Here is a 51,844-nt window from a genome sequence, read left to right on the forward strand (position 1 = left end):
GCCAATACTTTCGTGATCGCTGCAGTAAGAGTTGTCTTACCATGGTCAACGTGACCAATTGTACCTACGTTACAGTGCGGTTTCGTCCGCTCAAACTTTTCCTTAGCCATCTCGCCTAATTCCAGTTCTGATGGACGACCACGCGTCCTCAAGCTCAAATACATTAAAAGCCCGCACTTGAAAGCATGCGAGCTTCAGGGATAAATTTTGGAGCGGGTGGGGGGAATCGAACCCCCATAACTAGCTTGGAAGGCTAGGGCTTTACCACTAAGCTACACCCGCATACATCACACAACGGAACACGATCAACTGAAATGTGGATGGTGGAGGGAGTTGGATTCGAACCAACGTAGGCAGACGCCAGCGGATTTACAGTCCGCCCCCTTTAGCCACTCGGGCATCCCTCCATGTTATCCACGCTACCTCTAAGGGAGAGGCTTCAGCTACCGAGCATTTCGGTGTGCGTTGATGATGCGAAATATGTTCATTTCCAGACGCATGTCAACTGGAAGATCCATAAAAATATCATCATTCCTGTTTTTTTCTTCGTGATGAACTGTCATATAGACCATGAAACGAAAACTCCGGAGCAAAAGACTGTCATGGCAAAGCCCAAAAAACTGCGAAAAAAGAACTCTTCACAACGCTCAGGTAAAAAAGAAAATCCCGGAGCAGGAAATTTATGGCTCTATGGTATTCATGCCGTCCTTGCAGCACTTGGGAATCCAGATCGGCAGATAAAACGATTCGCAATTACGCCGGATACCAAATCCAAACTAGAATCGGAACTTGCCGAAATTGAATACGAAACGGAACGCAAACTTGTTCCCGATCATGTTGCAAATGCTGATTTGAATGAACTCCTCCCCCCCGGTGCTGTGCATCAGGGAATTGCCTGCCTGGCCTCTGCTATTGAAGAGACTTTTATAGAAGACATCCTGACCGAAGTTAAGCTGGCGGAACGTGCAGCCGGTAAAAAAGGCGATGACGATTGGGAATTCCAGCCAGAAGGCAGAACTGTTCTCTTAATTCTAGATCAAGTAACTGACCCACAGAACGTCGGGGCAATTTTGCGTTCAGCAGCGGCCTTTGGGGCCAAAGCTGTGATTACCACCGACAGAAATTCGGCACAACCAACAGGGTCGCTTGCCAAGGCCGCCTCAGGCGCCCTTGAACACATCCCTTATGTTGGTGTCACCAACCTTGTCCGTGCTATGGAACAAGTTAAAGAAGCTGGCTTCTGGTGTTACGGCCTCGCTGGCGAAGGAGAGAAAGTACTTTCGGAAGCTCTTCCAGCCAACGGCAAGATCGCCCTTATTATGGGTGCAGAAGGAACAGGCCTCAGACGCCTTACCCGGGAACACTGCGATATGCTGGTAAATCTGCCAACAACGGATGCATTTGGGGTTCTTAATGTTTCCAGTGCCGCTGCCGTAGCTCTTTATGAAACAGCACGCAGCAAATAATACCATGCTAAGTCAACAACTTACCTGACAGAACCATCCTATGGAGCTATCAGGTAGGTTGTTGCAATTTGCCTATTTTATTTTTTTCACCTAAAACGGCTACCCGATAAGACCCAACCAGAATTTGATTGATTTGCAAAAATCACCTAACTTAGTTAGGCCAAAAACAACGAGCGGTAAAAATACTGCCACTAATAACGAAGAAAGGCACAACCTTTAAAAAGTGCCGCGAAACAAAACAGCTTTATTAATAACACCAGCAGAATTTAATATGCCGCCACCTAAACGCAATAAATATCTTTCCAGCTCATTGAGCACACGCGACTTAATTGTCGATGTTGCCGAACAGCTTATCGCCCAACACGGCGTTGAGGGGCTAAAACTCAAAGACATAACAAAAGAAATAGGTATACAGCTTCCCTCTCTCTACGCCCACTTTGCAGGGCGAAGTGCTGTACTGATTGAAATCGGGAAGCGTATTCTCGAAGGTATTATTGAAGACTTTGATGAAATCGAAAATCTTCCACCGCGTGAAGCATTGAGAGAACACACCCGGTTAATGGTACGGCGCTATACAACAAACAGAGCACATGTACTTGTTTTGCTTGCTGATTTTGCTGCTCCGCAAGGTATTGATGCCCTTAATGCAAATGAAGCTATTCTCTACCCCTATTACGAACGCCTCACTGCCGTTCTGGAGAAGGGTCGCGAAGAAGGACTGTTCAACAAAGTTGAAACTGAAGAGTTCATCGCCAATCGCCTTGGTATAATTTTGGTCAACATTGCCTTTGCGTCTCTTAAAACTGGCGTATTCACAGAAAAACAGGCTGCCCGCCTGGAAGTGAATGCTCTAGCCCAGATTGATTCGATGCTGACAGATGGCGAAACCGGAACAAAAGTTTAAAAGCTAGAACAGATACTTAAAGAAAAGTAATGGTAACGCCCAGATACTACCTGTTACCAGATCTACCTATTAATAGTATTTGGGCGCTACACCAGAATACGTAAAAGCCTCAGCACAGATTAGAAGCGTTTAATGATCGAGTCACAGGTTACTCTGTAAGACCGTATCGCTTCCTCTAAATACAAAAGCTTGGCCACGCCCCCCCCCTGTCATAGCTTTTTTTAAAAGTGTATGGTTTTGATTTCCCTATAGCTTCTTTGAAAGTATTTCATGCATATCCAAATCCTGAAGGGCTTGTCTGAGATCGTTGACGATTACGATCTTTTTATCTTCGATCTTTGGGGCGTGATGCATGATGGTATTACGGCCTATCCCGACGCAATTAAATGCCTACAAACTCTTCGCACAAGAAAGAGTTCAGAGATAATACTTCTATCTAATGCCGCAAGATTGAGCAGTTCAATCACCGCTCATCTAACCAGCCTTGGCATAGAAAAGGACATATATGACGCATTGCTAACTTCTGGGGATGTAACTGCAAGCATAATAGCAGACAGAGAAAAGCAACAAAGCCACCCTCGTGGACCACGGTACTTTCATATAGGCCCAGAGCGCACGCAACCAACACTGGATGCTTGTGGCGGCCAAGAAGTTATATTGGAAGATGCAGAACTTGTTATTTGTACTGGCTTCTTTAGGGAAGAAGATGAAGTTGACAGCTATACGAACCTATTGAAGTCTGCATTGACACTTGACCTGCCCATGGTTTGCGCCAACCCAGATATTGTCATTCATCGTGGCGGCAAAATTATACCTTGCCCCGGCGCTATTGCTGCCCTTTATGAAGAACTGGGCGGGGCGGTTGAACGCTTTGGCAAACCCTACCCTGCTATTTATGACAGCGTGTTTTCTAACCTGACAAAGATATCTAGACCCCGCGCCGTCATGATAGGTGATAGCCTAATAACAGATATCCGTGGTGCCAGACAGGCAAGCATTGACAGTCTGTGGGTTGGCGGCGGCATTCATACCAAAGACTTGAATATTCAACCAAGTGGTCAGCTAGAACCCAACAAAGTACAAGAAGTTGCAGAACAAGCTGGCGAATGCCCGAGAGCGATTTTACCTTGGTTACGCTGGTAGCCCCTCATCACCGAAATATACTTTCCTTCTTTATCTCCGTAATCGCCTCGGCAACAATTGGATACGTTTCCTGCTCCCCCAAGCATTCACCTTCTAAATAATGAAAATCAAAAGGCTTGGGTTAAAATGTGGGCGGTGTACAAGCCGAAATAATAATCACTTCTTTTGTTCCTGGATTTCGCCAACGATGCGGAATACGGCTATCAAAGTAAAAAGCATCCCCTGCTTTAAGGACCTTTCGCTGATCACCAACAGTTAATTCAATCTCGCCACTGACGATAATACCGGATTCTTCGGATTCATGACGCAAAAGCGTTTCACCGGTGTCCGCCCCTGGTTGAAGTTTTTCATGTAGAATCTGTAACGCTCTGTCACTAAGATCGCGCCCGACCTGTCGGTAAGAAATATTACCGCTGCCAATCTCAGTTAGATCTTCAGCCCGGTAAAAGACCTTTTGCCTTGGTGTCAGATCTTCCGAGAAAAAAGCCGAAACCGAGATCGGAATTCCCGCGAGAACTTTTTTCAAAACGCCGACCGAGGGGCTGCTCTTATTTTGTTCAATCAACGAAATAACAGCATTAGAGACTCCGGCTCGTTTTGCCAACTCTCGTTGCGACAAACCATTGAGCTGTCGCAACGCTCGAAGGCGGAGACCGAGGTCAAAATCATCATCTTCCATTAATTTCACTTTCTTGCTTATTATTTTTAACACTATTAACAAAAAAACCACCATATAGGTATAAAAAAGGGGGTGTTGCCTATTTTTTTAATCATGTATGATTCTTTTAAAGTGATGCGAAAAATGATTACGGGCAAAAATCACGTAACGACAGAGCATCAAATCGAAAGACTAAATCCGAAACACTGAACATGGGAGGCGGGTGTAATGAGCAACCTACCTTTGAATAACGAATTCGATAGATCACCAAACAATCTTGATGCTTTCTGGATGCCCTTTACGTGGAACAGAAAATACAAGAAAGAGCCTTTGATGCTGACAAGCGCCAAGGGCATGCACTACACAACAATAGAAGGTAATCAGGTTCTGGATGGTACCGCAGGTCTATGGTGCTGTAATGCAGGACATGCTTGTGAGCGCATCACGACGGCTGTGCAGGAAACAATTGCCAAACTTGATTTTGCCCCCACCTTTCAACTTGGTCATCCCCTTGCCTTTGAACTCGCATCTCGTGTCACAGCGATGCTGGATGGGTACGACCACATGTTCTTCTGTAACTCTGGATCAGAAGCCGTGGACTCTGCCCTTAAAATAGCCCTCGCTTATCACAGAGCACGCGGCGAAGGACAACGCACACGCCTCATCGGTCGTGAACGCGGGTATCATGGAACTGGCTTTGGCGGCATTTCAGTCGGGGGCATTGTGAAAAACCGCAATGTATTTGGCACCTTGCTCGCCGGTGTTGATCACCTGCCCCATACACACAACCTGGAGAAGCAAGCCTATACGAAGGGTCAACCCGAATGGGGAGCCCACTTGGCTGACGATCTGGAACGTATCTGTGCCCTGCACGATCCCTCAACCATTGCAGCGGTCATAGTAGAACCTATGGCAGGATCAACCGGTGTCCTGATGCCCCCCAAAGGTTATCTGGAAAAGCTACGGGCGATCTGTGACAAACACGGTATCCTGCTGATTTTTGATGAAGTTATTACCGGCTTTGGCCGCCTTGGAACACCATTTGCCGTTGATAAGTTCGGTGTAAAACCTGACCTTATCACCTGCGCCAAAGGCTTGACTAACGGTACGATTCCTATGGGCGGTGTTATTTGCCGCGAAGGCATCTACAAAGCCTTTGAAGACGCAGCCGATAACGATCCTAGCAGCTCGATCGAACTGTTCCACGGCTATACTTATTCTGGCCACCCCGTAGCTGCTGCTGCAGGCCTTGCAACTCTCGAAACTTATAAAGAAGAAGGGTTGTTCGAACGCGCACAAGAGCTTGAGGAATATTGGGGCAATGCCGCACATAACCTTAAAGGCACGCGCCATGTTATCGACATCCGAAATCTTGGCCTGATCGGCGCGATTGAATTGGAATCCCGCCCCGGTGAAGTTGGCAAACGTGCCTATGAAGCTTTCAGGAAGTGTTTTGATAAAGGTGTACTTGTTCGTGTCACAGGTGACATCATTGCTCTGTCACCTCCACTGATTATCGAAAAAGGGCAGATTGATCAGATCTTTGAAACAATCCAGACCGTTCTGAACGATTTGGACTAAAACCGTCTGTAAAACAGCACGGATAACCGGTGTGGACCCATCAAAAAGATTGGTCTGCACCTTTTAAGAACCTACTGCTAAAATAAACTAAGAACACAATTAGAAAATTAGCAGTTTGAGCGACAGAACAAGGAAAGAGAAAAACATGTTGATTGGTGTTCCAAAGGAGATCAAGAACCACGAGTATCGTGTGGGCTTGGTCCCAAGCTCTGTGAGAGAGCTCGTACATAATGGTCATCAAGTTATTGTAGAAACCAATGCCGGGGGTGGTATTGGTTTTACAGATTCTGATTACGAAGCTGCTGGTGCGTCGATCGTTACAACCCCAGCAGAAATTTTTGCAAAAGCTGAAATGGTCGTGAAAGTAAAAGAACCACAGGAAGTTGAATACAAGCAGCTTCGTGAAGGCCAATTGCTATTCACTTACCTACATCTGGCACCAGATGCGCCACAAACCCATGGCTTGCTTGAATCTGGTTGTGTGGCCGTTGCATACGAAACTGTTACAGATACTAAAGGCACCCTCCCGCTTTTACGCCCGATGTCAGAAGTAGCAGGCCGCATGTCAGTACACGTTGGTGCCAATTGCCTGCACAAAGCAGCGAACGGTTCAGGCGTTCTTCTTGGCGGTGTCCCCGGTGTTGCACCCGGTAAAGTCACGATCATCGGTGGTGGTGTTTCCGGAACACATGCTGCGCGTATGGCCATGGGCCTTGAAGCAGAAGTCACGATCCTGGATCGCTCTCTGCCACGTATTGACGAGCTAAACAGCCTCTATGGCAATAAGCTCAAAGTTGTTTACTCCACAGTTGATGCCATTGAGAAATATGTGTCCGAAGCTGATCTGGTTATCGGTGCGGTTCTGGTTCCCGGAGCTTCAGCACCGAAACTTGTCAGTCGAGAACTGTTGGGCAAAATGCGTCCGGGTTCCGTTCTTGTTGATATTGCGATTGACCAAGGCGGTTGCTTTGAAACATCGCACGCGACAACACATCAGGATCCTACTTACGAAGTTGATGGCATTATCCACTATTGTGTTGCCAACATGCCAGGCGCCGTTGCCCGCACATCAACCATCGCCCTGAACAATGCCACATTGCCATTCGCCCTTGCACTGGCAAACAAAGGCTACAAAAAAGCGTTGGCAGACGATCCACACCTGATGGAAGGTTTGAACGTTGCGTTTGGTAAAGTAACCTGTGAGCCCGTTGCTGAAGCACATGGCCTGGAATATGTATCTGGCGCCAAAGTACTGGGGCTATAGAACAAAGGCTTCTTTAAAGAGCATATAATCCTCCCTTGAGTAAGGGGCGAATAAAATAAGGCGGGCCTCTAACGAGCGCTCGCCTTATTATTTTTGCGATTATTCAATAAAAAAAGCCCTCCCCACCAATAATGAAACAGACAATATTGGACCAGAGAAGGCTTTATAAGCAGATGCTTTTTAAATTAGTGACAAATTAGACGCCAGACACCTTTACGAGGCGAGAAAAGAGAGGTCTCCGCTCAGCATGTCACTTAGACCTGCCGCATCTAAAAGGGGAACAGAACACAAATCATTGTCCAGCAGATCTCCGGGCGTCAAACGGGCAAGCTCCACCTGATCAGATGACACGCGCCGTGCAGCCGTCGACAAATCAACTCTTTCAGAGGAAATCACTGCTTCGAAGTCGCTAACTTTAAAATCAAAGTTTCGAGTGTCATAATCCATTGCAAGCATCCTTAATATCGCACTGTTTACACTATCTATTAAGGACAGTATAGAAGGCCCTACGTAATAGGGGTGTAGCATGATGGGGGCAAAGCTAGGGCATTCCTGTGACGGAAAAATTTACAATAAATTAACCATATGCCGATGATGCCAAATCCCTCAATTCAAACAATTACTTAGATTTTTTGCACTTAAACAAAACAGGTTAACATCGCACAACCCTTCTGTTGAAAATTTAACAAGGCGTGATCAAAAGACATAACGCTTCGATCCAACATAAATCAGGGTAAAAACCAGATTCCTTTAACGGCGACATGAGCAATAGGAATTAGAGAAAAACAAGCCACAAAAATAACTGTTTTATTTCAATGAATTACGTGAAATTTAAAAAAAATATTTTTTTTGTCATTTTCCTCTTGAGTAATTTAAACGAATCACCTAAATTCCGCCTCGTCGCCACGATGACTTCCCAACGAAGTCGCAAAGAATAAGTGGCTGACCATTGTGCCTCTATAGCTCAACTGGTAGAGCACCTGATTTGTAATCAGGGGGTTCCGGGTTCAAGTCCTGGTGGAGGCACCACTTCTTTTCAAGCACTTAGCTGAATCATCAAATAACTAAAACGCTCTGGCTAAAAATGGGCTATTTATACCACGCCGAAAACCCATCCGGCACATTGCCCCATCTCGTCGTGTAATTTGGTGACACCATCCTCTGTCTCATCCTGTATCTTCCATTTTATCAGGATTGAGAGTAAATACTTCTAAATACTCTGAGATTCTTGTCACAAAAATTTCCACATGAAAGAGAGATAGCTTATGAAGTTTATGTTTAAAACACTCATGGCTATTATTTTTTTTATTTTCACAAGCAATGCGTTTGCTGATAACCGCGTGGAAGAAGAAGCAGATTTCACTAAGTTTGAAGACACCTTTAATGAGACAACTCAAAAGCTTAATCTTGATTACAAGGTAACAGCAGCAAAATGCGTAACTGATGATATATATTATTGTCGTTACCATATAGGCAACGACAGCATCCTGCTGACTAAAGGTCAGAAATACTCCAAAATCGCTGCCTCTGTTACAGTGGTCAATGGAGATAAAAACAAATTTCTTCTTCTTGCTCTCAGCGTTGCATTCATCATCGACCCCTCTTTGAATACCGATGAAGTAATGCAAATCATTAAAGGCACAGTTCTACCTGTTACTAAGACACAGACGAATAAAGCAGAAGTAACATTCAATGGATTTAAATACTGGGCTACAGCACAGAGCAAAAAAGTGTTTTTTTACAATATTATAGTCAACAAATAATCTCATAAATCATCTTACCACTCACTCATCATAAATTACTAATTGCATAATGCCCCCTTCCTCCTTAGGTTGAACAAACCATATAAAACACAAATACTACTGTGTATGTCCCCTTCTCAAATTTCACCGATTTGTTAAAAAAATGATCTACAAAAAATTACTCTTAACATTTTCCTGTCTGTTATTAATCGCGTGTGCATCTAATAATAAAGATGCTGAGACAGTGGCCCAGCTCCCCAACAATACATCCGAAGAAAGCCTAAAAGATAAGGGACTTACACCGTTATCGGGTGAGGAAATTACTCGGCTCATACTAAACAAGACAATTACTGGTGAATATGTAAGTACACCGGAAATTCCACTTAACGGTTACCGTTCACACTGGATGGAATTTTACAATGAGGATGGCTACTCAATTTATCGCCGTTGCGATACAACCAGTGTTCCGAACCAATGGAATTGCACTAAAAAGCTAACGGGACAGTGGAAGATCTTTGATAACAAACTGTGTCTCAAATATAGAAAATCAAAGAATTTCACACATTGTTTTCGGGCATATTTTGATAATAAAAATTATCTGATCGTAGCAACAACAGGAAAATCAGCTGGTTATGTTCGTGGGATAGCAACAAAAGCAACAGACGGCTTTGTTGAAAACCACCCTTTTTAATAATGAGCATCTACCCGCACCAGCACATTGTATTATTGCTTAAACACTCCTTGTTCATGAATTAGAGTATATGAATAGTGCTTTACAAAGCTCGTTATTCAAAAAGTGATAAATTAGATCCTATCAAATAAACCCTTACCTTATTGTGGGTCCTGCTCTTCCTTCAAGCTATTCTCATACTCTTCCCAGTAATGCGGGACGCTTTTGAGTTGTTCTTTTTTATCGGGATCTTTGATGTGTTTATCTAAATAAGTTTTGAGCTCAGTAAAACTTGAAACTTTGGGCACATCAAGATCGGCAAGAAAGAGATCAATCCAACCAGCGGTGTCCTGTGGTAGAGCTGTTTTTTCTTTCAGGAACGACTTGAAATCATCTGTACTCATACCGAACTCTCCTATTTATTTTGTTCAGTGTACCCAAATCCGGTTCCCTATTACATAGCTGGTTTTATATAGTTAAGCGATTAACGCGAGAATGCATACCCCAACTTTAGATCCCGATTTTTAGCTGCTTGATCATCTCTTATAGCAAAACTTCTTTTACATTAACTTAAGCACCAGACTCTGCGCCTGTTTTTGCGTTAGATCTGCCAAAGACTGTGGCATTTCAAACCCCATCGCTTTTGCTTGAGCAGAAAGAGCCGCTGGACCAATCTGTCTTAGATATTCCATAGGATATTCAAGCATATCCTTGACCTTTGCTTCTTCTACCTGCTTTGCCACATCGGAACTACTATCAACCGTGGCCGACTTAGCTGCATCCATCCAGTTAAGACCACCAGTCATGGATTGCACGCTACTTGGCATTAGCTTGACAAGGTTAGCTGCCCTTTGCCGATCAGTCCGTGGATTATCCAATTGTTGCTGGTAAATCAGCTTTTGCGCTTCGGGCGAGATGGAAATTTGATCTTGATTTTTGGCTGTGTCAGACTGCGTATCAGCTGCATTGACTTTGGTCTTACTTGCCAAAAGCGCCTGTTCACGCGATTGCTGAACATAGGGATTATTAGAAGAATTCGCCGCGGTGCTGCGATCAAACCAGGAAGAGTTCAAAAGATTGATCATGTTTTCTTTTCCATCATTAGTTTAGAAAACATGAAGCAAGATAAGTGCCAGTTTAGTTTTCGCAGAATTAGGTAAATTCAGCCCCTAACAAACGATAAAACAAGCAAAAATAACGCATAAAAAAATCCACCCCGGCAAACTTTACCCTAAGAGATCAATCCAAACAGGAAGCTTTTGCACCCTTTGTAATTTTACCCCATAGCGTGTGAACAGGAACAAAGATAAATCTATGTTCACTTCACAACAGGTAAATCGCTCCACCGAGTGGTATAGCGTGGAGAAATCATCTTTTGCCGCATCTTCCAGTCATCATTCATACCTGATGCGGCAAAATGAACAGTGTCACGCCCATGGGAACGGTTAAGATCATCAAGAACGCTCATCAGGGCCTTTGACTTTTTTACATCATTTTTAGCAAAGATATTCTGTTGCACCCCTTGGGCACCAACCAATCCACCGAGAAAAATTCCAACCTTCTGGTACTGCAACCCTTCCCGATACACTTTTTTAAGGCAATGTTCCGCCGCCTTGATCAACAAGGATGTTTCATCTGTTGCCTCGGCAAAGGTAATGCTAAAGGAATTCTTGTAATAAATTTGATCTTTTCCATGAGGACTGGTGCGCAAGGAAACGCTCAGTTTATTTGCGGCAAGCTGCTGTCCTCGCAATTTTTCGCCAGCCCGGGTAGCATGTGCCGCAACGGCCTGCTGGATGAGAGAAAGATCACTTAGATATCGGCCAAACCCACGCGAAACAATAATACTTTTCCGAGGCGGCACCACTTCTTCAATACTGAGACAGGGAATACCATTAAGCTCGTGTACCATACGTTCGAGCACGACATTAAAGCCAGATCGAATGCGTTTTGGATCAGCAGACGCAAGATCAAGCGCACTATAAATGCCCAACGCCTGTAGCTTCGGCGTCAAACGTCGAGAAATCCCCCAGACATCCCCAATTGATATCTGTTGAAGTTGCATTTTGTTATCCGGTTCAAATACAAATACACCACCATATTGGTCATCCTTTTTGGCGATACGGTTCGCAACCTTGGCTAGGGTTTTTGTCGTCGAAATTCCTACACAGACCGGTAATCCGGTATACTGACGCACCATTCTACGAATGCAGTGCCCCAACTCGATCAGAGTTTCCTTATTCTGGACGCCGTCTCGTCCAGAGAGACGAAGAAAACTTTCATCAATCGAATAAGTCTCAATACAAGACGTGAAACAATCATAAACCTTGTTCACCCTGCCAGACATATCCCCGTAAAGCGCATAGTTAGACGAAAAAAATTTTGTCCCTGTTTGACGTAATTTGGGCTTAATAACGTGAAAGAGATCACCAATTTTATAGCCAAGGTTTTTGGCTTCTTCCGAACGCGCGATCACACAGCCATCATTGTTGGACAGAACCACAATGGGAACCCCCTCTAGGTCTGGACGGAAAACCCGTTCGCAAGACGCATAGAAGTTATTAACATCAACCAGTGCAATCCAGTGACGATCATCAAAAAGGTTGGCATCAGAGGGGATATTAGCAGAGCTATTATTCCTCATACAGGTCAGTCCAGTTTGGTGATCACATTCGTCACCACCCCCCAGATCTGTAAATCTTGTTCTCTTGAAATTTTAATCGGCTGATATTTAGGATTTTCCGAGCACAGTTTAATGTATCCGCCGCGATCATATAGGCGCTTTACCGTCAATTGACCATCAAGTACAGCAATAACAATTTGCCCGTGTCTTGCCTCTAAAGACCGATCTACAACAAGCATCCCCCCCGGCATAATGCCAACCCCGACCATGGAATCCCCGGAAACCCTCATAAAGAAGGTAGCCTCTGCACAATCGACTAACTCTTCGTTTAAATCCAGCGTCCCTTCCATATAGTCCTCAGCCGGGGAAGGAAAGCCCGCAGGAATCCTGAAAGCATAGAGAGGAAGTGGGAGAAACATTCCCTTTTTCGCCTGCCCCAGACACTCAAGAGACTTACTTTTCATGAGTACGTTCTCATATACTAAATTCAGGAACCAAATAAGAACAAATAGAGAACAAAATTAATTAAAAGTCAAGAAATAGCCGACCTCTAAAACGGTCCATGATCAATAAGCAACTTATAGGCACAGAAGATATGTAATCTATTCGCGAACACATCACATACAGGTGCCCTATATTACGTAACAATACGAAACAACATCACAAAAGCATATTCAATAGGAATAAACGATGGCAATACAAGATATCCCCTTCCAAACAATCGATTGGGCGCAAATACCAGTAACAGAGCACCCCGGTGATGAAGGCACAGCCTACTGGCAAACTCGACAATATGAAGGTCTACGTATCCGAATCGTACAATATTCCGCAGGTTATATTGCTAATCATTGGTGTGAGAAAGGACATATTGTTCAGTGTTTAGAGGGTAGCTTCATTAGTGAGCTAAGTGACGGCACAAACTTCTCACTTTCAGCAGGCATGACCTATGTTGTCTCTGATGATCTAAGTTCACACAAATCAGTAACAAAACATGGTGTCAAATTATTGATAATTGATGGCGATTTTCTCAAAGCTGGGCAAAAAGATTAATTGAACAAAGTTCTTCTTATCTTCAGTCGCCATTCTCTTCTATAAGCGCCTCTTATTTCTAAAACTTCTTTAAGATCACAGCGCTTCTACCTGCAAAAAAGAAGGCCAGAGATACAGCATGTAAAAATATACCAAAATCTAGATACTAGCTTATAACCCGCACAGAAGTTTCAGCATCAAAATGATGTGTCGTATTTAGTTTTGCAGAAAAATACAACGTTTCACCGATAGAAGTACTCGGAGGTACTTCCATCTTCACCGTAAATTCTGTTCCCGTATCTGAAATTAAATAAGCTAGGGCATATTCCCCCAGGTGCTCTATCAATTCCAGTGTTCCAGATACAACAGCCTTATCTTTTGCAGAAAGGATCAAATGTTCAGGACGGATGCCAGTCGTGTGTATTGTTGGCACATTTGTCAGCAAATCATCCGGCGCAAAGAAATTCATCTTTGGACTTCCAATAAAAGAAGCAACAAATTGGTTTACGGGACTGGTATAAAGATCAATAGGTGACCCGACCTGCTCAATCACCCCTGCTCGTAAAACGACAATTTTATCAGCCAAGGTCATCGCCTCTACCTGATCATGTGTCACGTAAATCATCGTTGTTCCAAGACGCTCATGCAGTCGCGCAATTTCCAAACGTGTTTGTACCCGCAAAGAAGCATCAAGATTGGATAAGGGTTCATCAAACAAAAACACTTCTGGGTCGCGAACAATTGCGCGGCCGATGGCAACACGCTGGCGTTGGCCACCAGAGAGATTTTTAGGGCTACGATCTAAATAATCTGTAATTTGTAAAATCTCTGCAGCCGCGTTTACCCGTTCGTCGATTTCAGCGGCAGGAGTCTTTTGCTGCTTTAACCCAAAGCTCATGTTTTTATAAACACTCATGTGCGGGTACAAAGCATATGTTTGAAATACCATCGCCACGCCTCTTTTAGAGGGAGCAACATGATTTACGACCTGATCACCAATAGACACAGACCCTGATGTAACATCTTCCAAACCAGCAATCATACGTAATAACGTAGATTTACCACACCCCGATGGGCCTACAAAGACAACAAATTCACCATCGTTTATTTGTAAATCTATGCCGTGCATAACTTCAACATCGCCATATGATTTACGCAAATTATTAATCGTTACCCCAGCCATATTTGCTCCATCTCATGTATTTTGTCTTTAAGCGTCGCTGCAAATTCAGGATAATCATTCGGAATATTACCCCAAAGCGTACGCGACGTTACAAAGTCATCTAATGCACCCGGCTGGATGAGCGGTTCAAGCTTATGCCAGTTAGGCTCGTTGTAGTTAATGCAAAGCTTACCTTCAGCATTCAGGCGACAAAAAATATACCAATTCGCAATTGAGGTAATTCCAAAGTGAGGTACCCGCTGGGCAGCCAACACCCCTTGCAAAGTAGGGCGTATAAAAATTGGAAACTTTAAAAAACCATCCGCACATATTCGCTCAATAGTATCGCTAATAGATGCATTTTTAAAACGTGCGATAATCTCTTGCAGATATTCATTTTTATCAAAAGGGGTATTTACTTTCAGCGCAGGTAGAACTTCATGTTGCTCATAGCCATCAAAATGGGTGAAAATCTCTGGATCAACCATCGCTTGATCAAAAGTTTTAAATCCTTTCAAAGCAGCCAAATAAGCAATACAGGTATGCCCCCCGTTCAGAATACGTATTTTTGTTTCTTCAAAGTGATCAATATCAGGTTCCAGCTGAACACCGACCAGGGCAAGATCAGGCACTGTGTTCGCAAAACGATTTTCCAAAGCCCATTGCGTAAAATCTTCTGCCATAACAGGCACATTGGATTGATCACCAAATAAAGAGATGATTTCAGATGCCAAATCTTGCGTGCTACGCGGCGTAATGCGATCGACCATAGAACATGGGAATGTCACATTATTCTGAACCCACTGTGCTAAATCGTGTCGGTCCATAAAATGTAAATAGCTCAAAAAATTACGTTCTAATACTTTACCATTTTGCCTTATATTATCACAGCACAGGATACTTATCCCCCCCACATCGGCATGACGACGGTGCTCCAATGCGTGCATCAAATAGTTATATACGGATGCGCCCCGGGCCTGATTCTCTATTTCCCCAGCAATAACAGGATCTGCACGGTTTAAATGACTTTCGTCATCCAAGTAATAGCCACTTTCGGTCACTGTAATCGTAATCATTGTCACGCTTGGTTGAGTCAGCAATTGTTCAGCATCTTCGACAGATCGTGCCCAATCGCAAAACTTGATATGAGACCGCACGCGTCGGAATTTAACATCACCAGTTGGCGAGATAGATTTAAGAATATACCCAGCCTCATCAAAGCTGTGCTTCGCAAAGCTCTCACTGTCTTCACTTCGAATATTTATTGCTGCGATTCCCCAGCGCAGATCATTCGTCGTCTGCATGTAATCATCAATGTATTGCGCTTGGTGAGATCGATGAAAGGCCCCAAACCCAAGGTGTACAATACCGACATTACAAAGTTTTGGATTATAAGTTGTTTCATAAATATCTTGAGAGGAAAATGCGCTCATTGCATTTCCTTTGATTGATGCGCCAACTCTGTTTGTGCTATTTGACGATATGCTGAAGGTGTCATGTTCTTAATTCTGAGAAAATGTCGATTGAAATTTGCAAGGTTTTGAAAACCAACGTCAAAACATATACTTGAAACCTGATCGTTGGTTGCATAAAGCATGCTGCAAGCTTGACCAATACGAATACGATTTACAAACTCAACAAACGTATGCCCCGTTACAGACTGGAAATTACGCGAAAATGTAGTTGGTGACATCGACGTCATTGCAGCCGCTTTTTTCACAGAAATTTCGTCGGCAAAATTATTAACAATATAATCAATGACCTTCCCAATACGTGCTTTTTTACCCCCTTCCGGTTGCATCAATTTAGAAACAGATAATGTGGTTTTATTACTGTTTTTGTTAATCAAAACCAGAAAGTGCAGCAAAGCCACGACACGCTCTACACCTCGAAGTTCCCGTATCTTTTCCATTTGCAAAACCGCTGTCTTTGGATCAAAACCGACAAATTCAATACCGGATTGGGCAAGGTCTAACATGGGCTTCAATTCTGTGAACTCGGGAAAGGCAGTCATGATCGCATCCATACTTGACTGTCTGAACTGGACCAACATATCCCGGATTGGCACTTCTTGTGCCCACACTTCGTCTGTAATCCAGTTATGCGGTAAATTCGGCCCAGTGAGATACAATGCACCCGGTTTGAAGTCGCCAATATAATCGCCAACAAACGCTTTTCCCCGGGTCTCTGTAATAAGATGTAGTTCGTATTCACGATGGCTGTGCCAACGACACAATTCGCTGGGCCATCCATGTTGCAAATAGCGAATACTTTCGCGACTACGATCAACAATTTCTATTTCAGCTTGAACAATAGACATTTATGTTACTTCACTGCCCCAAAAGTTAAGCCCTGGACTAACTGTTTCTGGCAAAGCCACCCAAAGACAACAATCGGTGCGCATGCCAATGTGGCAACAGCTGAAAGCTTCGACCAAAACAATCCTTCTGGACTAGAAAAGCTAGCAACTAAGGCAGCCAAAGTCCCAGCTTCTGATGAGGTTAAATTGATTGCCCAAAATGCTTCATTCCAGCATAACACAACGGATAAAAGCGCCGTCGAAGCTATGCCACCCCATGCCAAAGGCATTACAATCTGGGTGATTTCATTCCAGGTGGATGTACCATCCATCCTAGAAGCCTCTAATATTTCTTTTGGGATTTCCCGAAAATAATTGAACAGAATCATCATAATGATCGGCAGGTTTATCAAAGCATAAATAACAACCAGAACGGTCTTTGTATCCAACAGCCCTAGTTTTTGAGATAGCAGATAAATTGGCAGAAGAACTCCAACCGCAGGTAACATTTTAGTGGAAAGCATCCACAATAAAATATCTTTGGTACGCCTGGTTGGACTAAAGGCCATGGCGTAAGCTGAAGGGATCGCAATCAACATCGCCAAGGCTGTACCGCCAAGACTGGTCACAACGCTCGACCATGCGTATTGCGTATAATCCGTTCTTTCTTGGATCAAAGTATAGTTATCCAATGTTGGCTCAAAAACCAACAATGGCGGAATTGCAATCGCCTGAAGTTCTGTTTTAAAGCTGGTCAAAACCATCCAAAAAATTGGAAAAAAGAACAAGATTGCAACAAACCATGCTCCTATTACTGCAAAGCGATTTTTCCATTCAAGAATTTGTTTATCTGTCATCACTACACCATCAAATTCTTGCCAACAGCACGGATCAAAAAGATCGCGACAATATTGGCTAGTATCACAGCAAAAACACCGCCCGCAGATGCAACACCAACATCAAATTGCAATAAGGCTTGTGCGTATATCAAATAAGCAATGTTTGTACTTGCCGTACCTGGACCACCAGATGTGGTTACAAAGATTTCTGCGAAAATTGATAAATGAAAAATCATCTGTATCATCAGAACGATCGCAATCGGACGCGCGAGGTGCGGCAAAGTCAAATTCCAAAATTGCGCCCAAAAACCTGCCCCATCCAATGTTGCCGCTTCTTTTTGTTCTTGATCCTGAGATTGTAAAGAAGTCATGAAAATCAGAATGGCAAAAGGTGTCCATTGCCAACTCACGATAATGATAACAGATAGCAACGGGTATACGGTCAACCAATCAATTGGTTCTACCCCTATGGCATGTGCGACAACGGCAAACAATCCATAGATCGGGTTCATCATCATATTTTTCCACACCAAAGCATTAACCGTTGGCATTATGAAAAAAGGTGAAATAAGCATAACGCGAACAATGCCACGCCCCAGAAACGGCCGATCAATCAGAATTGCAATCGCCAACCCCAAAACGACTGAAATACACAACACAGAACCAACCAAGATTAGTGTATTCCATACGGCTGGTGGGAAGGCTGCATCTGTTACAAAAAATTCGTAATTTGAAAGTCCGACAAAACCAGTCCGCTCAGGGTATAAAAGATTGTAGCGGATGAGCGAGAAATAGATCGTCATCGACAATGGGACAATCATCCACATTAAAAGAACGATAATGCTGGGGGCTTGTAAGAGTCTAACCAGAGTTCTGTTCATGAAAATGATCCTGAAGGAAGGTTAAAACAGGGTAGATTGCTCTACCCCGATTTAATACAAATACCTTGATACTAGTAGTAACCCGCTTTTCTCATTTCACGGTCCGCTGCAGCTTGTGCATTTTCTAAAGCCTCTTCCACAGAGATATCGCCAGCCAGTGCTGCTGTCATTTGTTGACCAACGGCTGTGCCAATTGCTTGAAACTCTGGAATAGCAGCGAATTGAACGCCAATATACGGTGTTTTATCTTGCGTTGAATTTGATGGATCTGCAGATAAAATCGCTTTCAGCTCTGCCTCATCAAAAGTTGCCGCTTCTTTGAATTTAGGGTTGTCGTATGTAGATTGACGAGTACCCGTTGGCACAGCAGCCCAACCGTTGGTTTCTGCAACCAATTCAATGTATTCTTTTGATGTCGCCCATTCCATGAACTTCATCGCATCAGCCTTTTTCTTCGTTCCGGAAGGAACAGCCAAAGCCCATGCCCAAAGCCAATTTGCGCCGCGTGTTGTAATTGCTTGTGGTGACTGCGCGAATGCCATTTTATCCGCGACCTTTGATTGGCTGGGGTTTGTCACAAAAGACGCCGCGATTGTTGCATCAATCCACATCCCGCACTTACCTTCGTTCATCAACGCAAGAATTTCATTAAAAGAATTACCCGCTGATCCCGGCGGTCCATATGCTGTCAGCAAATCAACATAAAAATTAACCGCATGGTTCCATGCAGGACTATCCAGATCAGGTGTCCAATCTTCGTTGAACCATTTCCCCCCAAAGCTATTTGCCATAGTTGTCAGGAATGCCATGTTATCGCCCCAACCTGGCTTGCCGCGCAAACAAATACCGTACTGACCTGCATCGCGATCTGTCATAGCTGCCGCGGCGTCTTTCACATGTCCCCATGAAGGATTATCAGGCATCGTCATACCAGCAGCATCCAAAAGATCCTTACGATACATGATCATTGATGATTCACCATAAAATGGCGCAGCATATAATTTACCATCATGGGATAGACCGTCACGCATTGCGGGCAAAATATCATCAACATCATACTCAGCGCCAAATTCCAATGGTTCCAACCAGTCACGTGAACCCCAGATAGGGGCTTCATACATACCGATTGTCATTACATCAAACTGGCCACCTTTTGTCGTGATATCTGTCGTAACACGCGACCGAAGAGTACCTTCGTCCAATGTGACCCATTTCACAGTAATACCAGGATTGGCTTCTTCAAACTTAGGGGTTAATTTTTGCATTTCGATCATATGACCGTTATTAACCGTTGCGATAGTAATCTCATCTGCAACTGCAACTTTAAAAGAGATCGCTGACATACTAAGCATCATCCCCAATGCCGTTGTGCGTAAATACTTCATGTGTTCCTCCCAGAAATCACGATTGAAGATAAAAGCTGTAATTCTATACTGCAAAGGATGCGTTAATGTCGCCAATAGCATTTTACCAAGAAAAGATACTATTTATACAAATTTTATCATAAAATTACATTTTACAGTCTAAAAAGTACATTTATGAAACATTATCTAACCTTAAATAGTATAAAATGAAGATGTACGAATTATAATTTCCCTGTATTACAGATTATATTTCTGATCATTGTAGTTCAAAAAACATATTGTTCTGTGGCTCAACTACGAAATTAATTGAGATTTACTCCCCCATAACACCAGAACAAAGCCTTAGCTTGGGAAGCGACCAAGACTTTAAAGAATTACAGAAATCTAAGTTCGTCTATTTTCAATAGAGTCTTTGCAGGCTAAGAAGTGCAGAATTATATAACAACCCTACGCAGAATCATAAGTCTGTATCGAAGGAAGAATTGATGGCCGTAAAGAAAAATCCGTTGAAGCTAAATAAACTCCAACTGCGTACCCTTGTTCTTGCTCAAGTCATTGGCCGTGACGAAAGACAAGCTGTGCATCATCCAAACGGAGAGGTAACCTTGTCTCAACTTCCCCACGCACATGGGGATCATATGCACGTTGGGGAATTCGTTGTGTCCGCCAAGGATGCCAGCGGCTTCGATAATCCCGCCGTTTGGGTTGCTTTGGCACGCAAAGGGTTGGTGAAAGAAGATGGGCAGGCAATCACTTTGACCGTCGAAGGTATTGCTTATGAAACGGGCCTTAGCGATAAGTTTTTAGAAAAATCAGACCACTAAGTACCCAGTAAATATTCGGACCAAGAAACGTTAAGTTACGTTATGGCCAGAACGCTCTACTTTTATTTTTAGCCTAAGGTCTAAGGTTGCCTCCTCGCCTATCACGCCTTTAATCGAGAATTGACCTATTCCCGATTGGCTGCGGTCCCTCGAACATGGCTGCATCCAAGGCAAACATGGAGTGTCAAATCGACAGAGACATGACCAGATTCAACGTCTTTTATATCTTCAGGCTGGTATTTGTTCATATCATTATCCAGATACCAGCTTCCGGATTTTTCAATATCCTTGCGACTGAGCTCGTAACGGACAACGCGTTCGGAAAAGCATTTGTTACACTTCTTCATACCATCCCCTCTAATAACGTCTTTATCAAACAATAAGCCATCTAAGAGCTAAAGCATAACCCCTTAAATATGGATCATATGTTAACACATTTAGAACATTACAAAAAAAACTTAATATCATCTATTTCTAAGTTGGTCCCGGAAATGGCCCTTTAATGAAATGCAGACAAATCTAATTCCAGCATTTCACCCATCCATATCGCGTGATCTCGATGATCCTTTAAATCGTCACCAGTATTTGGATGGATAAAAACGGTCAATTCACTGCGATTTAGACAAACCCAGGAAATAACATCCCCCAATTTTTCAGCTGGAACAGTAAGCACACAGCTCCACCTAGGATGTGGGCCAACATTTTGTTCATGAACCCGGCCCATGGGTACGGCAAATCTGTCTCGTACCTCTTCACAAATTTGTCGCGCCAAGGCGACCGTTTCCTGATTAAAATAAAAATGCACGTGATAATCACACGGGAAAACCATCTAGATATCTTTCTGTTTTTCTACAATGAGACACCCTACTCATTTTGGTCAAAAAGTGTAAAGCACCTTACAAATTTGATTTAGCGCCCCATGGTAACTCGCTTCCTCTCCCACGTTGTAACGCTCAAAAGAAACCACACGCAGGCTTAAGAAAAGTCCATCGCTTAAGAGTTTATTATAAGATATAAAGCTATTGAAGAATTGAAGCCATGACATATAGCCCATAAAGTTTGAGATTTTCTTGATGCTGACGCCTGCCATTTTCGACATTGCACTTACCGCTTTTGTTTCTCTATTTGTCATTATAGATCCCCTTGGCTTGTTACCGATTTTTATTGGCCTGACTCAAGGCGCAAGCGCTGCTCACAAAAGAAAAATGGCCTTCAAAGGGGTCTTGATTGGTGGTGTTATCCTCGTTTTTTTTGCCCTGCTGGGCGATCGTTTCCTTGAACTTCTTGGCGTTGGCCTTCCCGCATTCCGAATTGCAGGCGGCGTCATGCTATTCCTGATCGCACTGGAAATGGTGTTCGACAAACGCGCCAAAAGACGGGAAATTAACGCGGAAGAAGTCAAAGGATCAGACTTTCATGAAGATATCGCCGTCTTCCCACTCGCGATCCCTTTGATTTCTGGGCCTGGGGCGATCGCGACAATCATGTTGCTGATGAGTGCAAATAAAGAAAATATTGTCGCGCAATCTGCTATTTTAATGGTTTTGGCCGGGGTCTTACTGCTTTGCCTCACACTCTTCTTACTTGCGGACAAGTTAGAACGATTTGTTGGAGATACGATAACCCATATTATATCCAGGGTTCTTGGTATTGTCTTAGCTGCACTTGCCATTCAATACATCCTCGATGGCTTGAAAAGAGGCCTTCTCAGTTAATTAATATGTCGGGTCAAGGTTACGGTGAAAGCCCTCTTTAAACTTTAGAAACTTTTCCTGACTATAAAGTGTTACCTGAATGAAATGCATTCTAGAATAAACAAGCCACAGAGCTTGAAGCATTTCACTTGAAAAGTGTCGTTTAGTGGGTAGGAGTAGGTGTGAAAGATTGTGTTTCTGATTGGCAGGCTTTACTTAATGCCTTTCCTCTACCTGTTTTTGTAACAGATGAATTCCAAACTTTTATTTCAGGAAACGATGCTTTTGAGAAATTCTCAGAGCAATCACCCCAGCATGAAGGGACTAGAATAGAAAAGTTACTGGAAACCCCTATTCCACAAGAGATTTTTCAAAAACTAGATCAAGAGATTTTGGAAACTGGTGTATCAAAATCGCTGGACCTCACAATAAAAAGCACCCATGGGCAAGAGCATCGCATAACAATAAAAAAAGCACTCGTACAGCCCTCTTCTGGTACACAATCTTCTTGCATCATGAATACCCTAGAAGATGTAACACCACAGCATAGAGCGCAAAACGCCCTTGAGGATGCAATTGATTCTATTGCTGAGGCTTTTGTTATGTACGATAGCAATGGACGCCTAGAAATATGCAATCAAAATTTCCGCGATATGTATCAATATACCAGACAGCAAACAAAGCCTGGTGTTCATTTCAAAGAACTTGGGAAAATTGACATCCTTAATGGTAACGTTGCCATTGGTGACGAAAAGGGTGAAGATTATCTAGAGCGGAAAGCAGCTTACAGACGTGAGCTAAAAGGATCATTTACAGTTAAGCTAAGAGATGGCCGATGGATAAGAACAACAGATCGGGCCGTTCCCGGTAAAGGATTTGTATCGATTCAAAGTGATATAACTGCAATCAAAGAAGCACAAAACACACTTTTAAAAGCAAAAGAGACTGCCGAATTAGCCAGCCGCGCAAAGTCAGAATTCCTGGCAAACATGAGCCACGAACTTAAAACGCCTTTGAATTGTATCATTGGCTTTTCAGAGATTTTAATGTCAGAGATGTTTGGTCAACATTCCAATCCTAAATACAAAGAATATTCTGAAGCAATCAACGGATCGAGTATTCATCTATTAGAATTGATTTCAGAAATTCTTGATCAGTCAAAAATCGAGCTTGGAAATGTAGCATTAGACGAAGAAGATGTTCATTTAGAAACCATACTCGACGAGTGCAAGACATTGGTAAAAGAACGCAGTTCCCAAGCCAATATTGAAATAACAATTGAATGTCCAGAAAACTTACCCACTTTCTCTCTGGATCGACTCAAAATAAAACAAACTGTCTTAAATCTTTTAACCAATTCAATTAAATTTACTGACCCTAATGGTAAAGTACAAATAACAGCAGGCTTAACAGGTAATGAGGAACTAGAAATTAAAGTTTCTGATAACGGCATTGGCATCGCCCCTGATGAAATACAATGGGTGACACAACCTTTTACTCAAGTAGCTGAAAGCAAAACCAGAAACCACGATGGAACTGGCTTAGGACTATCAATCGCCAAATCTTTTGTCGAACTTCATCAGGGCGAACTCAGCATTGACAGCGCTTTAGGGCAAGGCACGACTGTTTGTTTACACTTCCCACCAAAAAGAACTAAAACCTTTTGATTACATTTTCTGAATACCAAGTAGCACGAAGATCAAGATTTCACATCATGAATGCGAGCGCGTTATGTTGATTGCTCAAATAACCGATTTCCACATAGGCCGTATTATAGAAACTGACACTGGTCCCATTGACCTTATGGATCGCCTAAAGGAAACAGTAAAACATCTGTCAAAGCTTACTCCACAACCTGACCTTGTCGTTGTAACAGGCGACATATCAAACCATGGCAACATAGAAGATTACGAACGTGCAAAAAAGCTATTGGATACAATGGGCCTCCCCTATTTTGTAATACCGGGCAACCACGACAGCAGGGAAAGTTTGCGACGTCTTTTTCAGAATGATGGATACTTACCTAGTCAAGGCGCATTCCTACAATACACAATAGAGCAATACCCCTTACGTCTGATCATGCTGGACTCGCTGGAAGTTGGCGCACATCACGGTATAATTTGCGATGAACGCTTACATTGGCTTGATGACAAACTATCTTTAGATTCTGAAAGACCAACGCTTATTTTTATGCACCACCCGCCCGCAGATTTACATCTGCCTTATCAGGATAGTATGCGTTGTTTTAATGGTAAAAAGTTAGCACAAATCATTGCAAGCCATGATCAAGTACTTGGCGTTGCCTGTGGTCATACACACCGTGACAGCGTCGCCAACTGGGCTAAAACTGTTTTATTTGTCACGCCAAGTGCAACCTTTTCGTACGGACTTGAAATGCAACCCGTTAATGATATCACACCGAGATTTGAACCTGCCTGTATACGCCTATTTTACTGGAGTAACGACACAGGGTTGGTATCTCATCTAAGTTTTGTTGGTACCTATCCAAACGGTTTGACCGAAGGCGTTCCGACACCAGCCACTAACTAATTTTATTCCGTCTCGTTACCAAGCTTTTTTGTTTTTCCAGCAACGATTTCATCTTCGAATTGTTCCCTCGTTTCTAATGGCCTATCGAATGGGTCATCCCCATCTTTCTTAGTATCAGTTTTGCCGAAAATAAACCGAAAGACCTTGCGTATTCCGCGAAAGATCTTGGGGACGATCCAGATTGCCAAAATCAGAAACAAGGCCAGAAACGCAGCAAAAACAGCCGGACTTAGTAGCGCCGTAGCCAAACCAACAAAAACCAAAACATCTTCGCCCAACGATGCCGCTATATTTGTAAAGGGCTCTGGTGATGTATTTAAAATGGCGCGTGTACCAGCCTTCATTGAATGACTTATCGTCGCAAGCCCCCCACCGCCGACGAATGCCATTGCCTGTGCTTCAGTACTGACATCCCCCAGCAAACCTGCCGCCATCAACGCACCAGCAGGAATACGTATAAAGGTATGCAATCCATCCCAGACGGAGTCTACAGCTGGAATTTTATCCGCAATAAACTCAATCACATAAAAAACAACGGCAACCACGATCACAGCTGGATGCTGAACGACGTTGATTCCATCAGGTAAGTCAAGCTGCCCACTGGCCCCAAGAATACCTAGAACCGCCAAGGTCGCATAAAGGTTAATCCCCCCAGCCCAAGCAACACCCATTGCCAAAATTACGATTTCAAAAAGCGACATTGAAGCCCCGATAATGATTAAATTAAGATTGTTGGTATTTTTCTAACCGTATTAACGAACTATATTTATTCTAGGCCATATTATATAGAGGAACAGTGAATACATTTACCAAGAGATTTCTAACATAAAATCTTTTATAATCCCTGTTATAATCTAGGAATATCTATTTCTGACCTCAATTTTGCCACACTATAAAAATACAAAAAAAGTGTCGATAAATCGATAGGAGAGAAATTAACGGAACCAAGAGTTCCAACTTTAATTACAGAATTCAATGGGGGAAATGTTCAACTTGTTGGGTAATGTAAAAAACATGCGCCACAGGACGAACAGATATCCCGAGGATTTCTGAACCAGTCCGAGAAATCGGCCACGCTAGGGGAGTTTTCAGCGTTGGATGATGGTGTTACAGATAGCCTAAGTGCTCAGCAACAGGCCGATTTGATGGCTCTGGTAGCCCATTCCAGAGACCGTGAGGCTTTTGTCAAACTTTTCAGACATTTTGCCCCTCGCCTGATGTCATATATGCGTAAACTCGGCACAGATAATAATATTACAGAAAGCTTGGTTCAGGACGTCATGCTCACCCTATGGCGCCAAGCAGAATCATATGATCCAGAAAAAAGTTATGTCTCCAGTTGGATATTCGCCATTGCACGAAACCGCCGTATAGATCGCTATCGCCGACAGAGACTACTTCCTGTTGATCAAGATTATTTGCAAGGCCAATTACACCTGCAAAATCAAATTGATGAATCCCCAAGCCAGGACAAGGGTATTGAGCATCAAGAGGTCGAATCTTTACTGAAAGAAGCAATAGAGAGTCTTCCGCCTGACCAGTCCATTTTACTTGAGCTCGCCTTTTATAAAGATATGACACACAAGGAAATTGCAGAACACGAAGACCTGCCCTTAGGAACTGTAAAGTCAAGATTGAGACTAGCAATCAACAAATTAAGACGCATTTTAGGGTCCAGCATCTAAAAGGTACGAGGGAAATGATGCGAAGAGGGGAAATGATCCGAAGAAATGAGAGAGTCCTCTCGAGAAAAAGCCTATTACCTTACGTCTTTCGTCAGTAACAAAAGGCAATAGGTTAACGACAGATCCTCAACAGCGTAGTATTTTTCACGAACCTGATCCAAACCTGCTATGTCACCAACAGACAGATCACCTTCGTCACACAAGAGACCGCCATTGAGGACAAGCAAATAACCGAGTTCTGTAACTTCGCCGCGATCAAAGATGCGTTCTCCGGCTGGTATCCTGAGTAAAAATAGATAGCTTGAACTAGAATGATTTTCTTTTTCAATAACAGATCCAAGACAAAGAGCTTCGCCCCCTGCCAAAACATCCGTTTCCCATGCAACCTTAGTCGGGTCAGACGGTAAAAGTGACGTTACCGATTGAGGAAGATCAGGCAATGTTGCATGTTTGGGTCCTGGGAAGCCCGTAATCACAGCAGAATCCAAAAGGTCCAGAACTCTCTCTTCCATTCCCTCGGGAAGGTCTTCATGAGGAATCTTTTCTAACAGCGCCCCCCCAAGTGCGCGTAGTTTTGACACCTGATCCCGACATTCAGAACAAAGAGAAAGATGCGCATCAATGAACAGTTCCCAGCTATGGCTACCACTACCAGAAACATAATCAATCAAACGTTCTTCCGCAGGATGACGTTGCGGTTTTACTAATGTTGTTATGTCATCCCTAGACACAGATCCGGAATTGATGCCTGTCATTGTTCTTATTCTCTATGCTTTAAATAAACCAAGCCATTTATATCTTGCTTTAAGGCTTGAGTTATTATTACGTCACAGTCATCCTTTTGGATCACAATAATGTGTCTGTATTTGAAAGAGACAATAAATATTATGCCACAAAGCTAGATTATGGCAAATTCGCTGCCTTTGATGCTTCAACCAGCATCGTATCAGTTCTTTAACCAGTATTAATGCCGCAAAGGCCCTTTCCTCTCAAATGAACGCCTCAAAGCACTTAAACAAACTGATTATTTCTGTCTCTCTGCTATTAGCTCTTTCCGGTTGTGGCAGTGATTATACTTGGGGATGGCATGTCGTTGACCCGACAAAACTGGCTGGCCAAAACAATATTGAGTTCCTAATAGGCGGGCTTCTGGGAACAATAGAGATGTCGATCGTAGCAATTCTACTTTCAATGACAGCAGGGTTACTCATTAGCCTCCCAGGTATTTCCACAAACAAATACCTGCGGGCAATAAATCTGTTTTACGTCGCTGTCTTCAGATCGATACCCGTCCTGGTTATGATTCTGTGGACTTACTACGGTCTTCCCGTCGTCATGGGGATAGATCTCGGGTTATTTGCAGCCGGGGTATTAGCATTGGCAATTTGCGACAGCCCTTTTCAAGCAGAGATATTCAGGGCTGGCATTCAATCCATCGATGTTGGCCAACACGAAGCAGCTGAAAGTATGGGGCTAACATATTTCCAAAAAATGCGGTTAATCATTCTTCCCCAAGCAATTAGAAAAATTATTCCTCCACTGGGAAATCAATTTGTTTACATGCTAAAAATGTCTTCCCTGGCCTCTGTAATCGGTTATAGCGACCTCACCCGACGAGCAACAGAATTAGTAGTAAATGAATACCGCCCATTGGAAATATATACATTCCTTATTCTGGAATATCTGGCGCTAATACTTGTCGTAACCTACTTCGTGAGAAAGCTGGAAAATTATCTAAAAAGAAATGACCGCATTCAAAACCCCAAGGCAGAGCGCGTTTAAAAACGGGCTTCCCCGTAATAGTGCTAAACCCGGAATCCTATTGCTATTTTGAATAAGCCTAGAATAAACGCCGTCACTGTCGGCGATATACAGCTTCAGATCCATTGCAGCGGGTTAATAAACGTCCGACCCCGGGGCCAAGCTCCAAACCGATTTCTTGGGATGAATTCCACTTTACCGTACCAAAAACCTGACCACAGTGATTATGAGATATAATAATCTCACTGCCGATCGGTAACTTTATATCCAACAGAAGACGCGCACCGCAAAACGACAAATCAAGAACTTCACAATCATAGTAATTGTCAAAAGCAGTCAAACGCACTTTTGTACCAGGCGAAACCATATGACGCGGTGCATGACGTCTATTCATCAATCGCTGTAGAGAAACAGGTGGAACTTCTTGATACAACTGAAAAAACCTTACAATAAAACGCTATTTAAGCGCGACCAAACTTACTTTCTTTTTCAGACCTGTCAACGCACGCAGACATGATATGATGTTTAACTAAATCAACAGTTACCGGTTTGGGCATATAACCTGAAATTTCGTTTGATAACGATGTGTCGGCTTTTTCATAACCACTCATCATCAAAAAAGGAAGAGCACGCGTAAGCTCTTCTGTTGAATCTCGTAAGCGTTTAAGCAGATCTAATCCTGTCTCTGGCACCATATAATAGTCGGAAATTACAAGATCAGGTTTTTTCTTTTCTATGCCATCCATCGCTTCACTAACGTTTTCATAAAGTAAAACTTCGCCAACACCCAATGATGAAAGCATCAGCCTCATCATCGACCGTACAGCTTTACTATCATCAACGACAGCCACACTTAATTTTATCCAATCGTCCGCTGTCCAAGACAAAACCTGACCTCCAATAAGCTGAACAGGGGAACCAAAATGAAAGAATCCAAATGTTCCCGTCTAGAGTTAAGCTTATGACCTGAGAATATTAAAATTGTCCTACCTAATAGATCGCATACCAAATAAATTGTATAAAAAAGAAGAAAAACAACCAAAATCAAATCGAATTATTTAGCATATTTTTCATATAGTTATGTGATTTATGCAGAAAAAATATTAGTCAAAAATAAATTTTATCATCAAAAATAATTTCATAAGAACTACATATCAGAGTCAGAATCCAGTTACTTAATTTAAAACTTTTTTATTCTGTCCATAATTTGTTTAGGAAATTGTCGTAAATTCATTCCGTTTCCGATAAGATCTAAAAAATATAATTCGCAGGGAGTGGTAAATGAGCCTAAGAAGATATACTTACCAGATTCAAGCAGACTCTATGTCACGCGTTGAAACTGGTGAAATTGAGGCCAAAGATCTTGGGGATGCCAAGCGTCAGCTAAGAGTCCAATTTATGATGGCTCAGTTGCCGGATGACACAGAGATCATCGATCAATCCGAGCTTGATGAAAATCTGGCAAAAGAAAAATCAGCAAAAGCCAGAGACCTATTACGAGTTCTTGCTGATCACCATGCGTGGATTCAGGATTCCAATCACGGCGCCCGGGCTAATCTGAATAATTTAAATCTTTCAGATATGGTGATGCCAGGTTCAAAATTACAAAATGCTGACATGGCAGGAGCTGATTTTTCAAACGCAGACCTTAGTGGATCTGACCTGACTAATGCTAATCTTGTTCGCGCAAGCCTACATGGAACAAACCTGAAAGATGCAGATCTTTCCGGCGCGGACCTGAGTGATGCCGATTTACGTGGTGCTATTCTGACAGGCACAAAACTTGATGGAGCAGATCTGTGGCGAGCAAATTTGATGGGGTGCGTCATTTCGCCCTCTGCCCTACACAAGGCTCTTTCTTGTAAATCTAAATAAGCTAACCCGAAAAACGGGTGTTTTATAATTTACAAAGGTTGTAATGAGCGAACAAAATAACGACCTTGGGGAATTAGCCGACCAAGAACCGGAAGACCGATCCGTATTCCAGGCATTAAAGCGGGGATTACGAAGGAAGTGTCCGAATTGCGGTACAGGAAGAATCTTTCGGAAGTATGTGACTGTTAATGATGAGTGCGCACATTGCCACGAAGAATTGAGTCACATACGGGCCGATGATATCCCCCCCTATTTCACCATCACTGTCGTGGGGCATATAGTTGTGCCCGGAGTTTTGTTGACAGAACAACTATATTCGCCCCCCCTTCTAACGCATGTAGCGATTTGGCCAGTCCTCACACTGGCGCTTACAATGGCTATTCTACCGTTTGTTAAAGGTGCTGTTCTAGGGGTGTTATGGGCGTTACGCATGTTCGAAGATGAAAAGCGCTTTCCCTCTGCAGTAGAATAATTCAGCCTTACATAAGTTATTTATAAATAACCGATCAGTTTAGTAATTTAGATATTACTTATTCAATAGCTGCCTGCGAGCTTTTGGCCTTAAGAATATAAGGTAAAAGCGACACTCCCTATTGCCCCTTATGGACAAGAATAACAATCAATCAGTAAGTTGAATTATGATATATTCGGCTATGATTCAGCTTTACCATGACAACAAAAGTTGTATATACATATTGTGTAAATCAAAAAATTTGGAGCTGGTTATGTGGGATAGTCTTTGGATCAACTGCAATCTGTGCACTTTGAATGACGCTGGATTGGGAATAATCAATAACGGGGCTATCGCAAGTGCTGGCGGGAATATCGTCTGGATCGGTGAAGCATCTAAGCTGCCTGGCACGCCAGAGAAGTTAGCCAAGGAAATCAATGACCTTAACGGCTCATGGATTACACCCGGTTTGATAGACTGCCACACACATATCGTGCACGGTGGCGAGCGTATCAATGAATTCAACATGCGTCTAGAAGGTGCAAGTTATGAAGAGATTGCCCGTGCAGGCGGCGGCATAAGGTCCACCGTCAAAGCAACCAGAGCAGCCAACGAGCAAGAACTTTTTGACAAGGCTATGAAACGGGCACAATCTCTCCAGGCAGAAGGGGTCACTGTTCTCGAGATTAAATCCGGTTATGGTCTAAACTGGGAAAACGAAACAAAGCAATTACGTGTTGCCCGGCAAATTGGTGAAAATTTACCACTCGATGTTGTCACAACTTACCTCGCGGCTCACACCGTTCCAGAAGAATACCAAAATGACGGCGATGGTTATATCGACAGCATAATTGAAAAACTACCCGAGCTTAAAAAATCCGGACTTGCCGACGCAGTTGACGGTTTTTGTGAAGGCATTGCCTTCTCACCAGCCCAAATAGAGAAGCTTTTTAAAGCGGCAAAAGGTCTTGGTTTTAGCCTGAAGCTTCATGCTGAACAACTTAGCGATCTGAGTGGTGCGGCGCTAGCGGCAGCGTACGGCGCAAGATCTGCAGATCATTTAGAATACGTATCGAAGAAATCGGCCAAGGCAATGGCAGAGGCAAACTCTGTAGCCGTTATTCTTCCCTGTGCTTTTTACTTTCTCAACGAAACAAAGAAACCACCGATTGATCTCTTCAGAAAGAATGCCGTCCCTATGGCTGTTGCCACAGACATGAACCCTGGGTCATCCCCTTGTTGCTCGCTCTTGCTTGCCATGAATATGGCGTGCACATTTTTTAAAATGACACCAACAGAGACAATGCGCGGCGTTACCTTACATGCAGCCCAAGCACTAGGCTTGGAAAAGACACATGGCAGTCTTGAAGTTGGTAAAGTTGCGGACTTAGCGATATGGGATATCACTCATCCTGCCGAACTTTCTTACCATATGGGCTTTAATCCCTTACAAGAGTTGATAAAAGGCGGTAGACAAATCATCCAAAGATAGTACACGACAAAATCACATTGCCTGTATGCGGCTATGAAGATCCCCCACGTGTAACTCTAGTTTGTGGTGGTCTGGATCAAGAAAGTAAAAAGAAGCGCCTTCACTTTTATTTTCTTTCCAGACCTCAACACCAAATTCTTTGAGCTGTTCACAGAGAGGAACGAAAGTTTCTTTATCAACACTGAAAGCCATGTGTGTATAATCTGGGTGAGGCTTGTCGCGCGTATCTGAATCGGCTGAAAGGCAGATCCAAAAAACGCCCGCCTCGAGATAAGCGCCACCAAGCCAAACTTTTCTAAGATCAAGCCCAAGAACATCCCGATAGAACTGGACTGATTTTTCCAAATTCTTAACGGCAAGTGTGATGTGATTTAACCCTGTGACTTTATACATCGCTTATGTGATCTCTTCACTAATCATCAACAGTGGCAAACCGCCAAGTGACCGAAGCCTCTTTAAGCATGACTTCTTGGGTTTGGATTTCCCCCCAGCGTTCGGCAAAATCCGGATCACCTTTACTTTTAGCATCAACAATAATTTCTTTAATACCGCTCTGAATAATTGCTCTTGAACAATCAGAACAAGGGAAATGGGTCACATAAATAGACGCCCCACTCAACCGAACACCAACACGCGCGGCATGAAATATAGCATTGCGTTCAGCATGCTCGGTCCAATCATATTTCAACGGACGCGCGTGACGTTCATCAGCATTATCATCGACAGCACGGGGAAACCCATTAAAACCGTATGGTCCAGGTGTATTATCTTCCAGAATAATAACAGCCCCCACCTGAGTTGAGCGATCTTTTGACCAAGTCGCAACTTCTCTGGCAAGTTTCAAATAACGTGTATCCCATTTACCGGACATTTCTTTTACCTGCTTTCTGATACCCTATGAATTAGCCGATCACTTTATCTTTAATTAACAGGTTTCATTATATCTATGACAAGTTGCCCATCATAATTTACGGATTTATCGTGTTCTATCAGTACCCCCTGACAAAAGGCTTTAAAGAACGAGCAATAAACTATAGCGCAATGATAGCTGTTATAACGTTTTCATTCCATATAATTAGCATTATTGCCGGGCATAATTTACAAACCTACTTTGATATACCAATAGGTGCTGATTTTGTTGCTTTTTACACTGGAGGAAGCTTTTACAATCAAGGCATACTTGAAAAAGCCTATGTATTAGCCCCTGAAATGTATTTTCCGGAACAATTCAAGTTTCAACGGGAGTTGATAGCAGATGACTATCTTGGTCACAGCCCCTTTATTAACCCACCTTATGCGGCATTAATTTATGCACCTTTTGCAATGCTGGATTACATACCTGCTTATATTACATGGACTATTCTGAACATCCTATTAGTAATACTTTCGGTAAAATTAATCCGTTCAGAATTACCTGTATTCCAGCGTATATCTCTTCCAAAAGTTTTTTTTGCGTGTTTTCTTTTCTACCCAACAGTAGCTTGCTTTTTATATGGTCAAGCAACGCCAATTATTTTAACACTTTATTGTCTCTGTTATGTGTCTCTTAGACGGAGACAAGATTTTAAAGCTGGATTTTATCTTGGGCTACTAGCCTTTAAGCCTCAGTTAGCAATAGCTGTTGCGCTTGTACTGTTATTAAAGTGGCGTATTAATGCTCTTCTAGGCGGCGCGCTTTCCCTTTCTGCATCCTTAGCCATTGGCTTCATCTTCATGCCAAATGAAATGGTTGCCTATATGGATCTGAGCCCCAAGCTTCTTGATTTTCTCAGAAGTCCAGCCTATCCGACCCAAGGTATCGATTCCTTTTTTGGCTTCTCTGTCTTTCTTTTTGAGAACATAAGTCCACAGCTTACTGACATCAGTACCTATATCCTAACCGCGATAACAATCATCTTATTGGTTAAGCTGTGGTGGAAAAGCCCTTGGCTCGAAGACACCCCAAAATGGGATCTATCAATGGCCGTAACTTTTTGCTGGGGCTTACTGATAAGCCCTCATCTTTTCTATTATGATTTAATGTTGTTACTACTTCCCGGCGCGATTATGATCCAATATATTCCCCGGTTATATGCACAAGATGACAAAATACTATTATGGACCACAATGCTTTGGGCCATTAGTTACTTAGGAAGCCAAATTTCAGATGCTCAAGCAAACCTTCTTTCTTACCTTGAACTCCCTGAAATTGCTCTACAACTCAGCACCCCAATTATCTTTTATTGGGGTTATGCCATATACAAAACCATAAATAAAACCAAAGCTCTATGACAACAGATCAAACCTTTCTCTTCGTGCTATTTGGGTCGGTATTCATTCTCTTGATTTGGGGGAAGATCAGATATGATCTTGTGGCCTTTGGGGCGCTTGTTGTTGCTGTCATCGCTGGGTTTGTAACACCGGATGAAGCTTTTTCAGGGTTTGGACATCCTGCTGTTGTTATCATTGCTCTTGTTTTGATCGTTTCTCGAGGATTGATCAACTCAGGAGCTGTCGAACTGATTTCAGGTCTCGTACTATCATCAAACCGCCCACTGCCCCTTCATATTGGGATCATGTCAGTGGTCGGCTCCGCGTTATCGGCCATCATTAATAATGTTGCCGCCCTTGCACTTTTGATGTCACTGGATCTCGAAGCCGCTGAGAAGGCGAAACGAGCGGCAGCACTTAGCCTCATGCCTTTATCTTTTGCAACCATTTTAGGGGGTATGATCACCTTAATAGGAACCCCACCCAATATAGTCATCGCTCAATACAGAGAACGTGTTCTTGGTGAAAGCTTTAGCATGTTCGACTTTGCTCCCGTAGGACTATGCGTTGCCTTGGCCGGCATTATTTTTGTTGCATTAATTGGTTGGCGGTTAATTCCAAACCGTGATCGTCCTGGAAGCATTCGTAGTGCTGAAGATACAGACCTTTTTGTTGCCGAAGCTCAAGTCCCTAAAGAATCAAAATCGATAGGTTCGCTCGTCAGGGATCTTTATTCTCTCGCAGGCGAACACGACATAACCGTTCTTGGACTCGTGCGAAGAGGTAGACGGTTCCCCGGCTTTGCACGTTACGAAGAAATTCGAAAGGATGATCATCTGGTGCTTGAGGGCGACCCAAAATCTATCGAAGCATTTTTAGGGAGCGCAGAACTCGACTTCGCAGGAAAAGAAAAGCATGAATACGGTCTGACGAGCTCTTCATTAAAACTTGCCGAAGCGATTGTTCCCGAAGGCGCAAGAATAGAAGGCAGATCAAGTAATAACCTAAGACTTCTTTCTCGACACGGCGTTACACTTCTGGGCGTTTCCAGACAAGGGAAACGCTTTCGCGAACGTGTTCGCAAGCTAAGGGTTGAAAGCGGTGACATGCTTCTTCTTCTTGGTCCTGAAGATCGCTTAGCAGAAGTTATGAGTTGGCTCGGCATCCTTCCTTTAGCTGAAAAACAGCACTCTGTCATTCAACGTAAAAAAGCTTCACTAGCGATAGGCCTTTTCCTCGGCGCGATAGGCCTTTCGGTCGCGGGCTTGGTCTATCTTCCCGTCGCACTGGCTGGCTGTGTTATAGCCTTTGCTGCACTGGGTATTGTCTCTGGACGAGAAGTTTATGAAAGCATCGAGTGGAAAGTCATCGTTCTTCTTGCCTCGCTTATTCCACTTGGCATTGCCTTGGAGAATTCTGGCGGCACCAAACTTATCGCAGAATTGATCGTTGCTCAAACCGCAGGTTGGCCACATTGGGGTATTTTGACAGTCTTGATTGTTGTTACCATGACCTTGTCTGACTTTCTGAACAATGTCGCCACCGCCCTGATTGCCGCTCCCATAGGGTTGGATATTGCGAATGCCATCGGCGCCTCACCCGATCCTTTTCTGATGGGCGTCGCTGTTGCAGCATCTTGTGCGTTCCTGACCCCTATCGGACATAAAAACAATACAATTATCATGGGGCCTGGTGGCTATCGTTTTGGTGATTATTGGCGGATGGGTCTCCCCTTGGAAATACTGGTTGTCACAATCTCTGTCCCGGCAATCCTGTTTTTCTGGCCCCTATAGCCACTTGCATTAGTTTAGTCTGTTGATTTGATGTAATCCTGAAACGGTGGAAAGCATTTTATTAGCCCTTGAGCACCTAGCTTTTCCATTAAAGCTACGTTTCGTTCCGGTATTTCATCCGGTGATTTGTAGCTGTCGAGCACACGTCCCATCTGTCCTTCGCGAATGATATGAAGAACGGGGAAAGGCGACCTGTTTGTCCAATTGGTAATATCTTCTGCGGGAAGATCAGCAAACTGATAGTCAGGGTGGAAACTGGCAAGCTGGAACAAGCCCTCAACACCGGATTGGACCAAGGCATCTTCAGCGACGCCTAGCAAATCTAAAAAGGCTTCAAAATCCTCAAACCCTTTGGGAAAAATAACGAGGGATGTAGCAGTCTCTTTCTCAGAGCATTGCTGTAAGAATAAAAGCTCGTTTAGAAATCCATCCATCGCTACCGAGAGATCTTGTTCTTGAACCACCACATAACGAATTGACCCACGGTTTCGCTCTGGTGCAGCAAAGGGACAAAGGTTTTGTCCGATAACCATTGCATCAACCCACAATTTGGTGAGATCCGCTGCATTAGCAACAGTATAAGAAGGGTATAGCTGAGACATATCCGAGTTATAGAACCAATCCTACGTCTTGCCTAGTGACAACTGAAAACATAGCAACCGCGGGCAAAAGACATAAACAAAAAGAGGCGGCCATAAAGGCCGCCTCTTTTCATACTCATTTCTGATAACTTAGAACAGACCTTCGATCTGGCCTTGTTCATTCAGGTATATGTTATTTGCTGCAGGCTGACGCGGCAAACCAGGCATTGTCATGATCGCACCGGTAACAACCACGATGAAACCAGCACCTGCTGAAAGGCGAACTTCACGTACAGGAACGGCATGACCAGATGGTGCACCAAGAAGTGCCGGGTCAGTTGAGAAGCTGTACTGTGTTTTTGCCATACATACAGGGTAGTGACCGTAATTTTCCTGAAGTTCTGCAATCTGCTTACGAACAGCAGCATCAGCAATAACTTCGCTTGCACCATAAATTTCTGTCGCAATGGTTTCAATTTTTTCCCATAGCGGCATTTCATCAGGATAAAGCGGTGTAAAGTCTGCAACACCAGAATCTGCAAGCTCAACAACATGATGAGCCAATTCTTCGGTACCTGCACCACCATTTGACCAGTGACTGGCAACGATTGCTTTTGCACCCAGCGCTTCACAAGCAGCAGAAACAGCAGCAATTTCCTCGTCGGTATCAGTAATAAACTGGTTAATAGCAACAACAGCTGGAACTTTGAATTTTTTGATGTTGGCAATGTGACGCGCGAGGTTTTCACAACCTTTGGTCACAGCTTCAACGTTCTCGTTACCAAGATCAGCTTTAGCAACACCACCATGCATTTTCAGCGCACGAACCGTAGCAACGATAACAACTGCAGCTGGCTTCAGACCCGCTTTACGACATTTGATATCAAAGAACTTCTCTGCGCCAAGATCAGCACCGAAGCCTGCTTCTGTCACAACGTAGTCAGCAAGCTTCAGAGCAGTCTTGGTTGCGATAACAGAGTTACAACCATGCGCGATGTTCGCGAAAGGACCACCGTGGATGAAAGCAGCGTTATTTTCCAGCGTCTGAACTAAGTTTGGTGAAATCGCATCTTTCAACAGAACAGCCATTGCGCCAGGACCTTTGAGATCGCGGGCATAGATTGGCTTTTTCTCACGTGTGTAAGCAACAATAATGTCGCCAAGACGATTAGAGAGATCGTTCAGATCCTTGGAAAGGCAGAAGATCGCCATGATTTCGGATGCGACCACGATGTCGTAACCGTCCTGCCGAGGGAAACCATTAGCAACACCGCCCATGGAGTTGGTAATCGCACGTAGAGCACGGTCATTCATGTCAACAACGCGTTTCCATTGAACACGACGGGAATCAATACCCAGTTCGTTACCCCAATAGATGTGATTGTCCAAAAGTGCAGATAGAAGATTGTGCGCAACACCAATTGCGTGGAAATCACCTGTGAAATGAAGGTTGATGTCTTCCATAGGAACAACCTGGGCGTAACCACCACCAGCAGCACCACCTTTAACACCAAAGCACGGACCCAATGATGGTTCACGAAGAGCCATGATTGCCTTTTTACCAATACGGTTCAGGCCATCACCCAGACCAACGGTCGTTGTTGTCTTACCTTCACCCGCCGGTGTTGGATTGATCGCTGTTACCAAAATCAGTTTACCATCCTTATTTCCCTGGATGGAATTGATGAAATCAAAAGACAGCTTTGCTTTGTGTGGACCATACTGAAGCAACTGGTCAGCAGGAATTCCAACTTTCTTGGCAACCTCAGTAATTGGTTGCATCTTTGCCTCGCGGGCAATCTCAATATCACTCTTGGCCATGGGGCTTTGCCCTCCCTACGTATCGGTAACAAAATTTCAAGAGACATTAACTGGGATTTTCTTTTGGAGATATCGCAAGAACGTCACTCCGTCATCAAGAAACACCGAAATCAGGTCGTTTTAGCATTCGCAATAAACTATCACAGCATACGAATTTCAAATCACCCAAGACAGCCCCACGATCACAGACCACTCCCAAAACTCCCTAACAGTTTGTTATATAAACTATATTTCGCTTAATAGTTTTCGAGCATTAACAAACGCAGCCATATGAAATGCTGCGTGATCATCATTAAGAGTATACGGCCGCCCTATCGGACAACCTCTGCGGGCCAGACATCCCTTTGAAGCACAGGATATGCCATCGCTGGATGCAACATGGCGAGCGCAAGCAAGATAATCATACCCCCTATCAACATCAAAAGCATCCACAGGACAGCTATGTAAACAGGGTTGTTCAATGCAGCTCAAACAAGGGTTCACAGCTTCTGCGTTTATAACAGGCAATTCCAACCTAATCGGAAGAGCAATGGCCGCCCGTAAAGCATGCCAAGTCCCCCACATGGGGCTAATATATAAACCAATCGGGCTGGGGAATAGGCTTACACTGCGCGAAGCCCACTTTTGGAAAGGATGATAGGGAGGACCATCCGAGGGAAAAAGCGCCTCACCACCAGCTTCAGACGCTATTGGTTCAATAATTCTTTTTGTCCAGCTATCCATCGGATCAGGAACAGCGTTCAAATATTCAGTGGACCCTTGAAAAGCTGACCAGAAATCACCAGAACCAATATTCCCGACCATGACAACCGACAAAGCGACCTGCCCTGATGATAGATCTGGCACATGATCATCTGGCTCGGGGTGAAAAACACCCATCAAGACAAAGCCCTTGTTTTCAAGGTCAGCTGTGAAATCATCAAGTGTCAGTGGACTATTCCTCCGATCAACTCTCTGAGTAACGAACCCAAGGCTCTGGAGGGCTAGGATCTTGAGGCCACTCCACAATATGATCTTCCAGATCAGAATCCTCAACGTCTGTTTCAGAAACCACCTTATCTAAAGCCGATACTCCGGCGTCATGAACTGAATTTGGATTGCCTGTAATCAACGGATGCCACCAGGGAAGATCCTTCCCTTCATGCAACAAGCGATAGGCACAGGTTGGCGGCATGAAGCTCAATGTTTCGATATTATCTGCAGTGACCTTGATACAATCAGGTACATAGTTATGGCGTGTTTCATATAAGCTGCATTGGCAAGTTCCAAGATCCAAAAGTTTACATACAACATCTGTATCAACAATCTCTTCTGTGTCGGCATCTTCCAGCTTCACAAGACAACACTTACCACACCCATCACAGAGACTTTCCCACTCAGTGGGTGTCATATCTGCCAGCTTTTTTGTTTTCCAAAAAGGCTTCGCTTCTTTTTCTCTCACCATACGACGTAACATGCTTTTTATAGTTATCGAGTGTAATCTTTTCATGCCCTATTTAAGGCATCGTTTTGTGCATATTTAGATAATTAAATTATAAGTAACAAATCTTATATACATTTTAAAAAAAATTGGGCCTGCCACCCATGTTCTTATCTATATCTTCATGCTCGCAGATAAGGATCCCCGTCAGGATGAGGCAGTTGTTTGCGTTTCGTTTAATTTATAACTCAGAACACTTTGGCAACCAACTCCTGTCTCTAAAACTCGAAAACAGAGTTCTCTTACAGCGAACAACACCACAATAACCACAACATCTTTCTGACCAAGCCTAGCTATGTCGCGCCATAGGTCTTCTCCTAACTTCGAACCGATAAGTTAAATCCGATTTTACGACAAGATTTTGCCTCTATAGCTTGCTTGCAAGGAAATAACTGGTCTTTCAAGGAGTTGCACGCCCCCTCAGGGCTCGTGCAACTCCTGCTCAGACATCATGTTTAGCCATTCAATAACTTTGCTAATCGCAATCGATTTCTTTTTTCCCTTAGGATGAAGCAGCCAATAAGCTTGGGAAAGTGTTGCTTCTTTTCCTTCGAACGGCTTGATAAGCAATCCCGTTGCCAAATCATCTTCAACCAACCGTCCCCGTGCCAGCGCCACTCCCAAGCCTTGCACTGCCGCCCTAAGCACCAGATCTGAAGAAGCAAAACGCGGCCCAGCACGTGTATCAAAAACCAACCCGTCCTGCTCTGACAGCCAACGTTGCCAACTTGCCTGCGGGTCACGATCATGCAACAGAGGCAAACCATCCAAGGCTGATAATTCGGTAGGGCGCCCCACCTTTAACCAGAATGATGTACTCATTACCGGGAAAAGCAGCTCATTCATTAACGGTGTACATTCCAACCCTTCCCAAGGTCCCTGCCCCATACGAATGGCGATATCAGCCCCATGGTCGCCAGCGAAGTTTAATTTCTGATCGACAACAATAGACAGCTCTATCCACGGGAAGGTCGCATTAAAATCTTGCAATCTGGGAAGCAACCACCGTGCAGCAAACGACGGCGTCGTTGAAATTGTTACAGCATTTCCTTGTTTGCTTTCCCGAACGGCCTCTACGGCACTTGCTATATCATTTAGATTTTCAAGTGCAACGCGCCCTATATCTTCCCCTTGAGGGCTGAACTTAATTGTTCTCACGCCTTGTTCGCGATCGATCAAAGGAACGCCGATCCATGCCTCTAATTCCTGAACATGCTTGCTAATGGATGAATGTGTGATTTCAAGGAGCCGCGCAGCTGGCCTTATACCACCTGTTTCGTAGACAGCTGCAAAAGCCCGTAAAGCATTTAGCGGTAAATTTTTCATGGGTTATTTTATAGACCAAAACTATTGATTTTGTGAACAGTGTAAATTCAAAAAATCCATTAAAATAATTAAAACGTTAAAACAACAAAAATCATAAATTAAGAAATAATACTAGATATCAAATAGATATAATAATTTCCTAAGAAAGAAGGAGAATCACATGGGTATGCTGTATAAAGGACAATGGACCGACAAAGATGACATCATTCATGGCGGTGCATATATGCGCCCTGAAAGTAAATATAATGGTGAAATCCCAATAGATGTCATTGACAACATTGCCACTTCACCAGGTCGCTATTGGCTTATTGGGTCGAATAGTTGCCAATGGTCGCAAAGACCCATGCTAATGCGTCATCTGAAAAAATTGGACAAACATATTCCCCTTCATATCGCTCATGGTCCTCGTCTGGAAGGATATGCAATAAATGGTGGAAGCGAATGGCAGATCCCCAGATCCGATCAGACAATAAATCATCTGCATCAACTCTACACCTTGATTGACAATACTTATACAGGTCGCTCCACTGTGCCTGTCCTCTGGGATTGCCAGACCCAACGAATCATTTCCAATGAGTCATCCCAAATCATGCTTGCCCTTGATAAAGTTGAGACCGAAGGTCAACGCCGCCTGACTTACTATCCGTCCGCACTTATCGAAGAGATGCTCGCCACAGATAGCTGGATATACAACGGGCTGAGTAACGGCGTTTACAAAGCAGGCTTTGCCCAAAGCCAACATGCTTACAACCAAGCTGTTGAACTTGTGTTCGATACTCTGGACAAACTGGAACTGATACTTATGAAAAAACGATTTCTTTTTGGAAACGATCAGACCGCATCTGACTGGAAGCTATTCACAACCCTTATCAGGTTTGACCTCGTGTATTACCCATTGCACAGATGCACAAAAAAACGGCTAATCGACTACCCAAACTTATGGGCCTACACGAGAGATTTATTCCAAACACAATTGATCGAAGGCGTCGTTAACTTTCCAACTATTGTAGCAGCCAGTTTCCAAAATGATACGTCGAACAACCCATTCAATATTATCCCTGTGATGCCAGACCTTGATTGGAAAGAACCACATGGCAGAGATGACTTGAGGTGAAATTCAACCCGCGAATCACGAATTCAACAAACCGAGAAAGCAAGTGCTACGATTTATCGCACCCAACACCACAAAATTAACACTAATTTTACGTTAATTATTTAATATTAAATATCAGTTAGTTAAATTATCGAAACAAAATACAACACAATTTCTTTGGATATTGTTCTTGATATTACTGCCAGCTATGTTAAATCAAACTTAAATGTAATATGCAAAACACTATATGTATGATACATACTCGTCCCAAATTACATGACACCACAGGCGAGATTATAAGAGTGCGCCCGGCAGTACACCTGTCAGCGCACTGATAAGCACCAAATAAATGCCTCAATCAAAAGGCAATTTATGAAAAGCTTATTCCGACTGGGAATAGAATTCTCAGCCACAGATGAACGAATTTGTAGCAAAGGCTTTTACGAGCCACGCTGTCATAGTAAGGAATCAGGAGCAGTTAATGACTGTTGAGCAATTGGCAATAGCGGATCCAACACCGGGTGATACCATGGCAACCACTGAAAAGCCGTTACCTAAGTCGGTAACTGGTGAAACTGTACTGTCCGTTACCCATCATACTGACTCGCTGTTTTCCTTTAAAATCACACGCCCAGCAGCTTTTCGCTTTCGTACAGGTGAATTTGTCATGATTGGCCTTATGGTTGACGGCAAACCACTCTTGCGTGCCTATTCGATTGCCAGCCCTGCTTGGGATGAAACAATCGAACTTTATTCCATTAAAGTTCCAAATGGCCCCCTCACTTCTCGCCTGCAAAATATCAAGCCTGGCGACATGGTTCTCTTGGGCAAAAAGCCAACCGGAACGCTGGTTCTTGATGCACTTGTTCCCGGCAAGCGCCTATACATGATGTCAACAGGTACAGGACTAGCACCTTTTGCGAGTGTCATCCGCGACCCGGAAACTTACGACAAATTCGAAGAAGTTATCCTGATTCATAGCTGCCGTTATAAAGAAGAATTGAAATACGGCGAAGAACTTGTTTCCAGCCTTTATGAGCACGAATTTCTTGGCGAAATGGTTTCTGAAAAACTGAGATACTACAACTCTGTGACGCGCGAAGACTTTGTTCGCCGCGGTAGAATTCCTGAACTCTTCCGCTCTGGGAAAATCACAACGGATCTTGAGACACCAGCCCTGAATCCTGAAACAGATCGCGTCATGATCTGCGGCTCTATGGAAATGCTTAAATCCTGTGCCGAGCTTTGCGAAGAAGCAGGCCTAAGCGAAGGCGCCAACAGCAAACCAGGTGAATACGTTGTTGAGAAAGCTTTTGTAGGCTAGTGAAAATCATCAGGATCACATAAAAAACGGCGCCCAAGTGGCGCCGTTTTTGTTTCTTATCTCTATATTGAATATTATTGCCAACCTACCATACTGAGTGATAAATTTACCCTTAATCATTGATATAAAGACATTCCTATGCCTACTAGCATCGAATTCAAAAATATTTCTAAACGCTCAAATCAAGTTTTACTGGCAAGCTACATTGCAATTGCATCTCTTGTGGCAGTGCAAATAGCTACACTTTTTGAATTATCCTTACTAGAAGACATAAAACGTGGTAATTACAACTCACTAGAGCAGCTCGATTCACGCATAGCTAATAATGATTTATGGATTGAAATCCTTAATCTTGCATCTGACTTAGCATTTATTTTTTACATCGTTTTATTTTTCATGTGGATCTATCGTACTAATTCGAACAGTCACACTTTCACCCAAGGAAAAATTAGACATACACCAGGCTGGTCTGTTGGCTGGTTCTTCATTCCAATCGCAAATCTCTGGAAGTCTTATAAAATTCCAGCAGAGATTTGGAAGGCCAGTAAATTAGGACCAGACTACAATCACACACACACGACCCCTTTATTTTTGAAGTTATGGTGGGTCGCTTGGATTGCAGATAATTTATTCTCCCAAATCAGCCTCAGAATAACTGACTCAGCAGTTGAACCACACGAACTGATTAACGCAGACCGCATACTCTTTTCGAGCAATATCGTTTCAATTATCTCTATCATTCTTACCATTAAAATGGTTAAAGAGATTAATCTATTGCAGGAGAATCAAAGCAATCCCATAAGCGAAGTATTCGCCTAGCTAAAAATATTGCTTAAAAAACATTAGCGAGCGTCAACTGTTAGCCACTAGAGATAGCAACTACCTCTTAACTAAGAACACATGCGGATTTCCCAAGGCACGGCTTCCTCATAAATATAATTTCAAGCTTCTTCACCTACTTACGAATAGCAGGTTGTGTTACACTAAGGTCTATAGCCGCCTAAGAAATACTTCGTAATCGAGCTACAGCCTCAAAGGCACGCACTGCAGAAAGAGGATGCAACAGATTACGCGACTTCATATTAGATACTCTTAGTGTTGGCAAAATTATTACGAAATTGATTTTATGGAATTAAAGGTGTTTTTTAAAGCACAAAGCCAATACACATAAGCATATTTAACAAGATCGAAATTATGGAACTCTGGATTCCCATCACAGTTGCCGCTGCACTATTTCAAAATATTCGCACAGCTCTGCAAAAACACCTTAAAGGTCGACTGGATACAACAGGTGCGACCTATACACGCTTTCTCTATGCCGTTCCTTTTACCTGGGTATATTTGACTGCCTTACTGAATTTCCAAAGCTCTGCCACGAACACACTTCCGCCAATAAATGTAACATTCCTAAGCTACGGCGCGGTGGGGGGAATTGCACAAATACTCGCAACCTTTCTTCTTGTCTGGCTATTTGGGCAAAGAAATTTTGCCGTTGGTACCAGCCTGACCAAAACAGAAGCCATCCAGACAGCCCTATTTGGCTTTGTACTCTTGGGTGACAATCTATCCATTCAAGCTGTCGCGGGTATAATAATAAGCTTGGTTGGTGTGCTTGCTCTCTATCAGAAAAAGAAGCAAGACACCTCAGCACCTTTTACGAAAAGCACAAAATTAATAACCCGAGTGTTAAGGGCAATTACAACAGACAGAAGCATCCTGCCCGGGCTCGTTGCTGGCGGACTTTTCGCCGTATCCGCCGTATCCTATCGCGCGGCATCACTATCATTGGGCGAAGGCGGATTTGCCATTCAGTCAGCCTATACACTGGTGTGGGTAACTGGCTTTCAAACCCTCATAATGGGGGGCTATATATTAAGCACGTCCCCCAATGTATTCATCAGAGTCCTTCAAAGCTGGAAAGCTGCGATCTGGATTGGATTAACAGGTATGCTTGGTTCTGCGGGATGGTTTGCCGCAATGACCCTAGAGAATGCAGCGCACGTCAGGACACTTGGACAGGTAGAACTTATATTCACCCTGATTATTGGCTACTTGTTTTTTAAAGAACGCCTAAAACGTATAGAGCTAATTGGGATAGCCCTCATTACAGCAGGGATTATTACGCTAATATTGGAATAGTAACACGCTGTTTGATCTAGGCTGTCAATCTTTGAGCCTCAATAGGGAACACCAACGTCACGGTTGTTCCCACACCGGGCTCACTTTCAAGTAAAAACTCAGCACCATGCAATTCCGCCAATCGCTTGGATAGCGGCAACCCAAGCCCCGTCCCTTCGTGCTTGCGGCTAAGACTGGAATCAACCTGACCAAAAGGCGCCAAAGCTTTAGGTATTTCACTAGATGACATGCCGATCCCTGTATCCATAACCGATAGCTCTAAGCCGCGGCCAGATACGTGACTTGCGATCGTTATATTCCCGCCCGGTAGTGTGAACTTGATGGCGTTGGAAATCAGGTTGATTAAAATCTGTTTTATCCGACGCTCATCACCACAAAGACTTGGAAGTCCTGTTTCAAGCTGCAGCAAGACACTCAAGTTTGCCTGCTCAACACGGCCAGACAACATTTTATGACAGCGCTGAACAACATTGTTAATGTCAAAATGTTCTTCGTGAAGCTCAATTTTACCCGCCTCTGCTTTCGACAGATCCAGAATGTCATTGATAAGTTCAAGCAGATGGCTGCCTGATTCATTCACATCCCGCGCATAGTCCTTATACCGAGGGCTACCAAGAGGGCCGAACATTTCATTTGCCAAAATCTCAGAGAACCCGAGAATTGCATTCAATGGCGTTCGAAGTTCATGGCTCATCAAGGCCATAAACTCTGATTTTGCCCTGTTTGCTAACTCGGCACTCTCTTTGAGAACTGTTAGCTCTTTTTCTACCTGCTTTTGCTCTGTAATGTCCTGCATCACACAAACGAAATACTGAATCTTGCCATCGTCATCAAAAATTGGGCTGAGATCAATTTGGTTCCAAAGCGTATGACCATCCCGATGATAATTCAGCATATCAACACGAGCATGACGGTTTTCCTTTAAACTCGTTTCCAGAACATCCCGAACATGGGGATCAGTATCATCCCCCTGCAGGAAACCAGAATGGAGATAGGGTATTTCCTTGTTTGTATAGCCCGTTAACTTTGTAAAGGCTGGGTTTGTGTAGATTATTGGACGGCTATCTTCCTGCGCATCAGCAATAATAACCCCCGCGTCTGTTGAGCTTACAGCAGCGGCCAACTGATGATTTTCACGACTAAGATCCATTAACTCTGCTTCACGGGCTTTATAGTCACTAATATCGGTATAAACGGTAAAAAGATCATTTTCCGGGGTCTTATGATCAGTAATTTTTAACCATGAATTTTCAGAAAATTGAACTTCTCTATTTCGTTTTCCACGACGCGACATCATCGCCTTAATATAACTTTCACGCTTTTCAACGCTCAAAGGGTCTTGCCCAGTATTCACATAGGAAATTGAGACATCTTCATAGGTCATACCTACGCGAATTGCCATTGGACGTCCGGGGAAGAAAAGTTCCTGAAAACGTCGATTAAACGCAACCAACTTATCATTTTCATCATAGAGCGTAACCGCACCCGAAAAACTTTCGAACGCACGAAATAAACGCGCATGAGCAGTCGCCATCTTTTGTTGCTCTTTTCTACGGTCAGTTATATCACTTCCCGCTCCTCTATAGCCTTTAAATTCACCCTTCTTGTCAAAAACTGGAACTCCGCTCAATCGTAGTATACGGGACACACCGGCCAAATCAGGCACAACAAGCTCAAGGTCACGAAAAGAAGACCGTGATTTCAATATCTTTAAAAAGCTCTCATCTGTCAGACCATCCCCTTTTACATCGCTAAAGGATTTTCCCAACAAATTCCATTCCTGAAGTTGAGACACAAAAGTAAAGCGCAAATCTGGTCCCATTTCCCAAAACCAATCCGTTGCCGCACCTGCAATATCGCGAAATCGACGCTCACTATCTTTAAGGGCAAGCACCGCGCCATCCCGACGCTGAGCCGTCGCAACAAAAACACGTCCCCCCAAATAAAGCGTGATTATCAAGATAAGACTAGCCCCCAATGCAAAACCAACCGATGCAGAGTAACGATCACGCCATACGACCTCGATATAATCAGCGGGAATACCAATGACGACGGATAAACCAAAATGGTGAATCTCTTTACTCATGACAATCCGCTCTACCCCATCAAGGTCAAGAACTGAGGCATCATCTTTTTTGGCTAATTCATTTAATTCATAAGGCGTTTCGCGCCCGATTAAATCACCGGAAAAATTATCATCGAGCCACAAGCGACCTGTATCAGTTTGAATTGAAACCAGTGATCTTTTAGGCAAGCCAAGAACAGCCCAACGTGTCATAAAGTCATGCACACGAAAAGTCGATGCAACATATGACCTGCCCTCGTCACCATTACTCTTGATTTCACGTAGTACTGTTGCATACCATTCATCATTAATTTGAAATGGCAAACTGATCCCTGCGGCACGATCCAAGTCAACTCTATCAACTAGAGACTTGAGCTCTGGTTCAGGCGGTAAAGGTATAGACTTATCCCCGAGAACAATTGCCCCCCCCGAATTTAAAACCGATAAAAATTGAACATTATCAAACCCAGAACGCCGACTGCGTAGGGGAATTTCATCATCTATGTTTTTGAGAAAAAGTGTTAACGGCGAGGCAATACGGTTTAAAGCCGTATGAACTTGCTGATCAATTTCGCTGGACACTTCCCTATAGGTGCTATTTATCCACAAACCAATTAATAGAGCTGAAAAAATAAAGGCGACAACGTTCAGTTGAATTGCCCGAACACGTAACCGACGTACAGAAAGAGTTCTTGCAAGTCCATGACTCGCACCCCCGTCCCCACCTTCAGTCGCTTCAAACAGCTCCCCATCGCCCTTTATCACAATAATTCCCTCACTCTAATCTGTAATCACTTACGATTAAGAATCCCACTTGGTAAGAATTTCAATTGGGTTCAAAACTTATGATTACACTGCGATATACGCGCGTATTTAGTACCTTATTAGATGCCAAGAAAATCCCCCAGAAAGGACCCAGAGCCATCCGGTCACTTAACGTCCAGATCACATCTATAGACCAAGACTTATTAAATAGTTAAAAATGGGCGTATATGCGTTACAATATCATGACGTTTCAAACAAATGTTTGTCATTATTTCGTCAAAGGAAAAATGAGCGTCGCATATCGAACATGCAAAGCCGAATTTTTACAGTTATATAAATGTTATACATGGGGTCCTGCGAATAAAATATGTGGCGTCGCATAATCGCTCCCTAATAAATATAACCTTGGTATGAGAGAATACGGACATGTCTGAAGAAGATGATCTAGATCTGCGCACGCTTGATGATGACGAACTTGTCTTGCAAATGCATGATGACCTCTATGATGGTCTGAAAGACGAAATTCTGGAAGCTGTGAATATTCTTCTGGAACGCGGCTGGGCCCCATATGATGTTCTGACCAAAGCTTTGGTGGAAGGCATGCGCATTGTCGGTGTTGACTTCCGCGACGGCATCCTTTTCGTACCAGAGGTTCTTCTTGCTGCAGGCGCCATGAAAGGCGGCATGGGCATTCTTCGTCCTCTTCTGGCTGAAACCGGTGCACCAAAACTTGGCAAGATGGTTATCGGCACTGTTAAAGGCGACATCCATGATATTGGAAAAAATCTAGTATCTATGATGATGGAAGGTGCTGGCTTTGAAGTTATAGACTTGGGCATCAACAACCCGGTTGAGAAGTATCTTGAAGCGCTAGAAGAACACCAACCAGATATCCTGGGTATGTCCGCGCTTTTGACAACCACAATGCCCTACATGAAGGTCGTTATTGACACCATGAAAGAAAAAGGCATTCGTGACGACTATGTCGTCATGGTTGGTGGGGCACCACTTAACGAAGCTTTTGGTGAAGCTATTGGTGCAGATCACTACTGCCGAGACGCTGCTGTGGCCGTTGAAATGGCGAAAGAAGCCATGCAACGCCGCCATAACCAAGCTTAAAAATCCGAATAGTTCAGGACGATGTCCGATATAAACACCCACATCGACGATAAGGAGGGTAAAACTCTCCTTATCGCATGTGGCGCAGTTGCCAAAGAAATTATTGCCCTTAATAAACTGAATAGCTGGAATCATCTCGAGATTACATGCCTTCCAGCAATCTGGCACAACACGCCAGATAAAATTCCAGAGGGCGTCCGTAACAAAATCCAAGAAAACAAAGATATTTACGGAAATATTGTTGTCGTTTATGGCGATTGCGGTACTGGCGGTGAACTGGACAGAGTTCTGGAAGAGGAAGGCGTCAAACGCATTGATGGCGTCCACTGTTATGCTTTTTTCACAGGCCTAGATGTCTTTGATCAGATGCATGAAGATGACATCACATGTTTTTACCTAACAGATTATCTCGTTAGACATTTTGATACCTTGATTATGGAAGGAATGGGCATTGCAAAACACCCTGAACTTTTACCAATGTATTTTGGCAACTACACAAAACTTGTGTATCTGGCTCAGACAGAAGACCAGAAGCTTCAAGAGTTAGCACAGCAAGCAGCCGAAAAAATTGGCTTGGAATATCAATACAAATTTACGGGATACGGTGAGTTGAGCAGTTTTATGTCTGCCATCAACTAGGAGATTTACATTGGCTAAATTAACACTTGTTTATTGGCGGGATATCCCTGCGCAGGTTATCGTTAAAGCAGGGCGCAAAAACGCGAAAATTCAGTTACACGAACGCTTTGAAAAAGCAATCGACCGCGCCGCGATGAAAGCCAAACTTAAAGACAGTGATTCATATCTGGAACACTGGCGCAGAAGCGCCCCCATAGACTGCGGGGATAATCTGGATGCCGAAGCGCAAGCCATGGCAACAAAGATCGAAAATGAATACACCGACGAAAAATTAGACGCCCTCGTTCAAAACGGTGGTCTTTCCAACGATAGTTAAGTCGCCAGTTAAGCTAAAGACTAACGCCCATTTAGGTTTAATGAGATGAGTACAGAGTTCAATCCAGAAGTCGTAAAACAACAAATCATCGACTTCATGACTGGTTTTACAATTGAAACCACACCGGGATCAGCGGCAAAGACACCCGATTATCGTGTGCACCTTCGCCCAGGTACAGAAATTGCTGTGACCTTTCTACCCGGCTCTGATTTTGCTGATACGGTTTCAACATCGAAACGCCTCAAAGATGAAGGGTTTGTTCCCCTTCCGCACTTTGCCGCGCGCTCTATTCGTTCTCAGAATGATTTTGAAGAATACCTCAAAACCCTACAAGGCGAAGTTGGTATTGAACATGCTGTTGCCCTTGGCGGCGCCGTTGATAAGCCGCTTGGTGAGTTTGAAAGCTCGATGCAGTTGATGGAAACAGGTCTTTTTGACAAATACGGCATCAAATCAATTGGTGTTGCTGGTCATCCAGAAGGAAGCCCTGACATCAACGAAGTTGGTCTGCGCGAAGCTATTGCATGGAAGAACACCTTCAAAGAGCAAACAGATGCTTACATGTACATTGCCACACAGTTCTGCTTCGAAGCAGAACCGATCATTGCCTGGGACAAAAAAATTCAAGCCGAAGGCAATAAACTTCCGATACATCTTGGCGTCCCCGGACTGGCAACTCTAAAAACGCTTATGAACCACGCAAAGGCTTGTGGCATTGGCTCTTCCATGCGTGTTCTGACACGTCAAGCTAAGAACATCGCCAAGCTTATGACCGTCAATGCGCCGGACAAACTGGTTATGGACCTCGCCCGCTATCACGCAGAAGACCCGAATTGTGGCATCAAAAAAGTTCATATGTATCCATTGGGCGGTATGAAAAAATCTGCTGCTTGGAGCTATGCAGTTACTGACGGCGATTTCACAGTCGACCCCAAAGGCAAAGGGTTCAAAGTTAACCGTGATATCGGATAATATTGCTAAAACTTGTAACTTTGTCGCTTCTATAGCCGAATAGTTACCTGAAAGGACTATTCGGCAGAGGCAATTCTGATATAAGTCCTATACATAATTTAGAACATATGGCTTGACCTGAAAGCCGCTACTTTACCGGAGACGCACCGATATGACCCGTACGATCGTTAGTTCAGCGACCAAAGAGATCGCGATTGGTTTTGA

General features: G+C 43.5%; 55 protein-coding genes, 3 tRNA genes and 1 pseudogene. 28 read left to right on the plus strand and 31 right to left on the minus strand.

What is annotated here, in order from left to right; translation table 11 throughout:
* The 4 genes from ACN0W5_RS18695 to ACN0W5_RS18710 form a co-directional block, all read right to left on the minus strand.
* On the minus strand, positions 1-110 hold a 110-nt coding region (locus ACN0W5_RS18695; protein WP_417455639.1), incomplete at its 3' end, for a GTP-binding protein.
* 98 nt (positions 111-208) lie between these two features.
* Positions 209-282: transfer RNA gene (locus tag ACN0W5_RS18700), tRNA-Gly, on the minus strand.
* Positions 283-321: 39 nt separating this feature from the next.
* Positions 322-407: transfer RNA gene (locus ACN0W5_RS18705), tRNA-Tyr, on the minus strand.
* Between the two features lie 36 nt (positions 408-443).
* On the minus strand, positions 444-572 hold the full coding sequence (locus ACN0W5_RS18710) for a hypothetical protein (RefSeq protein ID WP_299379136.1): 129 nt from the start codon (positions 570-572) through the stop codon (positions 444-446).
* Positions 573-602: 30 nt separating this feature from the next.
* Between ACN0W5_RS18710 and rlmB the strand changes: the two genes are divergently transcribed.
* From rlmB to ACN0W5_RS18725, 3 genes are all read left to right on the plus strand, one after another.
* Positions 603-1,466, plus strand: a complete 864-nt coding sequence (rlmB, locus tag ACN0W5_RS18715; RefSeq protein WP_417455592.1) for a 23S rRNA (guanosine(2251)-2'-O)-methyltransferase RlmB — start codon at positions 603-605, stop codon at positions 1,464-1,466.
* A gap of 271 nt (positions 1,467-1,737) precedes the next feature.
* Positions 1,738-2,370 carry a TetR/AcrR family transcriptional regulator gene (locus ACN0W5_RS18720; RefSeq protein ID WP_417455593.1) on the plus strand — a complete coding sequence of 211 codons (633 nt, stop codon included), beginning with the start codon at positions 1,738-1,740 and terminating at the stop codon, positions 2,368-2,370.
* A gap of 270 nt (positions 2,371-2,640) precedes the next feature.
* Entirely contained in the window at positions 2,641-3,513 is an 873-nt protein-coding gene (locus ACN0W5_RS18725) for a TIGR01459 family HAD-type hydrolase (protein ID WP_417455594.1), read from the plus strand.
* Positions 3,514-3,634: 121 nt separating this feature from the next.
* On the opposite strand, the gene ACN0W5_RS18730 is transcribed toward ACN0W5_RS18725, so the two are convergent.
* A complete protein-coding gene (locus tag ACN0W5_RS18730; RefSeq protein WP_417455595.1) occupies positions 3,635-4,192 on the minus strand; it encodes a cupin domain-containing protein in 558 nt (185 codons plus the stop codon).
* Between the two features lie 207 nt (positions 4,193-4,399).
* Between ACN0W5_RS18730 and ACN0W5_RS18735 the strand changes: the two genes are divergently transcribed.
* Positions 4,400-5,752, plus strand: coding sequence for an aspartate aminotransferase family protein (locus tag ACN0W5_RS18735; RefSeq protein ID WP_417455596.1), 1,353 nt, complete (start codon positions 4,400-4,402; stop codon positions 5,750-5,752).
* A 145-nt stretch (positions 5,753-5,897) separates the two neighbouring features.
* A complete protein-coding gene (ald, locus tag ACN0W5_RS18740; RefSeq protein WP_417455597.1) occupies positions 5,898-7,016 on the plus strand; it encodes an alanine dehydrogenase in 1,119 nt (372 codons plus the stop codon).
* A 213-nt stretch (positions 7,017-7,229) separates the two neighbouring features.
* Here the strand turns inward: ald and ACN0W5_RS18745 are convergent, their stop codons facing one another.
* Positions 7,230-7,463, minus strand: coding sequence for a hypothetical protein (locus ACN0W5_RS18745; RefSeq protein ID WP_417455598.1), 234 nt, complete (start codon positions 7,461-7,463; stop codon positions 7,230-7,232).
* Between the two features lie 506 nt (positions 7,464-7,969).
* On the opposite strand from ACN0W5_RS18745, the gene ACN0W5_RS18750 reads away from it, so the two are divergent.
* A tRNA-Thr gene (locus tag ACN0W5_RS18750) sits at positions 7,970-8,045 on the plus strand.
* Positions 8,046-8,105: 60 nt separating this feature from the next.
* On the opposite strand, the pseudogene ACN0W5_RS18755 reads toward ACN0W5_RS18750, so the two are convergent.
* Positions 8,106-8,189, minus strand: a pseudogene (locus tag ACN0W5_RS18755) (DUF4113 domain-containing protein); the annotation flags it as partial.
* 92 nt (positions 8,190-8,281) lie between these two features.
* On the opposite strand from ACN0W5_RS18755, the gene ACN0W5_RS18760 reads away from it, so the two are divergent.
* Together ACN0W5_RS18760 and ACN0W5_RS18765 are read left to right on the plus strand one after the other, a co-directional pair.
* Positions 8,282-8,779, plus strand: coding sequence for a hypothetical protein (locus tag ACN0W5_RS18760; RefSeq protein WP_417455599.1), 498 nt, complete (start codon positions 8,282-8,284; stop codon positions 8,777-8,779).
* A gap of 142 nt (positions 8,780-8,921) precedes the next feature.
* A complete protein-coding gene (locus ACN0W5_RS18765; RefSeq protein ID WP_417455600.1) occupies positions 8,922-9,449 on the plus strand; it encodes a hypothetical protein in 528 nt (175 codons plus the stop codon).
* Between the two features lie 140 nt (positions 9,450-9,589).
* Here the strand turns inward: ACN0W5_RS18765 and ACN0W5_RS18770 are convergent, their stop codons facing one another.
* The 4 genes from ACN0W5_RS18770 to ACN0W5_RS18785 form a co-directional block, all read right to left on the minus strand.
* Positions 9,590-9,832, minus strand: a complete 243-nt coding sequence (locus tag ACN0W5_RS18770) for a hypothetical protein (protein ID WP_417455601.1) — start codon at positions 9,830-9,832, stop codon at positions 9,590-9,592.
* A gap of 156 nt (positions 9,833-9,988) precedes the next feature.
* Positions 9,989-10,513, minus strand: a complete 525-nt coding sequence (locus ACN0W5_RS18775) for a hypothetical protein (RefSeq protein WP_417455602.1) — start codon at positions 10,511-10,513, stop codon at positions 9,989-9,991.
* 233 nt (positions 10,514-10,746) lie between these two features.
* The gene (locus tag ACN0W5_RS18780) at positions 10,747-12,072 is read right to left on the minus strand and encodes a Y-family DNA polymerase (protein WP_417455603.1); all 1,326 of its coding nucleotides are present in this window, start codon (positions 12,070-12,072) and stop codon (positions 10,747-10,749) included.
* A gap of 5 nt (positions 12,073-12,077) precedes the next feature.
* Complete coding sequence (locus tag ACN0W5_RS18785; protein WP_417455604.1) at positions 12,078-12,515, minus strand: LexA family protein; 438 nt, start codon at positions 12,513-12,515, stop codon at positions 12,078-12,080.
* A 226-nt stretch (positions 12,516-12,741) separates the two neighbouring features.
* On the opposite strand from ACN0W5_RS18785, the gene ACN0W5_RS18790 reads away from it, so the two are divergent.
* Positions 12,742-13,101, plus strand: coding sequence for a DHCW motif cupin fold protein (locus ACN0W5_RS18790; RefSeq protein ID WP_417455605.1), 360 nt, complete (start codon positions 12,742-12,744; stop codon positions 13,099-13,101).
* A 145-nt stretch (positions 13,102-13,246) separates the two neighbouring features.
* On the opposite strand, the gene ACN0W5_RS18795 is transcribed toward ACN0W5_RS18790, so the two are convergent.
* The 6 genes from ACN0W5_RS18795 to ACN0W5_RS18820 all read right to left on the minus strand — a co-directional run bounded on the left by ACN0W5_RS18795 (position 13,247) and on the right by ACN0W5_RS18820 (position 19,646).
* A complete protein-coding gene (locus ACN0W5_RS18795; RefSeq protein ID WP_417455606.1) occupies positions 13,247-14,263 on the minus strand; it encodes an ABC transporter ATP-binding protein in 1,017 nt (338 codons plus the stop codon).
* The gene (locus ACN0W5_RS18800) at positions 14,251-15,675 is read right to left on the minus strand and encodes a mannitol dehydrogenase family protein (protein ID WP_417455607.1); all 1,425 of its coding nucleotides are present in this window, start codon (positions 15,673-15,675) and stop codon (positions 14,251-14,253) included. The genes ACN0W5_RS18795 and ACN0W5_RS18800 overlap by 13 nt, the downstream gene beginning before the upstream one ends.
* Complete coding sequence (locus ACN0W5_RS18805; protein ID WP_417455608.1) at positions 15,672-16,562, minus strand: helix-turn-helix domain-containing protein; 891 nt, start codon at positions 16,560-16,562, stop codon at positions 15,672-15,674. Before ACN0W5_RS18805 ends, ACN0W5_RS18800 begins: the two co-directional genes overlap by 4 nt.
* Before the next feature lie 5 nt (positions 16,563-16,567).
* Positions 16,568-17,398, minus strand: coding sequence for a carbohydrate ABC transporter permease (locus ACN0W5_RS18810; protein WP_417455609.1), 831 nt, complete (start codon positions 17,396-17,398; stop codon positions 16,568-16,570).
* A 2-nt stretch (positions 17,399-17,400) separates the two neighbouring features.
* Positions 17,401-18,261: a carbohydrate ABC transporter permease gene (locus tag ACN0W5_RS18815; protein ID WP_417455610.1), complete on the minus strand. Its 861-nt coding sequence runs from the start codon at positions 18,259-18,261 to the stop codon at positions 17,401-17,403.
* A gap of 71 nt (positions 18,262-18,332) precedes the next feature.
* Entirely contained in the window at positions 18,333-19,646 is a 1,314-nt protein-coding gene (locus ACN0W5_RS18820) for an ABC transporter substrate-binding protein (RefSeq protein ID WP_417455611.1), read from the minus strand.
* A gap of 464 nt (positions 19,647-20,110) precedes the next feature.
* Here ACN0W5_RS18820 and ACN0W5_RS18825 point away from each other — a divergent pair, with 464 nt between their 5' ends.
* Positions 20,111-20,449, plus strand: coding sequence for a hypothetical protein (locus ACN0W5_RS18825; protein ID WP_417455612.1), 339 nt, complete (start codon positions 20,111-20,113; stop codon positions 20,447-20,449).
* 125 nt (positions 20,450-20,574) lie between these two features.
* Here the strand turns inward: ACN0W5_RS18825 and ACN0W5_RS18830 are convergent, their stop codons facing one another.
* Positions 20,575-20,796, minus strand: coding sequence for a hypothetical protein (locus ACN0W5_RS18830; RefSeq protein ID WP_299380575.1), 222 nt, complete (start codon positions 20,794-20,796; stop codon positions 20,575-20,577).
* A gap of 152 nt (positions 20,797-20,948) precedes the next feature.
* A complete protein-coding gene (locus ACN0W5_RS18835; protein ID WP_417455613.1) occupies positions 20,949-21,278 on the minus strand; it encodes a DOPA 4,5-dioxygenase family protein in 330 nt (109 codons plus the stop codon).
* A gap of 244 nt (positions 21,279-21,522) precedes the next feature.
* On the opposite strand from ACN0W5_RS18835, the gene ACN0W5_RS18840 reads away from it, so the two are divergent.
* The 3 genes from ACN0W5_RS18840 to ACN0W5_RS18850 all read left to right on the plus strand — a co-directional run bounded on the left by ACN0W5_RS18840 (position 21,523) and on the right by ACN0W5_RS18850 (position 24,693).
* Positions 21,523-22,164: a MarC family protein gene (locus ACN0W5_RS18840; RefSeq protein WP_299380573.1), complete on the plus strand. Its 642-nt coding sequence runs from the start codon at positions 21,523-21,525 to the stop codon at positions 22,162-22,164.
* A gap of 161 nt (positions 22,165-22,325) precedes the next feature.
* The gene (locus ACN0W5_RS18845) at positions 22,326-23,810 is read left to right on the plus strand and encodes a PAS domain-containing sensor histidine kinase (RefSeq protein ID WP_417455614.1); all 1,485 of its coding nucleotides are present in this window, start codon (positions 22,326-22,328) and stop codon (positions 23,808-23,810) included.
* A 64-nt stretch (positions 23,811-23,874) separates the two neighbouring features.
* A complete protein-coding gene (locus ACN0W5_RS18850) occupies positions 23,875-24,693 on the plus strand; it encodes a phosphodiesterase (RefSeq protein ID WP_417455615.1) in 819 nt (272 codons plus the stop codon).
* 2 nt (positions 24,694-24,695) lie between these two features.
* On the opposite strand, the gene ACN0W5_RS18855 is transcribed toward ACN0W5_RS18850, so the two are convergent.
* Complete coding sequence (locus tag ACN0W5_RS18855; RefSeq protein ID WP_417455616.1) at positions 24,696-25,394, minus strand: DUF4126 domain-containing protein; 699 nt, start codon at positions 25,392-25,394, stop codon at positions 24,696-24,698.
* A gap of 393 nt (positions 25,395-25,787) precedes the next feature.
* Here ACN0W5_RS18855 and ACN0W5_RS18860 point away from each other — a divergent pair, with 393 nt between their 5' ends.
* On the plus strand, positions 25,788-26,378 hold the full coding sequence (locus ACN0W5_RS18860) for a sigma-70 family RNA polymerase sigma factor (protein ID WP_417455617.1): 591 nt from the start codon (positions 25,788-25,790) through the stop codon (positions 26,376-26,378).
* Positions 26,379-26,452: 74 nt separating this feature from the next.
* On the opposite strand, the gene ACN0W5_RS18865 is transcribed toward ACN0W5_RS18860, so the two are convergent.
* A complete protein-coding gene (locus ACN0W5_RS18865) occupies positions 26,453-27,133 on the minus strand; it encodes a hypothetical protein (protein WP_417455618.1) in 681 nt (226 codons plus the stop codon).
* A 238-nt stretch (positions 27,134-27,371) separates the two neighbouring features.
* Between ACN0W5_RS18865 and ACN0W5_RS18870 the strand changes: the two genes are divergently transcribed.
* A complete protein-coding gene (locus ACN0W5_RS18870; protein WP_417455619.1) occupies positions 27,372-28,160 on the plus strand; it encodes an amino acid ABC transporter permease in 789 nt (262 codons plus the stop codon).
* A gap of 73 nt (positions 28,161-28,233) precedes the next feature.
* Here the strand turns inward: ACN0W5_RS18870 and ACN0W5_RS18875 are convergent, their stop codons facing one another.
* Together ACN0W5_RS18875 and ACN0W5_RS18880 are read right to left on the minus strand one after the other, a co-directional pair.
* On the minus strand, positions 28,234-28,572 hold the full coding sequence (locus ACN0W5_RS18875) for a PilZ domain-containing protein (RefSeq protein WP_417455620.1): 339 nt from the start codon (positions 28,570-28,572) through the stop codon (positions 28,234-28,236).
* 28 nt (positions 28,573-28,600) lie between these two features.
* The gene (locus tag ACN0W5_RS18880) at positions 28,601-29,026 is read right to left on the minus strand and encodes a response regulator (protein WP_417455621.1); all 426 of its coding nucleotides are present in this window, start codon (positions 29,024-29,026) and stop codon (positions 28,601-28,603) included.
* Positions 29,027-29,420: 394 nt separating this feature from the next.
* Here ACN0W5_RS18880 and ACN0W5_RS18885 point away from each other — a divergent pair, with 394 nt between their 5' ends.
* From ACN0W5_RS18885 to hutI, 3 genes are all read left to right on the plus strand, one after another.
* Positions 29,421-30,014: a pentapeptide repeat-containing protein gene (locus ACN0W5_RS18885; protein WP_417455622.1), complete on the plus strand. Its 594-nt coding sequence runs from the start codon at positions 29,421-29,423 to the stop codon at positions 30,012-30,014.
* A gap of 43 nt (positions 30,015-30,057) precedes the next feature.
* Positions 30,058-30,486 (plus strand): DUF983 domain-containing protein, encoded by a 429-nt coding sequence (locus tag ACN0W5_RS18890; protein WP_417455623.1) that lies wholly within the window; start codon positions 30,058-30,060, stop codon positions 30,484-30,486.
* A 253-nt stretch (positions 30,487-30,739) separates the two neighbouring features.
* A complete protein-coding gene (gene hutI, locus ACN0W5_RS18895; protein ID WP_417455624.1) occupies positions 30,740-31,957 on the plus strand; it encodes an imidazolonepropionase in 1,218 nt (405 codons plus the stop codon).
* 12 nt (positions 31,958-31,969) lie between these two features.
* On the opposite strand, the gene ACN0W5_RS18900 is transcribed toward hutI, so the two are convergent.
* A complete protein-coding gene (locus tag ACN0W5_RS18900; protein ID WP_417455625.1) occupies positions 31,970-32,350 on the minus strand; it encodes a VOC family protein in 381 nt (126 codons plus the stop codon).
* A gap of 19 nt (positions 32,351-32,369) precedes the next feature.
* Positions 32,370-32,828: a deoxycytidylate deaminase gene (locus tag ACN0W5_RS18905; protein ID WP_417455626.1), complete on the minus strand. Its 459-nt coding sequence runs from the start codon at positions 32,826-32,828 to the stop codon at positions 32,370-32,372.
* Positions 32,829-32,998: 170 nt separating this feature from the next.
* Between ACN0W5_RS18905 and ACN0W5_RS18910 the strand changes: the two genes are divergently transcribed.
* Both ACN0W5_RS18910 and ACN0W5_RS18915 read left to right on the plus strand, forming a co-directional pair.
* Positions 32,999-34,228, plus strand: a complete 1,230-nt coding sequence (locus ACN0W5_RS18910; protein WP_417455627.1) for a glycosyltransferase family 87 protein — start codon at positions 32,999-33,001, stop codon at positions 34,226-34,228.
* A complete protein-coding gene (locus tag ACN0W5_RS18915; RefSeq protein ID WP_417455628.1) occupies positions 34,225-36,000 on the plus strand; it encodes an SLC13 family permease in 1,776 nt (591 codons plus the stop codon). The genes ACN0W5_RS18910 and ACN0W5_RS18915 overlap by 4 nt, the downstream gene beginning before the upstream one ends.
* 14 nt (positions 36,001-36,014) lie before the next feature.
* Here ACN0W5_RS18915 and ACN0W5_RS18920 read toward each other — a convergent pair whose 3' ends face one another.
* The 5 genes from ACN0W5_RS18920 to ACN0W5_RS18940 all read right to left on the minus strand — a co-directional run bounded on the left by ACN0W5_RS18920 (position 36,015) and on the right by ACN0W5_RS18940 (position 41,208).
* A complete protein-coding gene (locus tag ACN0W5_RS18920) occupies positions 36,015-36,602 on the minus strand; it encodes a DUF1415 domain-containing protein (protein WP_417455629.1) in 588 nt (195 codons plus the stop codon).
* Positions 36,603-36,731: 129 nt separating this feature from the next.
* Complete coding sequence (locus ACN0W5_RS18925) at positions 36,732-38,402, minus strand: formate--tetrahydrofolate ligase (protein ID WP_417455630.1); 1,671 nt, start codon at positions 38,400-38,402, stop codon at positions 36,732-36,734.
* Positions 38,403-38,627: 225 nt separating this feature from the next.
* Positions 38,628-39,281, minus strand: a complete 654-nt coding sequence (locus ACN0W5_RS18930) for a ferredoxin (protein WP_417455631.1) — start codon at positions 39,279-39,281, stop codon at positions 38,628-38,630.
* A gap of 67 nt (positions 39,282-39,348) precedes the next feature.
* Positions 39,349-39,891 (minus strand): YcgN family cysteine cluster protein, encoded by a 543-nt coding sequence (locus ACN0W5_RS18935; protein ID WP_417455632.1) that lies wholly within the window; start codon positions 39,889-39,891, stop codon positions 39,349-39,351.
* A gap of 411 nt (positions 39,892-40,302) precedes the next feature.
* On the minus strand, positions 40,303-41,208 hold the full coding sequence (locus tag ACN0W5_RS18940) for a LysR substrate-binding domain-containing protein (RefSeq protein WP_299377346.1): 906 nt from the start codon (positions 41,206-41,208) through the stop codon (positions 40,303-40,305).
* A gap of 160 nt (positions 41,209-41,368) precedes the next feature.
* Here ACN0W5_RS18940 and ACN0W5_RS18945 point away from each other — a divergent pair, with 160 nt between their 5' ends.
* The 4 genes from ACN0W5_RS18945 to ACN0W5_RS18960 all read left to right on the plus strand — a co-directional run bounded on the left by ACN0W5_RS18945 (position 41,369) and on the right by ACN0W5_RS18960 (position 45,764).
* Positions 41,369-42,322 carry a glutathione S-transferase C-terminal domain-containing protein gene (locus tag ACN0W5_RS18945; RefSeq protein WP_417455633.1) on the plus strand — a complete coding sequence of 318 codons (954 nt, stop codon included), beginning with the start codon at positions 41,369-41,371 and terminating at the stop codon, positions 42,320-42,322.
* A 508-nt stretch (positions 42,323-42,830) separates the two neighbouring features.
* On the plus strand, positions 42,831-43,625 hold the full coding sequence (locus ACN0W5_RS18950; protein ID WP_417455640.1) for a ferredoxin--NADP reductase: 795 nt from the start codon (positions 42,831-42,833) through the stop codon (positions 43,623-43,625).
* 138 nt (positions 43,626-43,763) lie between these two features.
* Positions 43,764-44,444, plus strand: coding sequence for a DUF4328 domain-containing protein (locus tag ACN0W5_RS18955; protein ID WP_417455634.1), 681 nt, complete (start codon positions 43,764-43,766; stop codon positions 44,442-44,444).
* A 375-nt stretch (positions 44,445-44,819) separates the two neighbouring features.
* Positions 44,820-45,764 carry an EamA family transporter gene (locus ACN0W5_RS18960; RefSeq protein WP_417455635.1) on the plus strand — a complete coding sequence of 315 codons (945 nt, stop codon included), beginning with the start codon at positions 44,820-44,822 and terminating at the stop codon, positions 45,762-45,764.
* A gap of 16 nt (positions 45,765-45,780) precedes the next feature.
* Here ACN0W5_RS18960 and ACN0W5_RS18965 read toward each other — a convergent pair whose 3' ends face one another.
* Entirely contained in the window at positions 45,781-48,594 is a 2,814-nt protein-coding gene (locus ACN0W5_RS18965) for a PAS domain-containing sensor histidine kinase (protein WP_417455636.1), read from the minus strand.
* 426 nt (positions 48,595-49,020) lie between these two features.
* On the opposite strand from ACN0W5_RS18965, the gene ACN0W5_RS18970 reads away from it, so the two are divergent.
* The 4 genes from ACN0W5_RS18970 to ACN0W5_RS18985 are packed head-to-tail and all read left to right on the plus strand — an operon-like array spanning position 49,021 to position 51,640.
* Positions 49,021-49,713, plus strand: coding sequence for a corrinoid protein (locus ACN0W5_RS18970; protein WP_299377334.1), 693 nt, complete (start codon positions 49,021-49,023; stop codon positions 49,711-49,713).
* 21 nt (positions 49,714-49,734) lie between these two features.
* Positions 49,735-50,352, plus strand: a complete 618-nt coding sequence (locus ACN0W5_RS18975; protein WP_417455637.1) for a DUF1638 domain-containing protein — start codon at positions 49,735-49,737, stop codon at positions 50,350-50,352.
* A gap of 10 nt (positions 50,353-50,362) precedes the next feature.
* On the plus strand, positions 50,363-50,668 hold the full coding sequence (locus ACN0W5_RS18980; RefSeq protein WP_299377330.1) for a virulence factor: 306 nt from the start codon (positions 50,363-50,365) through the stop codon (positions 50,666-50,668).
* 45 nt (positions 50,669-50,713) lie between these two features.
* Entirely contained in the window at positions 50,714-51,640 is a 927-nt protein-coding gene (locus ACN0W5_RS18985; RefSeq protein ID WP_417455638.1) for a methylenetetrahydrofolate reductase, read from the plus strand.
* The last annotated feature ends 204 nt before the right edge of the window (positions 51,641-51,844 follow it).

Source organism: Kiloniella sp., assembly GCF_048270245.1.
Taxonomy (GTDB): Bacteria; Pseudomonadota; Alphaproteobacteria; order Kiloniellales; family Kiloniellaceae; genus Kiloniella.

What these genes read in the sequence shown, in the direction of transcription:
- ACN0W5_RS18920 (WP_417455629.1), bottom strand. Translation starts at nt 36,602, where the DNA reads ATGTCTCAGCTATACCCTTCTTATACTGTTGCTAATGCAGCGGATCTC.
- ACN0W5_RS18815 (WP_417455610.1), bottom strand. Translation starts at nt 18,261, where the DNA reads ATGAACAGAACTCTGGTTAGACTCTTACAAGCCCCCAGCATTATCGTT.
- ACN0W5_RS18885 (WP_417455622.1), top strand. Translation starts at nt 29,421, where the DNA reads ATGAGCCTAAGAAGATATACTTACCAGATTCAAGCAGACTCTATGTCA.
- ACN0W5_RS18780 (WP_417455603.1), bottom strand. Translation starts at nt 12,072, where the DNA reads ATGAGGAATAATAGCTCTGCTAATATCCCCTCTGATGCCAACCTTTTT.
- ACN0W5_RS18890 (WP_417455623.1), top strand. Translation starts at nt 30,058, where the DNA reads ATGAGCGAACAAAATAACGACCTTGGGGAATTAGCCGACCAAGAACCG.
- ACN0W5_RS18775 (WP_417455602.1), bottom strand. Translation starts at nt 10,513, where the DNA reads ATGATCAATCTTTTGAACTCTTCCTGGTTTGATCGCAGCACCGCGGCG.
- ACN0W5_RS18800 (WP_417455607.1), bottom strand. Translation starts at nt 15,675, where the DNA reads ATGAGCGCATTTTCCTCTCAAGATATTTATGAAACAACTTATAATCCA.
- ACN0W5_RS18970 (WP_299377334.1), top strand. Translation starts at nt 49,021, where the DNA reads ATGTCTGAAGAAGATGATCTAGATCTGCGCACGCTTGATGATGACGAA.
- ACN0W5_RS18805 (WP_417455608.1), bottom strand. Translation starts at nt 16,562, where the DNA reads ATGTCTATTGTTCAAGCTGAAATAGAAATTGTTGATCGTAGTCGCGAA.
- ACN0W5_RS18910 (WP_417455627.1), top strand. Translation starts at nt 32,999, where the DNA reads ATGATAGCTGTTATAACGTTTTCATTCCATATAATTAGCATTATTGCC.
- rlmB (WP_417455592.1), top strand. Translation starts at nt 603, where the DNA reads ATGGCAAAGCCCAAAAAACTGCGAAAAAAGAACTCTTCACAACGCTCA.
- ACN0W5_RS18960 (WP_417455635.1), top strand. Translation starts at nt 44,820, where the DNA reads ATGGAACTCTGGATTCCCATCACAGTTGCCGCTGCACTATTTCAAAAT.
- ACN0W5_RS18725 (WP_417455594.1), top strand. Translation starts at nt 2,641, where the DNA reads ATGCATATCCAAATCCTGAAGGGCTTGTCTGAGATCGTTGACGATTAC.
- ACN0W5_RS18810 (WP_417455609.1), bottom strand. Translation starts at nt 17,398, where the DNA reads ATGACAGATAAACAAATTCTTGAATGGAAAAATCGCTTTGCAGTAATA.
- ACN0W5_RS18955 (WP_417455634.1), top strand. Translation starts at nt 43,764, where the DNA reads ATGCCTACTAGCATCGAATTCAAAAATATTTCTAAACGCTCAAATCAA.
- ACN0W5_RS18770 (WP_417455601.1), bottom strand. Translation starts at nt 9,832, where the DNA reads ATGAGTACAGATGATTTCAAGTCGTTCCTGAAAGAAAAAACAGCTCTA.
- ACN0W5_RS18765 (WP_417455600.1), top strand. Translation starts at nt 8,922, where the DNA reads ATGATCTACAAAAAATTACTCTTAACATTTTCCTGTCTGTTATTAATC.
- ACN0W5_RS18730 (WP_417455595.1), bottom strand. Translation starts at nt 4,192, where the DNA reads ATGGAAGATGATGATTTTGACCTCGGTCTCCGCCTTCGAGCGTTGCGA.
- ACN0W5_RS18850 (WP_417455615.1), top strand. Translation starts at nt 23,875, where the DNA reads ATGTTGATTGCTCAAATAACCGATTTCCACATAGGCCGTATTATAGAA.
- ACN0W5_RS18825 (WP_417455612.1), top strand. Translation starts at nt 20,111, where the DNA reads ATGGCCGTAAAGAAAAATCCGTTGAAGCTAAATAAACTCCAACTGCGT.
- ACN0W5_RS18935 (WP_417455632.1), bottom strand. Translation starts at nt 39,891, where the DNA reads ATGAAAAGATTACACTCGATAACTATAAAAAGCATGTTACGTCGTATG.
- ACN0W5_RS18865 (WP_417455618.1), bottom strand. Translation starts at nt 27,133, where the DNA reads ATGACAGGCATCAATTCCGGATCTGTGTCTAGGGATGACATAACAACA.
- ACN0W5_RS18855 (WP_417455616.1), bottom strand. Translation starts at nt 25,394, where the DNA reads ATGTCGCTTTTTGAAATCGTAATTTTGGCAATGGGTGTTGCTTGGGCT.
- ACN0W5_RS18945 (WP_417455633.1), top strand. Translation starts at nt 41,369, where the DNA reads ATGGGTATGCTGTATAAAGGACAATGGACCGACAAAGATGACATCATT.
- ACN0W5_RS18795 (WP_417455606.1), bottom strand. Translation starts at nt 14,263, where the DNA reads ATGGCTGGGGTAACGATTAATAATTTGCGTAAATCATATGGCGATGTT.
- ACN0W5_RS18925 (WP_417455630.1), bottom strand. Translation starts at nt 38,402, where the DNA reads ATGGCCAAGAGTGATATTGAGATTGCCCGCGAGGCAAAGATGCAACCA.
- ald (WP_417455597.1), top strand. Translation starts at nt 5,898, where the DNA reads ATGTTGATTGGTGTTCCAAAGGAGATCAAGAACCACGAGTATCGTGTG.
- ACN0W5_RS18835 (WP_417455613.1), bottom strand. Translation starts at nt 21,278, where the DNA reads ATGGTTTTCCCGTGTGATTATCACGTGCATTTTTATTTTAATCAGGAA.
- ACN0W5_RS18975 (WP_417455637.1), top strand. Translation starts at nt 49,735, where the DNA reads ATGTCCGATATAAACACCCACATCGACGATAAGGAGGGTAAAACTCTC.
- ACN0W5_RS18940 (WP_299377346.1), bottom strand. Translation starts at nt 41,208, where the DNA reads ATGAAAAATTTACCGCTAAATGCTTTACGGGCTTTTGCAGCTGTCTAC.
- ACN0W5_RS18735 (WP_417455596.1), top strand. Translation starts at nt 4,400, where the DNA reads ATGAGCAACCTACCTTTGAATAACGAATTCGATAGATCACCAAACAAT.
- ACN0W5_RS18710 (WP_299379136.1), bottom strand. Translation starts at nt 572, where the DNA reads ATGGTCTATATGACAGTTCATCACGAAGAAAAAAACAGGAATGATGAT.
- ACN0W5_RS18720 (WP_417455593.1), top strand. Translation starts at nt 1,738, where the DNA reads ATGCCGCCACCTAAACGCAATAAATATCTTTCCAGCTCATTGAGCACA.
- ACN0W5_RS18985 (WP_417455638.1), top strand. Translation starts at nt 50,714, where the DNA reads ATGAGTACAGAGTTCAATCCAGAAGTCGTAAAACAACAAATCATCGAC.
- ACN0W5_RS18840 (WP_299380573.1), top strand. Translation starts at nt 21,523, where the DNA reads ATGCTGACGCCTGCCATTTTCGACATTGCACTTACCGCTTTTGTTTCT.
- ACN0W5_RS18785 (WP_417455604.1), bottom strand. Translation starts at nt 12,515, where the DNA reads ATGAAAAGTAAGTCTCTTGAGTGTCTGGGGCAGGCGAAAAAGGGAATG.
- ACN0W5_RS18790 (WP_417455605.1), top strand. Translation starts at nt 12,742, where the DNA reads ATGGCAATACAAGATATCCCCTTCCAAACAATCGATTGGGCGCAAATA.
- ACN0W5_RS18905 (WP_417455626.1), bottom strand. Translation starts at nt 32,828, where the DNA reads ATGTCCGGTAAATGGGATACACGTTATTTGAAACTTGCCAGAGAAGTT.
- ACN0W5_RS18760 (WP_417455599.1), top strand. Translation starts at nt 8,282, where the DNA reads ATGAAGTTTATGTTTAAAACACTCATGGCTATTATTTTTTTTATTTTC.
- ACN0W5_RS18915 (WP_417455628.1), top strand. Translation starts at nt 34,225, where the DNA reads ATGACAACAGATCAAACCTTTCTCTTCGTGCTATTTGGGTCGGTATTC.
- ACN0W5_RS18930 (WP_417455631.1), bottom strand. Translation starts at nt 39,281, where the DNA reads ATGGGTGTTTTTCACCCCGAGCCAGATGATCATGTGCCAGATCTATCA.
- ACN0W5_RS18820 (WP_417455611.1), bottom strand. Translation starts at nt 19,646, where the DNA reads ATGAAGTATTTACGCACAACGGCATTGGGGATGATGCTTAGTATGTCA.
- ACN0W5_RS18870 (WP_417455619.1), top strand. Translation starts at nt 27,372, where the DNA reads ATGAACGCCTCAAAGCACTTAAACAAACTGATTATTTCTGTCTCTCTG.
- ACN0W5_RS18830 (WP_299380575.1), bottom strand. Translation starts at nt 20,796, where the DNA reads ATGAAGAAGTGTAACAAATGCTTTTCCGAACGCGTTGTCCGTTACGAG.
- ACN0W5_RS18745 (WP_417455598.1), bottom strand. Translation starts at nt 7,463, where the DNA reads ATGGATTATGACACTCGAAACTTTGATTTTAAAGTTAGCGACTTCGAA.
- ACN0W5_RS18900 (WP_417455625.1), bottom strand. Translation starts at nt 32,350, where the DNA reads ATGTATAAAGTCACAGGGTTAAATCACATCACACTTGCCGTTAAGAAT.
- hutI (WP_417455624.1), top strand. Translation starts at nt 30,740, where the DNA reads ATGTGGGATAGTCTTTGGATCAACTGCAATCTGTGCACTTTGAATGAC.
- ACN0W5_RS18950 (WP_417455640.1), top strand. Translation starts at nt 42,831, where the DNA reads ATGGCAACCACTGAAAAGCCGTTACCTAAGTCGGTAACTGGTGAAACT.